Source organism: Kitasatospora sp. NPDC096140 (assembly GCF_040303045.1).
Taxonomy (GTDB): Bacteria; Actinomycetota; Actinomycetes; order Streptomycetales; family Streptomycetaceae; genus Kitasatospora.
Map to the genome: position 1 here is coordinate 289,549 of NZ_JBEOUW010000002.1, position 55,095 is coordinate 344,643.

The window sequence follows — 55,095 nt, forward strand, 5'->3', positions numbered from 1 at the left end:
CCCGAGCGCGGCGAGGTCCTGCCCTGGCTGCTCACCCTGGCCCACCGGCGCGCCGTCGACCGCGTCCGCTCCGTCCGGGCCGCCGCCGCCCGCGACCGCGCCGCCGCCGTGCGCGCCTACACCCCCGACTTCGACGTGGTCGCCGACCACGTCGAGGGCAGCCTGGAGCGCGACCGCGTGCGGCGCGCGCTGGCCGAGCTGAGCGACGTCCAGCGCGAGTGCCTGCTCCTGGTCTACTTCGGCGGCTGCACCCAGGCCCAGGCCGCCGCCCGGATCGGGGTACCGCTCGGCACCGTCAAGACCCGCATCCGCGACGCCCTGCGGCACCTGCGCGGCCACCTCGGCGAAGCCCCCGGGACGCCCGAAGCCCCCGGGGTGCCCGGCGCCCCCGAGGCCCCGTCCCGCCGGTACGCGCGTCCACCCGGCGCCGCGCCGCGCCCCGCCGTAGGCTCACGGCCGTGACCGCCCCCGCCGCCGAGGCCGCCGCCGCACTGACCACCGGGGCCCTCGCCCGCCGCCTCGGCGTCTCGCCCACCACCATCCGTTCCTGGGAGAGCCGTTACGGCATCGGCCCCGCCCGCCGCGCCCCCGGACGCCACCGCCGGTGGGAGCCGCAGGACGTGGCCGTGCTGGAGGAGATGTGCCGCCTCACCGCCCGCGGCACCGCCCCCGCCGAAGCCGCCCGCCTCGCCCTGACCGCCCGCACCGCACCGGCCGCACCGGTCACCCCGGCCGCCCGCACCGCCCCCGCCCGGGCCCGGGCCCTGCCGCCCCGCCCGTCCCCGACCGTGCCCGCCCCCGGCGGCACCACCCTGCCGGTGGGCGCCGTCCGCCCCGAGTGCCGGGGCCTGGCCCGCGCCGCCGTCCGCCTCGACGCCCCCGAGATGGCCCGCATCCTGCGCCGCAGCATCGACGACCTCGGCACGGTCACCGCCTGGACCGAGGTCATGACCCCCGCCCTGCGGGCCGCCGGACGCAAGTGGGCCGTCGAGGGCGAACGCTGCGTCGACGTGGAACACCTGCTGTCCTGGCACGTCTCCGCGGCCCTGCGCCGGGCAGCCGAACGGGAGGACCAGCCGCCGGGCCCGGCCGCACTGCTCGCCGGCATGCCCACCGAACTGCACGCCCTGCCCCTGGAGGCGCTCGCCGCGGGACTGGCCGAACGCGGCCTGCCGTTCCTCATGTTCGGCGCCGCCCTGCCCCCCGAGGCACTCATGGAGGCCGTGCACCGCACCGGCCCGCCCGCCGTCCTGCTCTGGTCCCAGGTCGCCCGCACCGCCGACCGGGCACTGGCCCACCGCGTCGCCCGCACCACCTGGGGCCCCCACGGCGCGCGCACCGGGCCCGTCGTGCTGGCCGCCGGCCCCGGCTGGGCCGGCCCCCGCCGCCCCCCGGGCACCCTGCGGCCCCGGGACCTCGCCGGCGCCCTCGACCAACTGGAACGACTGCTGCGCTGACGACGCGAAACCGTGGGGGGAGGCACAAGAGGAACGAGGAGAGGAGCGGACGGTGGACGAGCCCACCCCGACCGGGCGGCGCTGCCTGGTCACCGGAGCCACCGGCTACATCGGCGGACGCCTGGTGCCCGAACTCCTGGCCGCCGGATACCGGGTGCGCTGCCTGGCCCGCGACCCCGGGCGCCTGCGCGACCAGCCCTGGCGCGCCGAGGTGGAGGCCGCCGCCGGCGACGTCACCCGGCCCGAGACCCTCCCCGGCGCCCTCGACGGCGTCGACGTCGCCTACTACCTGGTCCACTCGCTCGGCACCGGCACCGACTTCGAGGCCACCGACCGGCACGCCGCCCGCGCCTTCGCCCGGGCCGCCGCCGCGGCCGGCGTCACCCGGATCGTCTACCTCAGCGGCCTGCTGCCCGCCGGCGTCCCCGAGGCCGCGCTCTCCCCGCACCTGCGCTCCCGCGCCGAGGTCGGCCGCCTGCTGCGCTCCGCCAGCGTCCCCACCGCCGAACTGCGGGCCGCGGTGATCATCGGCTCCGGCTCCGCCTCCTTCGAGATGCTCCGCTACCTCACCGAGCGCCTGCCCGTCATGGTCACCCCCCGCTGGGTCGACACCCGCATCCAGCCCGTCGCCGTCCGCGACGTGCTGGCCTACCTGGTCGGCGCCGCGGCCCTGCCGCCCGAGGTCGACCGGCCCTTCGACATCGGCGGACCGGACGTGCTGACGTACCGCCTGATGATGCACCGCTACGCCCGGGCGGCCGGCCTGCCCCGACGGGTGATCGTGCCCGTGCCCGTCCTGACCCCGGCGCTGTCCAGCCACTGGGTCGGCCTGGTCACCCCCGTGCCCGGCCCGCTGGCCCGCCCGCTGGTGGAGTCGCTGCGCCACGAGGTGGTCTGCCACGAGCACGACATCGCCCGCTGGATCCCCGACCCGCCCGCCGGCCTCACCGGCTTCGACCGCGCCGTCGACCTCGCCCTGCGCCGCATCCGCGACGCGCAGGTCACCACCCGCTGGTCCTCCGCCTCCCTGCCCGGCGCCCCCAGCGACCCGCTGCCCACCGACCCCGACTGGGCCGGCGGCAGCCTCTACCAGGACCTGCGCGAACGACGCGTGGCCGCCGACCCCGCCGCCGTGTGGCGGGTGGTCGAGGGCATCGGCGGCGACAACGGCTGGTACTCCCTGCCGGCGGCCTGGGCCCTGCGCGGCACCCTCGACCGCCTGGCCGGCGGCGTCGGCCTGCGCCGCGGCCGCCGCGACCGCCACCACCTGCGGGTCGGCGACGCCCTCGACTTCTGGCGGGTGGAGGAGATCGAGCCCGGCCGCCTGCTGCGCCTGCGCGCCGAGATGCGCCTGCCCGGCCTGGCCTGGCTCGAACTGCGGGTCGCCCCCGGCCGGGACGGCGGCGCGCTCTACCGCCAGCGCGCCCTGTTCCACCCGCACGGCCTGGCCGGCCACGCCTACTGGTGGTCGATGGCGCCCTTCCACGGCCTGGTCTTCGGCGCGATGGCCCGCAACATCACCGACCGCGCCCGCCGCCCCGCCTGACCCGGGCCGCCCCGCCCGGACGGGGGAGCCGGGCCGCCCCGCCGCTCACCCGCCGGCGGCGGCCATTCCGGCCGGCACCCCGGCGACCGCCCCGGCGGGCACTCCGGCCGGCACTCCGGCGGGCCGGGGGGAGGCGGCCTGCGGGGCCGGGCCGTCGTCGGGGGAGGCCGGTTCCAGGGCGACGTCGAGCACGTCGACCATCCGGCGCAGCTTCTGCTGGACGCGCACGGCCTCGGGCCCCGGGACGCGGACGACGGCGCGCGCCGAGGCCGGGGCCACCGCGCTGAAGGCGAGGTCCAGGACCCGGTGGTTGTTGAGGGTGGAGGCGAGCCGGGCGAGCGTCCCGGTGGTGGGGCGCAGGGTGACGGTGAGCCGGGTGTGTTCCATGGCGACGGTCCTGTCTGTGGGTGGGACTGGCGGGCCGGAAAAACAGAAAGACCCCTCGCGGAGCGCGAGAGGTCTGCGTGCGGGCGGTGGGCCGGGGAGGGTCACTCCTCCCGGCGCGGTGCCGGCACGCGGCCGCTGGTAATCAGCTGCTGCTGCATGCCCCGCATGCTGGCAGAAAGCCGCCGGGACGGGACGGGGCGTCTCAGACTGCGGGACGCCGACGGGGCGGCCGGCCCGCCCGGCCCGCCCGGTCCGTCAACCGGCTCGTCAACCGGTCCGTCAACCGGCCCGGCCGGTAAATCGGTTGGCCGGGCGCGCCGCCGGCTGCTACCGTCTGCGCAGCCGTGTAGAGAACGCAAGGAGGTGACACCCATGAAGGCTGTATCCGTGTGGGTGCTCCTCCTTTCCGCCACGGCGGGCGATTGACGCAGGTGTCGCCCGGGAGCGCCTCAGACCAGGCACTCCCGAGAGGCAACACCATGAACGCTTCGCATTCCCCCTCTTCCCAGCAGTCCCCGCAGTCCCTGCACGGCTCCCCGGGCACCGACGACCCCGCGGTCGTGGTCACCCGGATCTCGGACACCTCGTGGCAGGCCGTCCAGGACGACCGCGTGGTCGGCTCCGGCGACGCCTCGCGCCGCCCCGACGGACGGCTGTTCGTCAGCGCCGACGCCTGGCACGGCCCGGTCTTCGACCGCCTCGTCGCCGCGATGGCCGCCGACCTGCCGGAACCGCTGCACACCGTCACCGACGAGACCGACCACGACACCACGGCCGCCTGGCAGCGGGCCGGCTTCACGACCGTACGCCGCGAGTGGGGCTACCTCCTGCCCACCGACCCGCAGGCCACCGGCCTCGGCCCGGTACGGCCCCCGGCGGGCGTGACGATCGTGCCCGCCGGCGAGGCCGAGGAGGGCCCGCTGCGCGCCCTGGACCGCGTCATCCACGCGGAGGTCGAGGCCGGCATCGGCTGGCCGGCGATGCCGGCCCAGGTGCTGCCCTGCCCGGCGGGCACCACCGTGCTCGACCCCGCCCGCTACGCGGTGGCCCGCCGGGGCGACCACTACGTCGGGCTGCTGCGGGTGGCCCCGGTGCGCCGCCCGCGGATCGGACTGCTCGCCGTGCGCGCCGACCACCAGCGCCTCGGCATCGCCCGGGCCCTGCTGGCCCACGCACTGGAATCGATGCACCGCGGCGGCACCACCACGGCCTGGGCCGACGTGGCGGAGTCCAACACGGCCGCCACCGCCCTGGTCGAGGGCATCGGCGCCCGCCGCGCGGGTGCCACCCTCGAACTCGTCCGCCACTGACGCCCCACCATCGAACGGAGAGGTGAGAGACATGACCAAGACAACGAACGGCATCGAAGTCGAAGGCACCGTCATCGAGTGCCTGCGCAATGCCAACTTCAAGGTGGAACTCCCCAACGGGCACGTCGTGCTCGCCCACATCAGCGGCAAGGTCCGCAAGAACCACATCAAGATCCTCCCGCACGACCGGGTCCTGGTGGAGCTCAGCCCCTACGACCTCACCCGCGGCCGGATCCGCTACCGCTACCGGTCATAGCCGTCGCACCGGCGCGCGGGGCGGCCCGCGCGCCCTCCCGCGGCCCGCGCGCCCCGGGGTGGTGCAGTCATCCGTCCGTCACCCGTGCGGTGACCGGGCGTCAAGTGACCGATGTGCGTGATCGCCGGCCGGGGCCACAGTGGGTGGTGCCGGCCGCCGGTCCGCGCGGCCGGCCCACGCGAGCTGCACCACGGAGGAACGAGCATGATCGACAGGCGCACCTTCACCAGGGCCGTCGGGCTCGGGGCGGGCGCCGGCGCGCTGTCCCTGGCCGCCCTTCCGGCGTCCGCGGAGGCCGCTCCCGCCGCCCCCACCGGCCCTGCTCCCGCTCCCGTCGCCCCCGCGCCGCAGGCCGGGCCGGCCGGCGCCGCCGGGCGGACCGGCTTCGCCCGGCTGGCGCAGGTCCGCGCCGGAGTGCTGGACATCGGCTACGCCGAGGACGGCCCGGCCGACGGCCCGGCGGTCATCTGCCTGCACGGCTGGCCGTACGACATCCACAGCTACGTCGACGTCGCCCCGCTGCTCGCCGCGCAGGGCTACCGCGTCATCGTCCCCTACCTGCGCGGGCACGGCCCGACGCGCTTCCTGTCCGCCCGTACGCCGCGCAACGCGCAGCAGGCGGCGGTCGCGGCGGACGTCGTCGCCCTGATGGACGCGCTGGGGATCGGACGGGCAGTGCTGGCCGGCTTCGACTGGGGCTCGCGCACCGCCGACATCGTCGCCGCGCTGTGGCCCGAGCGGGTCAGGGCGCTGGTGTCGGTCAGCGGGTACCTCGTCACCGACGTCGAGATGCAGAAGGAGCCGCTGGCGGCCGCCGCCGAGCACACCTGGTGGTACCAGTTCTACTTCGCCACCGAGCGCGGGCGCCTGGCCATGGAGGACCGGGACAAGCGGCGCGCCCTGTGCCGCCTGGTGTGGGAGACCGTCTCCCCGACCTGGGCCTTCGACGACGCCGTCTTCGAGCGCACCGCCGCCGCCTTCGACAACCCCGACTACGCGGCGATCGTCATCCACAACTACCGCTGGCGCCTGGGCCTGGCCGACGGCGAGCGCCGCTACGACCGGCTGGAGCAGCGGCTCGCCGCGCGGCCGCGCATCGCCGTCCCCACCGTCACCCTCGACGCCGGGCGCGACCCCTTCACCGCCCCCGGCGACGGCTCCGGCTACCGGCAGTACTTCACCGGCCCCTACCTCCACCGCACGCTCGCCGACATCGGCCACAACCTGCCCCAGGAGGCGCCCGCCGACTTCGCCCGGGCGGTCCTCGACGCCGACCGGCTCTGACGCGTCCCCCGGCCCTGCCGGAGCACAACGCCGAGCCCGGCTCCCCGGAACGCCCGCGGGGAGCCGGTGGCGGCCATTGCAGACCTGTTGCACGGCGAGCGGCCCGGCTCACAGCCGTGCGGGTGCGAAGCGTGATCGACTCGGCCGATGCGCCAGTCCGAGAAGCCCGCCACCGCACTGACGGCCCGTCGGCCCGCCGCGGCCCTCACCCTCGCCGCGGTCGCCGCCCTGCTCACCGGCTGCGGCTCCCAACCGGCCGGCTCCCACCCGGCCGCAGCCGCGGCGGCCGGAGCCGGCGCACCGACGGTATCCGGCGGCGCCGCGCCGTGCGCAACGCCCCGGCCGAAGCCCGCCGGCGGCACCCCGGCGCCCTCCCGGCCCGCCCGGGACGGGGTGCGGATCACCGCCGTCGGCCCGGCCTGCGCGCAGTACGAGGTGACCAACCCGAACGCCGAACCGTACGACGTCACCGTGGTGTTCAGCCGCTCCCCGGGGGCCGTCGGCGGCGCGCCGGAGAACGTGACCCGGACCGTCACGGCGCTCGCGCCCGGAGCCACCGCCACCGGGCAGCTCGACCTCCCCGGCCCCACCCCGGCCCGGCCCGGCACCACACCGCAGGTGGAGATCGTCAAGGTCCGCAGCGTGCCCAGCGTCGAGGCCCCGCAGCCCGGCGGCCCCTGCCCGCCCTCCGGCCTGCGGCTGTACGCCGACGACGGAGACGCCGCGATGGGCCTGCGCGCGGTCGGCCTGCACCTGCGCAACTGCGGCACCGCCACCGTGAACCTCGACGGCTACCCCGCACTGCAGCTGCTCGACGCCGAACACCGGCCCGTCGACGGGGTGCGGCTGCTCTCCGGCGGCGCCGGGATCGCCACCGGCACCGGCGCCGACACCCCGCCGCAGAAGATCGCGCTGCGCCCCGGCGAAGGCGCCCGCGCCACCCTGGTGTGGCGCAACACCACCGGGGACGGCGCCCCGGTGAACGCCCCCTACGCCCGGGTCCGCGCCACCGCGGACGCGGCCCCGGTGATGGTCACCCCGGAACTCGACCTGGGCACCACCGGCCGCCTGGGCATCGGCGCCTGGGCCCGCGAGGACGCCGCAGCGCAGCCCCCCGCCACCAGGCCCCCGGCCGGGGCCGGCTGACCGGCCGCCCCCACCGGGCGCGGGAGGGGCCGCGGGCGGGGGCCGTTTCCGGCCGTTCCCCGGCCCGCCGGGGTGCCCCGTCCGTCCCGGGGGCACCGCCGCGCCCCAGGACTGCGGGGGAGCGGGGGAAAGAGCGCTGCCCCCGGGCGGTGCGGTGGGTTTCCCGCCGTCATATGCGCGCGGGGCGGGCGGATCCCTAGAGTCGCCGCAGCGCCGACGGACACGGTCGGCGGCCCGGCGCGACGGCACGTCACCCCGGCCACTTCGACCCCGAGGGCGGACCCACTGTGAGCACCCGGACCAGGAGCAGGATCGCCGGCTTCCTCGTGACGGCGGCCGCCGCCGCGGCCCTGGGCGTCGCGGCCCCGGCCGCCCAGGCGCAGAGCGCTGCGCCGGCCGCCGTGCTGAGCGTCAACTGCAGCACGGGCACGTTCGGCAGCGACGGCACCCAGCAGTACTTCACCATCTCCTGCTCGGCCACCGGCACCACCAAGTGGTGGGTGAACGTGAGCTGTTCGAACAACACCACGCGGACGGCCGGCCCGTACACGACCTTCCAGAACGTGCGGGTGTACTGCCCGCCGAACACCACCGCCCTGCGGGGCTGGGTCAGTTACGTCTGACCCGGCGCCGCTCCACGGCCGGGGGCCCGGCACGCTCCCCCGTGGCGTGCCGGGCCCCACGGTCCGTCGCGGTCCCGCGCGGGGCGGCCGACGGCGGCACGCCGCCGGTGTCCACCCGTGGAGGATGCCAGGGCGAGGCGCGGCCGCGTTGGCGCTGCGTCGACAGTTCCTTGGCACTGCGTCGACGGCACTGTGTCGACTCGCCGGCCACCCGTCCGCCCGGCCACCCGTCCGCCCGGTGGTTTCCCGGCCCGGTGGCTTCAGCCGCCCGCACGCCCGGACAGCGCGCGGTGGCGGTGCTCGCTGGGGGAGAGCCCGTACGCGGCGCGGAAGGCGCGGCTGAGGTCGGAGGGGCGGGTGATGCCGCAGCGCGCGGCGACGGCGTGCACCGGCAGGGCGCGCAGTGCCGGGTCCGCGAGGTCGCGGTGGGCCTTCTCCAGCCGCCGGCCGCGGATCCACGCGGCGACCGTCTCGCCCTGCGTGTGCTGGCTGAAGACGCGGTGGAGGTAGCTGACGGAGATGTGGTGCGCGGCGGCGATCACGGACGGGGTCAGCCCGGGGTCGTGGAGGTTGCGCCGGATGAAGGCGCGCACGTGCTCGACGATGGCGCGCCGGCGGGCGTCGTCGGGCACCGCCGCCTCGGCGTCCAGCTCCCGCGCCAGCCAGGCGGACACCAGGTCGACCACGACGGTCCCCAGCCGGGGCGCCTCGGCCGGTCCCAGGAGGGTGGCCTGCCGGTCCAGGCCGACGAGGAAGTCGGCGAGCAGGGCCGGGGTGCCCTCGCGCCGGGAGAAGCCGCGCCCCATCAGTTCGCGCGCGCGGTCGGGCGGCACCGGCAGCGCGGAGACGGGGAAGTCGACGCCCAGCGCCTCGACCCGGCGGGGCCCCCGGCCGGCGGTGCGCGCACCCAGGCCCCGGACGTCGTACGGCTGCGAGCTGTCGAGCGCGTACAGCTCGCCGGGGCCGAACACGGCCGTCGGGCCGCGGTCGTCGCGGGCCAGCGACAGGCCGCCGTCGAGCACCAGGGTCAGGTGGTAGACCTCCGGGTCGGACCGCCGCACCCTGGCGGCGGTGCGCCGGAACCGCGCGGGCGGGAACGAGGACCTCAGCAGGGTCACCTGGCCCAGCTCCAGGCGCCGCATCTCCGCCTGGAAGTCGGCGGCGTGCGCACTGGTCATCTCGCTGTCCCGGGTCCGCCCGATCAGCTCCCGCCAGCAGTCGAACCGCTCCTTCGCGGGCACCTCCTCGCCCCGGAACACGCCCGCCGTCCCCGTGCCCGCCGTCCCCGCGCCCACGCTCCCGCTCCCTCCTGCGCGCCCGTCGTCCGGCCCGTCCGCGAGGCCCCCGGCCCGAGGGCACCGGGCCTCGTGGCGGCTGGCCCGAGCGTAAGGGGACGGTGACGGTGCGACGAGTGCGGGGTGGGCGGGGGAGGGCGGCCGGGAGGGGGCAGGCCGCCGGTTTTCCTTTTCCGATCATGAGCTGGTAACTTCTTCCTCGTCAGCAGGACAAGATCGCGAAAGCGGTCGGGATCCTGCCGGGACATGCGTCGGTGGTGCAGCGGTAGCACGCCCGCTTTCAGCGGGAGGGGTTCGTTCGATTCGGGCCCGGCGCTCCGAGGAGCAGGGGCGGAAGTCGTTTTCGACTTCCGCCCCTGCTCGTTGTGCGGGGCCTTCTCACGGCAGCGCGTCGTAGGTGTAGACCGAGGAGATGTCGAGCACGGACCCGGGCGTCGCGGAGGGGCCGAGCGGGGAGACGATCGGGTCGCCGATCCGCTCGCCCCGGTAGGTGGCCGCGGGGAAGGTCATGTCGGGCGCGTAGAGCCAAGCCGTAGCGGTTCATCCAGCCCTCCCAGATCCGGTCGACGTTGCAGTGGTGCAGGAAGAACACCGGGTCGTTGGGCGAGGTGCCGGGCGCCATGTCGCCGCCGATCCAGACGTGGACCTGGTTGTGCATGTGGACCGGGCGGACGGGATCGCGCGGGATCCAGCCTTCGAGCAGGTTGCGGAAGCCCCGGGAGGAGGAGTCGAAGCCGGGGGTGTCGTAGCGGTCGGTCGGGTGGGCGGCGGGCGCCGCGGGCTGGTAGGCGAGCGTGCTCTTGACCTCGTCGCCGGTCGGCAGGGTGGGCCAGTCGGTGGCGAAGGAGCGGCGCAGGCCGCGCGGCGGGTCGCTCTGGACGGGCATCCCGTCGAGGTCGCTCTCGATGCGGACGGTGAAGGCGGCCGGATCGTCCGGGCGGTGGGCGAACGCGCCGGTGGAGACCGGGTCGCCGTCGCCGCCGAGGTAGGCCGCGGTGAAGACGGTGGCGTCCTTGGGCGAGCCGAGGTCGCCGTCGGCGGACCAGTCCCAGTAGGGGAGGGCGAAGTCGGGCTTGCCCAGGATCTGCTGGATCCTGGTCTCCAGCAGGCCGAGCATCACGCGGTGCCACGGCAGGAAGACCGGTCCGCGGTGGGCGGCGTTGCGCTTGCGGGGGCTGCCGCCCGGCGGGACGGGGGTCATCATCGTCCAGCAGTGCCAGATCACGAACTGGTCGTAGGTGAACACCGGTGCGGAGGGCCCGGGGACGCCGAGCCGGTCGGTGGTGAAGGCCGTCCGCTCCTGCTTGAGCGCGAGGACGCCCGCGAGGTAGTCGTCGCGCGCGGTCGCGTCGGCGAGGATGTTCTTCCGGACGACGGGCATCTCAGCGGCCCTCCCGGAAGCGGCCCGGGAAGTGGCGGATCAGCGCCTTCACGGTGTCCACCGCGGAGTAGAACTGGTAGGCGGGCAGGCCGTGGCAGGACAGCACGCCGTCGTCGTCCACGTCGAGCCCGGCGGGCAGCGGGTGGTCGTCCACGGTGATGTCGTAGGTGGTGACGATCCTGATCCGGTGGCCCTCGTACTCCGCGGTGCGGACGGACGAGGAACGGCCGGGGTGGTGGTCGGTGCCCATGTGGCCGGGGGAGGGGGCGATGCCCGCGAGGTAGGTGCCGAAGGTGTGCGGGTCGGCTGCGGCGGCCAGGTCGGCCGGGGTGAGGCTCGGGTCCATGTCTGCGTCCCGGGGTCGCGGCGGCGGCGCGCCGCCGGACTGCGGGCGCCGTCCGTCTCCCACCTTCCCGCCGCGGCCGGGCCCGTGCAGCTCGGCGGGCCGGCGGGCACGCAGCGCGACGGGGCGGCCGGTCAGGAGCGCCGGGGTGTACGGACGGTGACCCCGCCCCGGCCCGGCCGGCGGGGCTCGGCTGCCCTGCCCGGACGGCGGGGCCCGGACGGCGGGTCAGCCGGGTGCGGGTGGGCCGGTGCGGGGCGGCCGGGTGCGGACCGGCCGGGCGCGGGTCAGTTCGCGCGGGTGGCGGCGGCCAGGCGGGCGGCGGCCTCGGCGAGTTCGGCGGGCTCGGCCGCGGCGGCGAAGCCGAGGCGCAGGTGGGCCGCGGGCGGCTCGGCCGGGAAGTGCGGCCGGCCGGGGTTGACGGACACCCCGTGGGCCGGGGCCGCGCTCGTGACGTCCGCCTCCGAGAGGTGGGCGGGCAGCCGCAGCCACAGGTGCAGGCCGCCCTCCGGGACCCGGTGGAGCGTCCAGTCGGGCAGCTCGCGGGCCAGCGCGTCGGCCAGCACGGCGCAGCGCTGCTGCAGCGCGCCCGACAGGGTGCGCAGGTGGCGCTCCCACGCGGGGGTGCTGAGCAGCTCGACGGCCGCCTCCTGCAGCGGGCGGGCGATGAAGAAGTCGTCGACGCGCCGCATCCCGAGCAGCCGCCGCATGACCGGGCCCCGGGCGATGACGGCGCCGATCCGCAGGCTGGGCGAGGCGGGCTTGGTCAGCGAGCCGAGGTGGACGACGGTGCCGTCGCCGTCGTCGGCGACCAGCGGGCGCGGCACGGGCCGGCCGTGGCCGAGCAGCCGGGCGAAGTCGTCCTCGACCAGGAAGGCCCCGGCGGCGCGCGCCACGTCCACGACCTGCCGGCGCCGCTCGGGGGCGAGGACGGTGCCGGTGGGGTTGTGGAAGGTGGGCTGGCAGTAGAGCAGGCGGGCGCCGGTCATCGCGAAGGCGTCGGCGAGCAGGTCCGGGCGCAGCCCCCGGTCGTCCATCGGCACGGGCACCGGGCGCAGCCCCGCGGAGCGGGCCGCGGCCAGCGCGCCGGGGTAGGTCGGCGACTCGACCAGCACCGGGTCGCCCGGTGCGGCGACGGCGCGGAACAGCATGGACAGCGCCCCCTGCCCGCCGCCGGTGACCAGGACGTCCTCGGGGCCGACGTCGCCGCCCACCTGCCGGGCGAAGAGCGTGCGCAGCGTCGACAGGCCCGCCGCCGGGGCGCGGTGCCAGGCGTCCGGTCGGCGGGCCGCCCGGGCCAGGGCGCCGCCGAGCAGCCGGGTGGGCTGCAGGCTCTCGTGCAGGTACCCGCCGGACAGCGCGACGGTGCCGGGCGGCAGGCGCTCCGGCTGCTCGTCGGGCGCGGCCGGCGGGACGTGACGGCCCGCCAGGGCCACCTCCTGCCAGGAGGTGTCCGGCTCGCCGCCGGCCGGGCGGGGCCGGCGCGCGGCGACGTAGGTGCCGCTGCCGGGGCGGGTGACCACCGCGCCCTCGGCGGCCAGCAGGGCGATGGCGCGGGAGACCGTGACCGGGCCGACGCCGTGACGGGCGATCAGGTCCCGGCTGCTGGGCAGGCGGTCGCCGGGGGACAGGCGGGCGACCTCGCCCCGGAGGATCGCCACCAGCGTCTCGATACTGCTACCGTCAGACATGAAGGATGACAATAGCGCTTTCATCGGAAGTCCGGAACCGCTCCCCGGTCGTGCAGAGCCGCTCCCCGGCCGTGCGGAGCCGCTCCCCGGCCGCGCGGAACCCCTCCTCGACATCGCCGCCCTGCGGGCCGACACCCCCGGCTGCGAGACCGTGATCCACTTCAACAACGCCGGCTGCGGACTGACGGCCCGCCCGGTCCTGCAGGCGATGCTCGACCACCTGCACCTGGAAGCCGCCGTCGGCGGCTACGAGGCCGCCGCCGCCCGCGCCGCCGAGACCGCCGACTTCCACGCCTCGCTCGCCGAACTCCTGAACACCCGCCCCGCCAACATCGCCTTCGCCGCCAGCGCGACCCACGCCTACAGCAAGGCCCTGTCCTCGATCGACTTCCGCCCCGGCGACACCGTCCTCACCACCCGCAACGACTTCGTCTCCAACCAGATCGCCTTCCTCTCCCTGCGCAAGCGCCACGGCGTGAAGATCGTGCACGCCCCCGACCACGCCGACGGCAGCGGCGTCGACGTCGACGCCATGGCCGCGCTCATGCGCACCCACCGACCCCGCCTGGTCGCCGCCACCCACGTGCCCACCAACTCCGGACTCGTCCAGCCGGTCGCCGAGATCGGCCGCCACTGCCGCGAACTCGACCTCCTCTACCTCGTCGACGCCTGCCAGTCCGTCGGCCAACTCCCCGTCGACGTCCAGGAGATCGGCTGCGACCTGCTCACCGCCACCTGCCGCAAGTTCCTGCGCGGCCCGCGCGGCTCCGGCTTCCTCTACGTCTCCGACCGCGTCCTCACGGCCGGCCACGAACCGCTCCACATCGACATGCACGGCGCCCGCTGGGTCGCCCCCGGCCACTACCGGCCGGTCGACACCGCCGCCCGCTTCGAGGAGTGGGAGTTCCCGTACGCCACCGTGCTCGGCTGCGCCGCCGCCGTCCGCTACGCCCTGCGGGTCGGGCCGCAGGCCGTCGCCCGGCGCACCCCCGCCCTGGCCGCGCGGCTGCGCGGGCACCTGGCCGCCCTGCCCGGCGTACGGACCCTCGACCGGGGGCCCGCCCCGGCCGCGCTGGTCACCTTCGCCGTCGAGGGCCGGCAGGCCGATCCGTTCAAGGCCGCCCTGGACGCCCGCGGCATCAACTCCGCCCTCAGCTACCGGGAGTTCGCCCAGTACGACTTCGCCGACAAGGAGGTGGAGTGGTGCCTGCGGCTGTCGCCGCACTACTACAACACCGAGGACGAGGTCGACGCGGTGGCCGCGGCCGTCGCCGAACTCGTCGGGAGCACCCGGTGACCGAGACCTCCGCCGCCGCGGCGGACGCGGGGCCGTACGACGGCGAGGCCGCCGGCTCCGTCCGGGTGGCCGACTCCGTCGCGGAAAAGCTTGCCCTGCCCGGACTGTGGCACAACGCCGACTTCCTGCGGTTCTGGCTGGGCGAGACCGTCTCCCTGCTCGGCACCCAGGTCACCAACCTCGCACTCCCGCTGACCGCCATCGGCGCCTTCGGCGCGAGCGACGAACAGGTCGGCCTGCTGCGCTTCCTGCAGCTCGTCCCCTACCTCGGGCTCGCCCTGCTGATCGGCGTCTGGACCGACCGGGCCCGGCGCCGGCCGGTCATGCTCGGCGCCAACCTGGTGCGGCTGCTCCTGCTCACCCTCGTCCCGCTGCTCTACTGGTGGCACGCGCTCACCCTGCCCGTGCTGATGGCGATCGCCTGCGCGGTCGGCACCGCCTCGGTGGTGTTCGACGTCAGCTGGATGTCGTACGTGCCGGTGCTGGTCAGGAGCCCCGAGCACTACGTCGAGGCGGGCGCGAAGATGAGCGCCGCCTCCTCGGCCGCCGACGTGGCCGGGCCCGGGCTGGCCGGTGTCCTGGTGTCGGCCCTCGGCGCCCCGGTGGCCCTGGTCGTCGACGCCTGCTCGTACGCGGTGTCCGTCCTGTCCCTGCTGCTGATCCGCACCCCCGAGCCGCGCCCCGCACCGGCCGCCCGACGGCACCTGTGGCGCGAACTGCGCGAGGGCCTCGACTGGGTCCTGCGGGACCGGGTGCTGCGGGCGTTGGCCCTGGTCGGCTTCTGCTGCAACTTCTCGATGGTCACGGTGTGGACGATGTTCCTGCTCTACGGCACCCACGACCTGCACCTCGGCTCGACCGCCCTCGGCACCGTCCTCGCGACGGCCTCCGTCGGCGGACTGATCGGCGCCCTGGTCTCCCGGCGGGTCATCGCGCGCTTCCCGCTCGGCCGGGTCTACCTGACCGCCCAGACCGCGCTGCTGCTCGGCCCGGGCCTGATCCCCGCCGCCGCCGGGCCCCGGCCGGTGATGCTCGCGATGTTCGTGCTGTCCTTCTTCACCACCTACCTGGGCCTCGGCGTGGCCGGGGTCGTCATCGTCAGCCTCCGCCAGGCCGTCACCCCGCAGTCGATGATGGGCCGGATGACCGCGGCCTTCCGCACCCTGCTGTACGGCGGCGGCGCCCTCGGCGGGCTGTCGGCCGGCCTGCTCACCGGCCGGCTCGGCGCCCGGGGCGCCCTGACGGTGGCCGCGGTCGGCTCCGCGGCCGTCGTCGTCGCCCTGGTGCTCTCGCCGGTCAGCCGGCTGCGAACCCTGCCGGCGGCGGCGCGCAGGCCGACGGGCACCTGAGCGCCGCGCCCGGAACACCCGGGGCCGGCCGGTCGCGCACCGGCCCGGCCCCGGCGGCTCCCGGACCGTCAGGCCGGCCAGTCCAGGCAGTACTCGTGCATCTGCCCGCCGAGGTGGTTGCGGGCGTGGGCGTGCATCCGGCGCAGGTACACCGGATCGGCGGCGAGCGCGGAGTAGCCCCGGCCGCGGCGCACCGGCAGGCCGGCGGTGTCGGCGAGGTACACGTCCAGGCCCGGGTACATCAGCTCGATGCAGGGCAGGTCGTCGACGTCCAGCGCGAACACCGGGTACTCGCCGTGCTCGTCGGCCGCCCCGGTGGCCAGCACCCGGCGCGAGTCCGAGCCGCCGGGCAGCAGGAAGCACTCGTCGAAGCGCTCCGACAGCGCCCCGAACGGCAGGCCCCAGCCCTCGCCGAACTCCGCGGCCGCGATCTCGCCGAGCGGACGCGGCGTGAACACCAGGCCGTCCCCGCTGCGCTCGCCGTTCCCGCTGCCCCCGCCGTCCTCGGCGAACCAGCCGAAGCGCCGCAGCAGCCCGGAGTCGAACGCCAGCCACCGCCGCAGGCTCGGCGGCAGCGGCCGCCCGCTCGGGAACACCGCCCCCGCCAGCACCCCGGGCGGCACCGGCCGCGGCTGCCCGTCCACCCACGGGCCGGCGAAGCGGTCGTGATCGAGAACGGGGCGCTGCGGATCGGCCAGGACGGCGGCGATGGCACGCTCGGTCAGGGCGACGCCGTGCTCGGCGGCGGAGGTCATCACGGTCTCCGGGGAGTGCGGTGAGTGCTGCGGCGGGCGGGGACGAGGACAACGTACGCGCCGCCTCCGACAGCCGGCGGGCCCTGCCGCGACCCCGCCCGGGGCCCTCAGCCGGCCGGCAGGGCGCAGACGAAGTCCTCCTCGACCGCCCGCAGGTGGGCCGGCAGCTCCGGGGCGACCCTCTCGTCGACTCCATCCGGGCCCGCCCCGCCCGGACGGGCCCTCGGGCGGGTGGCCCCGTCAGGCGGGCGGGGCGCCGAGGGCGAGGGTGAAGCTGAAGCGGTCGCCGCGGTAGAGGGCGCGCACCTGCTCCAGCGGGCGGCCGGCGGCGTCGAGGCTGCGACGGTGGAGCAGGAGCATCGGCAGCGCGGGCGGGGTGCCGACGAGCAGTGCCTCGCGCGGGGTGGCGAGGACGGTCTCGATGCGCTCGTCCGCGGCGCCGAGGTGGACGCCGTGGTCGCGCAGGTAGCCGTAGAAGGAGCCCTCGGGGTCGAAGTCCCGGTCCAGGTCCGGGACCCGGGCGACGGGCACGTACGTGGACTCCAGCCCGACACGCTCCTCGTCGGCGCGCAGCACGCGCTCCAGGTGCCACAGCGGCTCGCCCTCGGCGACGTCCAGGCGTTCGGCCAGCGCCGGGTCGGCGGGCAGGCGGTCCAGGGCGACGAGGGTGCGGCCGGGGCGCAGACCCTGGCGGGTGACGCCCTCGGTGTAGCTGGTGAGGGCCAGCGGCTGCTCGATCTTCGGCCCGGCGACGACCGTGCCGCGGCCCTGGCGGCGCAGCCGGCCCTCCAGCAGCAGCTCGCGCAGGGCCTGACGGACCGTGGCGCGGGCGACGCCGTGACGCTGCGCCAGATCGGCCTCGGTGGGCAGCCGGCCACCCGGGCCCAGGTCGGCGATGAGCTCTTCGAGCCGGGCCTTGACCAGGTAGTACTTGGGCACCCGGCCGTGCTCGGGCACGCCGGCGCGGGCGGGTTCGGCACCGGCCCGGGGGGTGGGGTGGTTCACCGCGCAAGCCTACCGAGCGGCCCGTGGACCGGCCGCGCCCGGGCGAAAGGTCACGGAACAATAACCGGTCTGGACTGAATTTCGGCGGTTGTTCATACAACCGTGGATTCGGAGAGGGCCCCGCCTCGCCCGGCCGCCCCATCCTCGGTGCCGGTGCAACTGCACCGACCCGCCGCCCAGTTGGGAGCCCCCGTTGCGCACCTCCCGCTCCACCCGCACCGCTGCCGCCATCGCGACCGTCGCCGCCACCGTCGCCGCGCTGATCCCGCTGTCCGCCGCCGCCTCGGCCGCCACCACCACCTCCGCTGCCGCGGACGGCTCGTACCAGGGCCTGCCGAACGGCACCAAGCAGGCCAAGACCCTGGTCATCGGCATCGACGGCACCCGCTACGACAAGCTGCTCACCGCCGACGCGCCCAACCTCAAGGCCCTGATGGCCGCCGGCACGACCGCCACCAGCAACCTCTACGCCAACCCGCTGGCGCCCACCCTGTCCGGCCCCGGCTGGTCGACCATCGCCACCGGCGCCTGGCCCGACAAGCACCAGGTCAAGGACAACACCTTCACCGGCGCCCGCTTCGACCTCTACCCCGACTTCGCCACCCGCCTGGAGAACGCCGACCCCGCCGCCTCCACCCTGGTCATCGGCTCCTGGAACCCCATCACCGCCAACGTCTTCAACGGCCGCGCCGACCTGCGCATCCCGGAGAGCGAGAACGACCCCAAGACCGCCTCCGACGCCGCCGACTACCTCGCCCACGGCAACCCGGACACCACCTTCCTGCACTTCGACGAGGTCGACGAGGCCGGCCACGCCCACGGCGGCGCCAGCGCCGACTACCTGGCCGCCATCCACTCCGTCGACGCCCTCGTCGGCCAGGTCGTCCAGGCCGTCAAGTCCCGCCCCACGTACGGCGACGAGGACTGGCTGATCCTCGTCACCACCGACCACGGCCACACCGACGCCGGCGGCCACGGCGGCAACAGCGCCAACGAGCGCCAGACCTTCCTGATCGCCGACGGCACCGGCTACACCCCCGGATCGCGCCGCTACGACGTCAAGCCGGTCGACATCGCCCCCACCGTCCTCAAGCACGAGGGCGCCGCCATCGACCCCGCCTGGCAGCTCGACGGCAAGCCCATCGACGAGATCACCCCCGACGCCTTCGACGCGCTGCGCCCCAGCCTGCAGACCCGCGTCGACGAGAGCGGCATCCCGGCCACCGTGAAGGGCTGGACCCACACCCCGCCGGCCGGCTGGAGCATCGACAACTCCCGGATGCCCAGCGGCGGCGTCACCGAGTGGCGCGGCTGGGCCTTCGCCACCGACGAGTTCTGGACCGCCACCCAGCTCGGCCAGTCCCGCGAGACCAACGTGCGCGCCCGCAACGTCTTCGCCGTCGCCGACTCCGACGAGTGGGACGACAAGGCGCACGGCGCCGGCCAGTTCGACTCCACCCTGGTCAGCCCCGCCTACCCGGTGGCCGGCCCCGGCCGCGGCACGCTCTCCTTCGCGACGGACTACAAGGTCGACGGCCCGCAGACCGGCGACGTGTACGTGGTCTTCGACAACGGCGCCCCGCAGCTGGTGAAGTCCTACCGCAGCGACCTCAACACCGTCGAGCACCTGCCCGTCACCGTCCCGGCCGGCGCCACCACCGCCCGCTTCCAGTTCCGCTACACCGGCACCAACAGCGCCTTCTGGACCGTCGACCAGGTCACCTTCACCACCTCCTGACCCGGTACGGCCCACGGGCGGGGCGCGCCGGACCCGGCGCCCCGCCCTGCGGGTCGCGCCCCGTCCGCCCCGGAGGTTCAGTGGAAGGACGTCGGTCCGGAGAACGTGCCGGGGCACAGGGGGTGGGCGGACCCCGCGGTGCAGACGACGTGGGTGGGATAACCGCTGGGCACCCAGTCCGGCTCCGGGACCTGATGGCCGGGGACCTGCGGGCCCGGGGACGTCAGCGGCGCCGGAGCGTCCGCCTCACCGTGCACGCCCCGGAGACCGGCGACGGCGCAGAGCACCCCGACGGCGACGACCACCAGGGCGCCGACGGCCCCCGCGACCAGGGGAGCGGTGACCCCGGACGGGTGCCGGTCGGTGGTCACCACGCGCTGCGGCCGCTCGGGCAGGTACCGCACCGGCACCCGGTCGCCCACCACGCGCAGGGCGCCGGGGCGGTCCCGGAACCGGACGTCCCGGCCGTCCGCGGTGCGGAACCCCATGATCACGTGCCGTTCGGTGGACGTGTGCCGCTCGGAGCCCGTTCCCCACGTCTCCGTCGTCAGAAAGGTCTCCAGGCACCGGGCCTGGGCCGTCAGCCCCTGCGCCAGGATCCGCGCCCGCAGTCTGACCCGGAGCACCACCGCGGCCAGGGCCGCCACTCCCGCGGCCGACCCGACGACACCGAGCACCGACCAGACGACGCCGCCGTCCGACATGTCCACCCCCCGTGGAAACCGTTTGCCGTGGCTACGAACCACCGCCTGGGAGACGGTGATCGGCTCCCCGCGGTTCCGCCGGCGGAGCGGGCGCGGATGCGGGCGCGGATGCCGCCCGCCCGTCAGCCCGTCCCGTCAGCCCTCGGGCAGGTGGTCGGCGACGAGGACGGCGAAGTCGTCGGGGGTGACGATGCGGATGCCGAGCTCCTCGGCCTTGGCCCGCTTGGAGCCGGCCTTCTCGCCCGCGACCAGCAGGGTGGTGCGCTTGGAGACCGACGAGGACGCCTTGCCCCCGGCGCGCTCGATCAGCTCGTTCATCTCGTTGCGGGACAGCGCGGCGAGCACGCCGGTCATGCTGCCGGTGACGACGACGGCCTCGCCCGCGAGCGGCCCGGCCTGCGCCGCGCCCTCCTCAGCCGCGCCCTCCTCAGCCGCGCCCTCCTCAGCCGCGCGCTCCTCCGCCGGGCCCCCGCCGGCCGGGCCCGGCACGGCCGGAGCCTGCGGCGCGCTGACGGCGGTGCCCACGCCCCGGGCCGCGAGGCGGTCCAGCAGCGGTGCGAGCTCGGCGAGTTCGGCGACGACGACCCGGGCCTTCTCCGGGCCGATGCCGTCCACCAGCGCCAGCGTCTCGGCGTCGGCGGCGCGGATCGCGGCCATCGAACCGAAGTGGGCGGCGATCCGGCGGGACATGGTGCGCCCGGTGCCGCGCACGCCGAGCGCGCAGAACACCCGGTTGAGCGGCTGCGTGCGGGCGGTCTCGATCGCGGCGAGCAGGTTGTCGGTGCTGGTGTCGCCCATCCGCTCCAGGCCGAGCAGCTGCTCGCGGGTGAGCGAGAACAGGTCGGCGACGTCGGCGACCAGGCCGGACTCGACGAGCTGGACGGCGCGGGTGCCGCCCAGGCCCTCGATGTCGAGCTGGTCGCGGCCGGCCGCGTAGATCACCGAGGCGACGGCTTGGCAGTTGCGCCCCCGGGCGCAGCGCCAGCGCTGCTCGCCGGTGTCGATGGCGTCCCCGCAGCGCGGGCAGGCCTCGGGGAAGACGATCGGCCGCTCCTCGCCGGTGCGCTCCTCGACCAGCGGCGCCTCGACGCGCGGGATGACGTCGCCGGCGCGGTAGACGAACACCCGGTCGCCGAGCATCAGCCCGCGGCGGGTGATGTCGGCCGGGTTGTGGAGGGTGGCGTAGGTGACGGTCACGCCGTCGATGACGACCGGCTCCAGGACGGCGCGCGGGGCGATGATGCCGGTGCGCCCGACGTTCCACTCGACGTCGAGCAGACGGGTGACCTTGTGCTCGGCGGCGAGCTTGCGGGCCACGGCCCAGCGCGGCGCGCGGGAGCCGGACCCCGCCTCCTGCCGGTCCGCCGCGGCGTCGGCCTTGACCACGACGCCGTCGATGCCGAACGGCAGCTCGGCGCGGAGCGCGGCGATCTCGTCGATCCGCTGCCGGGCCTCCTCCAGCGTCGCGCAGCGCGCCGGGCGGGCGGCGGTGGTGGCGGCGGTGTTGGCCCCGAGGGCGGCCAGGCGCTCCAGCAGGGCGCTGTGGGTGAGGCCCTCGTCGAGGCCGACCGCGCCGTAACCGAAGAAGGTCAGCTCGATGCGGTACGGGCGGTCCTTGGCGCGCAGGGTGCCGGCCGCGCCGTTGCGCGGGTTGGCGAACGGGACGGCGCCGTGCGCGGTGCGCACCTCGTTGGCGTGCTCGAACTGCTCGCGGGTGAGCAGGACCTCCCCGCGCAGCTCGACGTCGACCGGCTCGGCGAGTGCGGCGGGCAGGCCCAGCACGGCGTCGGCGGCGTGACTGATGTCCTCGCCCGCGAGGCCGTCGCCGCGGGTGATCAGCCGCTCCAGGCGCCCGGCGCGGTAACGGGCGGCCACCGCCAGCCCGTCCAGCTTGGGCTCCACGCACCACGCGGCCACCGGACGGCCCAGGCGGCGCTCCAGCCCGGCCGCCCAGTCCGCCAGCTCCTCCGCCGAGAAGACGTTGTCCAGCGACAGCATCGGCACGCTGTGCGGCACGTCGCCCCCGACCGCGCCGCCGGCGACCTTCCCGGTGGGGGAGTCCGGCAGCACCTCGCCCGGGTGCGCCTCCTCGTAGGCCGCGACGGCGCGCAGCAGGGCGTCGTACTCGTCGTCGCCGAGCGGCGTGGCGCCGTCGGTGTAGTAGGCGGCGGCCGCCCGGACGGCGGTGGCAACGGCGTCGGCGTAGTCGCCGGGGGTGAGCAGAGCGGCGTCGTTCATGGACGGCATCATCGCCGCCGGCACTGACAACCGACGCTGGAACAGGTGTCCGACCGGCCCTGCGCGCCACCGGCTCCCGCCCGGAGGGCCCGGCGGGGCGGCCGGTCCTCCGGGCGGGGTCGGATCAGGGGAGGTAGCGCTCCAGGGCGGCGGCGCCCTTGCGCTCGATCTCCTGCCGCGCCCATTCGAGCCGGCTGGGCGTGACGTCGCGGCCCGACGCCATCACGAGGTCCTCGGGGTCGAAGGGACGCTCCCCTCCGCTGTAGAGCTGCCGCTGCATCCCGGACGCCGACTCCGGCACGCCCTCGTTCATCGGTTCGCGCATGTCCATCACCTCATCGCTGGTGCCCGTACGCACGGTCCTTCGATGGTCGTTCCCGCGGCCGGACCGTGGCGGGTGGAGTACGACCAAGTTACTCCGTCCGGGTGAAACCGCCCCCCGGGCGGACCGAGAACCGGGGAGCCGGCTCGCCCGCGCACCGGGGATCCGGGCCGTCAGCGGGGCGCTCAGAGCGGCTTGTGCGCGACGGCGGCGAACATCGTCACCGACAGGTGGAAGGCGCCCTGCCCGGCGGCCTCCTCCAGACCGGCCAGGAGCCGGTCGCGCTGCGCCCCGGTGATCAGGCCCCGCCCGGCGGCCGCGTCGGCGAGCCCGAGGACGATCGGCCGGCTGACGGTGCGGGGGTCGTGCAGCAGGACGTCGGCGCCGAGCGCGTCGACGGTCAGGCCCGCCGCGGCCAGCCAGCCCGTCAGGCGGCGCCCGGCGTCCGGGGTGGCGGCGGTGGCCAGGGCGACGGCGGCCAGCGCGGGGCGGACCTCCGGGTCGGCCGGGTGCAGGACGAAGGTGGACCAGTCGGTGTCGAGCAGGGCCACCCGGCCGCCCGGGCGCAGCACCCGGGCGATCTCCGCGACGGCCCGCGCCGGGTCGTCCAGGTGCTGCAGGACGCGCTCGCACCGGACCGCGTCCACCCCGGCGTCGGGCAGCGGCAGCGCGAGCGCGTCGCCGTCCAGGAACCGGGCCGCACTGCCCGCCCCGGCGGCGCGCCGCTCGGCGACGGCACGCAGGCCGGGGTGGGGTTCGAGTCCGGTCGCTGCGCCGTCCGGGGCGACCGCCGCCGCGAGCACCACGGTCTCCGAGCCGGTGCCGCAGCCGACGTCCAGCGCCCGCTCGCCGGGGCGCGCGGCCAGCTGCGCGTGCGCCCACTCGCGCAGCCGCCGCACCCCGGCCGAGGCGGCCAGGACGTCCAGCACGGCGACCAGGCGGTCGGTGAGCGCGGGATCGGCGTTGGCCGCGCGGAAGGCCGAGGTGGGGCCCGGGTCGCTCATGGCGCTCACTATAGGCAGTTGCTCGGACACTCTCCGTGTCGAGCCGCCCCGGGCGCTGTTCGTGGTCGTGCGTCCGGCCGTGCTCGTGCCGGGCGGCGCGGGGTTCAGCGCAGGCCGGGCAGGGCGCGGAGCTCGGCGACGCGCAGGAGCCGGGCGAGGAGGAGGAACAGCAGGGCCATGGTGAGGGCGCCCGCCGCCGTCGGCAGGAGCGCGGCAAGCAGCGCGGACGCCGGGGCGTCGGGGACGCCGCGGGCGACGAGCCAGCCGGCCGTCCCGGCGAGCGCCGCGGCCGCGGTCAGCTTGCCGTAGGTGCGGCAGATCCGCCGCCCGTCCAGCAGCCCGCCGGTGCGCCGGCGCAGCCGCAGCGCGGTCAGCAGCAGCCCGACGCCGTAGGACAGCGCGTACGCGGCCGCCATGCCGGTGACCGCCCAGCGGGGCGGGAGCAGCAGGTGGCAGGCGGCGGCGAGGGCGACGTTCGTGCCGGCGATCCACAGGGCCAGGACGAAGGGCGTGCGGGTGTCGTCGAAGGCGTAGAAGCCGCGCAGCAGGAGGTACTGGGCGGAGAAGGGGATCAGCCCGAGTCCGAAGGCCTGGAGCATGTGGCCCAGCGGCAGGACGGCCGCGGCGTCGGTGCTGCCGTGGGCGAACAGCAGCCGGGCGATCCCGGGGCCGAGGGCGACGAACGCGAACGCGGCCGGGACGATGACGACGCCGCTGGTGCGCAGCGCGCGGGACAGGTCGGCCCGCAGGTCGCCGACGCGGTCGTCGAGGACGGCCCGGCTCATCCGCGGCAGGAGCGCGGTGACCAGGGTGACCGTCACGACGGCCTGCGGCATCGACCAGATCTGCTGGGCGTAGCTGTAGGCGGTGTAGCCGACGCCGCCGTGCGGCAGCGCGGCGTCGGCCGCGGAGGCGAAGCGGGTCACGAGCGTGCCGGCCGCCAGGTTGGTGAGGACGAACAGCAGGGTCCAGCGGGCCGCGCCGACGCTCCGGCGCAGGCCGGTGCCGCGCCAGTCGAAGCGCGGGCGCAGCCGGAACCCGGCGGCGTGGGCGTACGGGACCAGGGACAGCGCCTGCAGCACCAGGGCCAGGGTGGTGCCGGCGCCCAGCAGGGTGACCTGCTCGGGGGTGACGGCGTCGACCCGGTCGGGGGCGTTCAGCAGGCCGAGGTAGAGGCCGAACAGCGCGATGAGGACGACGTTGTTCAGGACCGGGGTCCACATCATCGCCCCGAACCGGTTCCGGGCGTTGAGGACCTGGCCGAAGATGCCGAAGAGGCCGTAGAAGAAGATCTGCGGGAGCAGGTAGCGGGCGAAGACGACGGTCAGCTCGAACGCGGCGTGCGTGCCGGGGGTGTCGTCCTGGTAGAGGCGGATGACGTCCGGGGCGGCCCACACCGCCAGGGCCGTCCCGGCGGCCAGGAGGCACAGCACGAGGGTGACCAGGCGCTGCTCGAACGCGGCGCCGCCGTCGGGGTGTGCGCTGCGCGCGCGCACCAGCTGCGGCACCAGGACGGAGTTGAGCGCGCCGCCGATCAGCAGGAAGTAGAGGCTGGTGGGGACGGTGTTGGCCTGGTTGTAGGTGGTGGCCAGCAGCCCGGTGCCCAGCGCGGCGCCCTGCAGCACCTGCCGGATCAGCCCGGTGAGCCGCGAGAGCACCGTCCCCGCCGCCATCAGCACGGACGGGCGGATGCGCGGGCCCGTACCGGCCCTGTTCGTACCGGCCCTGTTCGTACCGGGGGCTGCCGGGTCGGCTCCGTCGGCGTCGGCCCTGCGTGCGCCGGGCACGTCCGCACCGGCCCCGCCCGTACCGGCCCCGCGCCTGCGGGCCGCGTGGCGGCCCCGTTTCCGTGTCGTCCCCTCGATCATGATCCACAATCTACGTTCCCCGGGCCGCAGTTGAGGCCCGATCAGCCGCTTCCGCATCCGGCGGGCGGGGGCTGGCGGGCTGGCGGGCGGGCCGGCGCGGACCGGTGGGCGCTCAGACCGGGGCGAAGGTGCGGCGCAGGTGGGCCACCAGGCGGGCCGGGTCGGCGGCGGGCAGGCGGGCGGCGAGGTAGCCGTCGGGGCGGACGAGCAGGGCCTCGCCGTCGCCGGGCCGGTAGGCGGCGTGGAAGGCGGCGCCGGTGTCGCGGACGACGGGCAGGCGCAGGCCGTCGGCCACCGCCGGGGAGGCGGGGGATCCCTGGGCGAGGACGGCGTACACGTCGAGCAGGCCGTGGGCGGCGGCGTGGGCGGCGGCCGCGCAGGCGTGCAGGGTCTGCGCGTCGGTGGTGGGGCCCGCGGCGAGCAGCAGGGTGTGGCGGGTGCCGCGCAGCAGTTCGTGCAGGCGCTGCGGGTAGGCGGTCAGGGGGCGGGTGAGGCCGGCGCAGTCGGGGGCGCGGTCGCCGGGGGCGGGGCGGGTGCCCGGGGCGGGCTCGGTCAGCGGGCCGTCGCGGTAGCCGACCAGGAGCTGGGCCTCGCGCAGGACCGGGGCGGCGGGGTCCTCGGGGTCGCTGTCGAAGCCCGCGCGGGCGTGGCGCACCGTGCGGGAGACGACCTCCTCGCCGACGGGGTGGCGCTCGGCCTGGTAGCTGTCGAGGAGGGTGTCGGTGGCGGCGCCGCGGACGGTCAGGGCGAGCTTCCAGGCGAGGTTCCAGGCGTCCTGGATGCCGGTGTTCATGCCCTGGGCGCCGGTGGGCGGGTGGATGTGGGCGGCGTCGCCGGCCAGCAGCAGGCGCCCGGCGCGGTAGCGGTCGGCGAGGCGGTGGCTGATCCGGAACACCGAGGACCAGCGCAGCGCGGAGGCGGTGGCGGGCCGCGGGGAGAGGCGGTCCAGGACCTGCTGGATGTGCCGCAGTTCGGGGGCGCGGCCGCCCTCCAGCCCGTGCGCGACCCCGGCGGCGGGGGCGGTGGCGAGCTCGGGCGGGACGTTCATGGACACCCGGTAGCGGCCGCGCCCGGGCAGCGGGACGCACACCAGCGCGTCGGTGCCGCCGTCGGCGGTTCGGCGGGTCGAGCGCACGACGTAGCCGGGCGGCAGGTCCCAGTCGAGCTCGACGTCGCCGAGCATGTACTGCTCGGGGAAGGCGTCGCCGCCGAAGCCGATCCCGGCGGCGTGGCGCACCGTGCTGTGGGCGCCGTCGCAGCCCACGACCCAGCGGGCGGTCAGCTCGCGCGGCCCCGCGGGCGTGGCCAGGGTGACGCGCACGACCTCGTCGTCCTGCTCCAGGCCGAGCACCTCGGTGCCCCGCTCGACGGTGCCGCCGCACCCGGCCAGGTGCTCGGCGAGCAGCCGCTCGGTGGTGTCCTGGGGCAGCGCGGCGAAGCGGTACGGCACCTCGGCGGGCAGGTCGAGGTCGAGGCGCGGGCCGGGTTCGCCGTCGACGAAGGCGAGCTGGCCCAGCAGCGGCACCGCCTCGTCCAGGACCCGGCCCACCAGCCCCATCGCGTCCCAGAGCTCCAGGGTGCGGGGCTGGATCCCCACCGCCTTGGCGTAGGGCTGCGGGGCGTCCAGCCGGTCGACGACCCGGCAGCGCACGCCGCGCCGGCACAGCTCGGCGGCCGCGGTCAGGCCGACCGGGCCGGCGCCCACGACCAGTACGTCGGTGTCGTCCATGCCCGCTCCTCGGCTGCCCGGCACCGGCGGTGCCGCCCGTACTCCCAGGCTGCCCTCCGCCCCGGCGTCCCGCCCGACGGAGGCGGTGGGACGTCCCGGCGGCCGCGGCGTACGGGTTCGGGGCCCGGGGCCGGCGTGCGGGCCGGGGCCCGGGGCCGGCGGGAAGGTCTCCCGTACAGGTACTGCTGGTTTGCGAACGGTTGACGCCGGGCACGTCCGCTCCACAGATCCGCAGCCTCTACAACACCTACCGTTCGCCCAACGTTCTTGTACGGTCCCTACATTCGGGCCACTGCCGGTGATCGGCCGTCGGCGGTGCGTGCCCGCCCGGCCCCGTCCGGCGCGCGTCCGCACCTGAGGAAAGGCCGCCCGATGGCCCCCCGCCTGTCCGTCGTCGTCCCGATCTACAACGTCGAGCGTTACCTCGCGGAATGCCTCGACTCGATCGCGGCCCAGACCTTCCAGGACTTCGAATGCGTCCTGGTCGACGACGGCTCCACCGACGGCGGCCCCGCCATCGCCGAGGAGTACGCCGGCCGCGACCCGCGCTTCCGCCTGGTCCGCCAGGAGAACCAGGGCCTCGGCGCCGCCCGCAACACCGGCTGGCGCCACCTGACCCCCGGCACCGAGTACCTGGCCTTCGTCGACAGCGACGACACCCTGCCGCCGCACGCCTACCAGCTGATGATCAGCACGCTGGACGAGACCGGATCCGACTTCGTCACCGGCAACGCGCTGCGCCTGCGAACCAGCGGCCTCACCCCCTCGCACGGCCACCGCCGCGCCTTCCGCGAGACCCGGCTGCGCACCCACGTCAGCGAGGTGCCCGCCCTGGTCACCGACCGCACCGCCTGGAACAAGGTCTACCGGCGCTCCTTCTTCGACGCCGCGGGCATCCTCTACCCCGAGGGCATCCTGTACGAGGACGCCCCGGTCAGCGTGCCCCACCACTTCCTCGCCGAGCGGGTCGACGTGCTCGCCGAGCCGATCTACCACTGGCGGGTGCGCGAGGACGGCGACCTGTCCATCACCCAGAAGAAGACCGACCCGCGCGGCGTGGTCGACCGGGTCCGCTCGATGGAACTGGTCCGGGAATGGCTGCTCGCCCGCCCCGAGCCGGAGTTCGCCGAGCACCTGCGCGCCTACGACCACAACTGCCTGGTCGAGGAGATCCCGATGTTCTTCTGGTCCGTCCCGGACGGCGACCGCGCCTACCGGGAGGCCTACCAGCAGCACGTCAGCCGACTGCTGCGGGCCATCGGCCCCGAGCGGCTGGCCGCCCTGGGCAGCCGGCTGCGGCTCAAGTACCGCCTGACGCTGGCCGACCGGATGCACCGCTTCGTCGCCGTCCAGCGCCTGCACCGCCTCGCCCGCCGCACCCGCCAGGTCGCCACCCGGAGCTGACACCGGGCCGCCACCCGGGGCCGGCGCCCGGGGCCGCCACCCGGGGCCGGCGCCCGGGGCCAGGGCCGGGCCGCCACCCGGGGCCGGCGCCGGGGCCCTCGGGCCGGAACGGCCACCGCCCGTCCTGCTCCTGCTCCTGCCTTTTGCTCCTGCTCGGGGTGCGGCCCCGGCTTCGGCCCGGTGCCGAGCGTGCGCAGGGTGCGCAGGAACAGGTCCGCCTCGGCCGGTGCGAGCAGCGCGAGGAAGCGGCCCTCGGCCGCCACGCGCACGCGCTCGGCCCGCGCCGGCAGCTCCCGCCCCTGCGGGGTGAGCCGGACGACGTTCCGGCGGCGGTCCTCGGGGCCGCGGGCCCCAGCCGAACCACCCGCCCAGCCGGTCGCCTTCGGCATCAAGACCACCCCCGTGCGCGCCCCCTACGCCGACGTCCTCCGCGTCCGGCAGGAAGCCGACGACCTCCCCGACCTCGCCGACGCCTGGTCATGGGACCACCTCATGCCCATCGCCGACCCCGAGGACGACGTCCCGGAAGTCCGGACCCTCCTCAGCGCCCTCGCCGCCTCCACCCGCCGGCTGCGCCCCGGCCTCCTGGTCACCAGCAACCGGTTCCGCCACCCCGCCCGAGCTCGTCCCGCCGGGACCAGGCGGCGGCACCCCACCAGCCGCCCGGAGCCGGCGGCACCGCCGGGCCGAACCCCGCCGCCGCCGAATACGCCGGACACGGCCTGAGCCTCGTCCCGCCCCCGCGAGGGCACCGACCACCTCGCCGAGACCCTCACCGTGCTGCGCGGCCTGTGGACCCAGGACGTCTTCGACTTCGACGGGCGCCACAACTCCCTCCACGGGAACCGCCACCACCCCGAACCCGTCCAGCCGCCGGGCCCGCCGATCCTCATCGGCGGCCGGGGAACATGCCTGCTGCGCCTGGTGTCCGCCTGTTCGGCGACCAGGCGGCCACCAGGACCGTCCCCGGCCCGCCCCACGACACCGTCGACCACGTCCGCGAACGCAGCCGCGTCCTCGACGCCCACTGCGCGCGATCGGCCGCGACCCGCGCACGATCACCCGCTCCGTCCACTACGTCGTCTCCTGCGACGACCCGGCCCGGGACCGGGCCGTCCTCGCCGAACCGATCGACGCGGGCTTCACCCCCCTCGTCCTCAGCCTGCGCAGCTCCTGCCCGCCGGGCGTGGCGCGGTGGCTGGTCGACGAGATCGTCGGCCCGCTGCGCCACGGCTGACCCGGGGGAGCCCCGGCCGCCGTCCGGTCGTGTGGCGCGCGGTGAGGCGGTGCCCGGTCAGGCGGTGCCCGGTCGTGCGGTGCGCGGCCCGGCGGCGTCGAGCGCGGCGAGCAGCCGGGCGCGTACGGCGGCGGCGGCCTCGCGGGTGACCGGGTCCTCGCTCTCCAGCTGCGGGGCGATCAGCTCCACGGCCGCGGCCAGGAGCGGGAGGGGCACCTCGGCGGTGCGCAGGTGGAGGAGCTGCGACGCCGCGCGCTCGCCGGGCGTGGGCGGGGTGGGGGCGCCGGGGATGAGGGCGGTGATGCCCCGGGGGAGCTGGCTGTCGGTCACCCGTCCATTCTCCCGCCTGCGCACCCGTGGAGATCACCGGGCGCAGCCGTGCGGCGGGGTAAAGGACGTGCCGCCGGGCGGCCGGGGGCGGGAGGATGACCGCCATGAGTGCGATCATCAGCTTGGATCTGGCCGGCTTCGTCCCACGCGAGGACGGGAACGGCACCGGGGGCGGAGACCGGGTGTGGGACGACCCACAGGGGATGGTCCTGTCCGTCCACGACTTCGCGCTCGTGCCGGACCTGGTGGCCCCGCTCGACGCGGGCGAGCGGCTGCTGCGCGAACTGGCCCGCCACACCGCGCGGAGCGGGGCCGCGCTGATCGAGGCGCAGGTGCGCGACCTGGGCGGGGTGCCGGGCCTGTGGCAGCTCGTCAAGGTGCCCAGGGCGACCGGCCGCGGGCAGGTCTTCATCGGGGCGTGGACGGTACCGCGCGACCGGTGCAGCGTGGTGCTGAAGGTGCAGGCCGCCGAAGGCCCGGTCAGCGGCATGCGCGAGGCGGTGGTCGCCGACCGGGTCGGCTTCGACGCCTACGTCCGCCCCCACCCCTACGACCCCGACCTGCGCGGCCCGCTGCCGTACCACGCGGCCGACCTCCCGGAGTGGGACGCCCACTTCCCCACCCACCCGCTGACCCTGGTCCGGCAGACGCTGGCCCGGGTCGGCGCGAGCGCGGTGCTCGACGACCGCTTCCGGGCCCTGCCCCCGTTCCCCGGCCCCGCACCCGACGGCCCCGCATCCGACGGCGGCGCGTCCGGCGACGGCGCCGGCGACGTCCCGGCCGCCCCCGCCCCTGCCCCGGCGGAGGCGCCGCGCCGCCGGTGGTGGCGAGGACGCTGACGGGGCCGCCCGGCCCGCGCACGGGAAGTCGAACCGGCCGACTTCCCGTGCAGCGACACCGCTCCGCGCCGCCGACTCCCAGGATCGGTGCACCACGGGGTGCCCTGCCGATCGGCAGGGCACAACACCCGCGGAGAGCAGGACTTTTATGCCGATCGGCACATGTGCGCGAGGGGGCGCGGCGGCCACGCTTGGGGACATCGAGACGGCGGCCGCCCGGGCCGTCGGAGGGAGGGAAACCCACCGTGTTCCGCATTCGTACCCGCATCCGCATCCGCAGCCGCGCCAGTGCCCGCGCCCGTGTCAGTGCCCGTGCCGCCCGGGGCGTCGCCGCGGCCGGGCTGGCGCTCGTGGCGCTGACGGGCGTCGCCCCGGCCTCCGCCACCGGCGCCGCGTCCGCCACCGCTCCGTCCGCCGAGCAGGACGGCCGGGCCGCGCGCCCGGCGAGCGTCAGCGGTACGGCCCGGATCTCGTACGCCCTCTCCCCGGACGACGAGATCCGGTTCACCGTCGACGCCTTGGCGGCCCCGTACACCCACCGCTTCCCGGGCACCGGTGCGGCCGAAGGCCTGCCCACCGACGCCCGGGGCACCGTCCGCTACTCCCACCGCAAGGCCGACACCGGGAAGGTCTACAGCGCCGAGGCCCAGGTGGACTGCCTGAGCACCGGCGGCCCGGTCGCCACGCTGACCGCCGTCGTCACCAGGTCGGACGTCGGCAACACCGGCGAGCGAATAGGCCTGAGCATCTACCAGGGCAGCGGCCACGGTGACGCCCGCCTCGGGTTCTCCTGGGGCGTGGCCAACATGGACGTGGGTGCGGACGGCAAGCCCTACCAGCCGGTGGTCGGCACCTGCATGGCCCCGGCTCCGTTCGCCCCGGTCCTGCGTGGCGGCTTCACCGTCCACCACACCGAACTGGAGGCCCCGGGGACGGCCGGCCGCTGACCGGGCCCGCGCGGCGGCGATCCCGCCCCACTTCCGGCCTCGGTCCCGCCTCACTTCCCGACCACGAGGCGGCCGATCGTGCGGCCGAGGAGGCGGGGCGCCAGGCGCCGGGCCGTCCACATTGCCCGGGTGCCGCGCCCGGGGAAGGCCCACAGGTGTCCGCGGGCCAGGGCGCGGTCCATCGAGTCCAGGACCAGCTCCGGGTCCAGCCCCCGGACGTTGCCCACCAGTTCGGGGGAGTCGGCGCGCATCCGGTCCAGCATCGGGGTCTCCACCGCGGGCGGGCAGACGCACACCACCCGGATCCCGTCCCTGCGGTGCTCGGCCGCGACGGTCTCGGCGAGGAAGTGGACCGCGGCCTTCGCCGCGCCGTACGCCCCGCCCATCGGCACCGGCACCCAGCCGGCGATGGAGCCGAACAGGACCACCTGTCCGCCGCCCCGCGCGGCCATGGCCGGCACCACCGCCCGGACCACGTGGAGCGTGCCGCCGTACACGACGTCCATCACGCGCAGGGTGTCCGCCGGGTCCTGGTCCAGCAGCCGCCCCATGGCGGCGACGCCCGCGCAGTGCACCAGTCGGCGGGGCGGGCCCAGCGCGCGGACGATGTCGCCGAGCACGGCGGCGACGGCCGACCGGTCGGCGACGTCGCAGACGAACGGGCGCACCCCGGCGGCCTCCGCGGTCAGGGCGTCGAGGCCGGCCGCGTCCACGTCCACCGCGGCCACCGCCCACCCCGCGCGGGCCAGCCGCAGCGCCGCGGCCCGTCCGATCCCGCCGGCGGCACCGGTGACCAGGGCCACCGCACCCGGTGAAGACGACATCCGCACGCTCCTCGGACTGCTCGACTGCTCGACGGCTCGACTGCCCGCGCACCAGGGCCCGTCCCCGGTGCGTCCCGGCATCGGAGGTCATGCCTTCCCACCCCGCCCGGATCCCACCCGCCGGGGGCCCGCCCTGTCCGTACGGAGCCACGCCCGTACGGTGCGCGACCGCCGCCGCCGTCAGGTGCGGCCCGGGCGCGGGCGGGGCCGCCGTGCGACGGTGAATACAGGACCGCGGCTCCCGGGCACGCGTGGCGCACCGCGTGACGGGTCCCGGCAGGCCACGGGTCGGCGCGGCCGCCGGAGGATGCACCATGCACGCGAGGGACAGGACACCGGGAGAGCCGGAGGGCGAGCACAGGGGTGAGGACGGCGACGCCCGCCCCGACACCCACGGGGAGGTACGCGGGGAGGAGCCCCAGCCCCCGGCGCCGGGGTCACCGCTGCCGGGGTCACCGCCGCCAGGAGCACCGGCGCCGGGGTCACCGCCCCCGTCGGGCCCGCCCCCGTCGGACCCGTCGCAGGGGGTGCCCGAGCGGATGACCGCCCGGCAGGCCCGTCAGGCCCGGCGGGCGGCCGAGTGGGGCAAGGCGAAGTACCTCGGCTCCTGGGCCGAGAACCTGTGGGGGCGGCTGGACGCGGTGGACTTCCTCAGCCAGGCCATGGTGCTGGCCGCCACGCTGCTGCTGTGCGCCGTCCCGTTCATGCTGGTGGTGTCAGCCCTGGCCGGGCGGTCGGCGGTGGCCGGGCTGACGTCGCGGCTGGGCCTGAGCCCGGAGGCCTCCGCCGACGTCGGCCACCTGTTCGCCTCCTCCTCGACCACGTCCTCGGCGGTCACCGGCCTGTCGTGGGTCTTCTTCATCGGGGGCGGCCTCGCCGCCGCCGTCTCGATCCAGCAGCTGTACCAGCGGGTCTTCCAGCTGCCCAAGCACGCCTGGGACAGGCTGCGCGCGCTGGTCTGGCTGGCCGTGGTGGTGGGCTGGCTCGCTCTGGCCGCCCTGGTGGGCCACACGTTCCACGCGAGTCAGCCGGTGCTGTGGTGGATCATCAGCGTCGCCGTCTGCGTCCTCTTCTGGTGGTTCACGATGTGGTTCCTGCTGGGCGGGCGTGTCGCCTGGCGCCGGCTGCTGCCGTGCGCGGTCGCCACCGGCGGGTTCTGGATCGGCATGCTGCTCGTCTTCCACTTCACCTTCTCGGGCATGGTCATCGGCAACGAGCAGGAGTACGGGCCGATCGGGGTGGTGTTCACCCTGATGTCGTTCTTCATCGCGATCGGCGTGGTGATCATCCTGGGCGCGTCCACGGGCATGATGTGGCACGACCGGGGCATGTCCTTCCGGGCGGCGGTCCGCCGAACACGCCGGACGCCGTAGCCCCCGCCCGGCTCCACCCCCCCCGCCCGGGCCTGCCCCCGGTCCCCGCCGCCCCCGCCCCCCCCGCTGACCTCGCCGCCCGCTACCCCGCCCCCCGCTACCCGGCCCGGCCGCCGCCCGCCCCGGCGGTGACCAGGCCGGACTCGTAGGCCGCGATGACCGCCTGGGCGCGGTCCCGGACGTCGAGCTTGCCAAAGATGCTGGTGATGTAGTTCTTCACCGTCGACAGGCTGATGTCCAGGGCCCGGGAGATCTCGGCGTTGTCGAGGCCGGTGGCCATCAGGCGCCACACCTCGACCTCCCGGGGCGTGAGCCCGCCGGTGTCGGCGACGGGCGGCGGGGCGCCGAGGGGGGCCCGGACGTAGGTGGAGATCAGCCGGGTGAGCAGGCGCGGGGCGACCACCGCCTCACCGGTGTGCACGGTGCGGATCGCCGCGCCCAGCTCCTCCGGCGAGACGTCCTTGGGCAGGAACCCGTGGGCGCCGGCGCGCAGCGCCGCCACCACGTACTCGTCCATGTCGAAGGTGCTGAGGGCGAGGACCCGGCAGGAGGGCAGGGCGCGGGCCAGCTCGCGGGTCGCGTCGACCCCGTCCAGGACGGGCATCCGGATGTCCATCACCACGACGTCGGGGCGCAGCAGGCGGGCGGCGGCGACGGCCTGCTCCCCGTTCTTGGCCTCGCCCACCACCTCGAAGGACGGGTCGGGGGAGAGGATCAGTGACAGGCCGCGCCGCACCAGCGGCTGGTCGTCCGCGATGAGGACCCTGATGCCCGGTCCCGGTGCCGCCGCGTTCACCGGGCCGCCGCCGTGCCGTGCTGGACGGCCGCGTCGGCCGTCTCCTCCGGGGCCAGCGGCAGCTCGGCCACCACGGCGAAGCCGCCCGCCGGCCGCGGGCCGGCCTCCAGGGTGCCGCCGTGCAGGGCGACGCGCTCGCGCATGCCGATCAGGCCGTACCCGCCCCGGCTCCCGCCCGCCGCCGTGTCCCGGCCGGGCTGCGCGGTGTCTCCGTCGAGGCCGCCGCCCCTCCCGCCGCCCCTCCCGCCGTCGTCGCGCACCTCGACGGTGACCCGGTCCGCGCCGTACGTCAGGAGCACGCTCGCGCGGGCGGGCCCCGCGTACTTGCGGGCGTTGGTGAGGCCCTCCTGGACGATCCGGAACACCGTCAGGCCGACGGTCGGCGGCAGTGGGCGCCGGGGCCCGTGGACGTCGAGGTCGGTCGGCAGCCCGGCGAGGCGGGACTCGGCGACCAGCCGGTCCAGGTCCTCCGCCCCGGGCTGGGGCGAGGGCAGGCCGGCGTCCGGCTCGTCGCCGGCCCGCAGCACGTCCAGGAGCTGGCGCATCTCGCGCAGGGCCAGCCGCCCCGAGGACTCCAGGGTGACCAGGGCCTCCCGGACCACCTCCGGGTTGGCGAGGTTGGCCCGGGCGCCGCCGGCCATCAGCTGCATGGTGGTGATGTGGTGCGCCACGATGTCGTGCAACTCCCGTGCGATGCGGCGGCGTTCGTCGGCCACCGCACGGTCGGCCAGCAGCCCGCGGTTGGCCTCCACCTCCCGCTGCCAGCGCGCGATCGCGACGCCGGCGCCGGCTGCCAGCAGGGCGGCGGCCGGCGCGCTGACGGCGGCCTGCCAGGTCGGCATGCGCAGGTTGCTCTGGCCCAGCACCGTCAGCACCGACGCCACCGCCACGGCCACCGCCGTCCGGGCGACGGGGACGGCGGTGGCCACCGTGTACAGGGCGACCGCCAGGACGGCGCCGAAGTGGGGGCTCGGCGGTGGTGCGGACAGGTCGGCCGCGGTCCCCAGCACCAGGACGCCGGCCAGCGCCGCGACCGGACGCCTGCGCCGGGCGAGCAGTGGCAGGGCCGCCAGGGCGACCAGGAGGAAGCCCGGCAGGCTCGCCCCCCGGTCGACGCTCTCCCCGTTGAACACCAGGTAGCCGAGCAGGTCGATCGTGCAGGCGACGGCCGCCACCAGCGCGTCGGTGTTGCTCCACGGAGCGCCGTCGGCGTCCGACGAGGGGTCCGCCGCCGCGCCGGGCCCCCGGCCGGGGTCCACCCCGTGCCCCGCGTCCGCCACGAGGCGCTGACGCCCGCCCATGTCCGTTCCCCTCTGTGTCGTTCCCGTGCCGTACCCGCGCCGCCACCGCCGGCGACCGACCGTCCGCCGACCCGACCGACCGCCCGCCATCGGACGCTCGCCATCGGACGACCGCCCCGGGCGCCCGCCCCGGGCGCCCGCCCCGGGCGCCCGCCATCGGACGACCGTCCCGGACCGGCACTGATCAGCTGCGATGACGCCATTCTGGCATCGGTCCACCCCGCCCCCGCATGGTCCCCACGGCCGATCGCCGGCCCCGGACCAGGACCACGGTCCCGGGTCCGGCCCCGGCCGGGGGCCCGGGGCCCCGGTGCGGATCGTCCCGCGCGAGGACGTCCGGGGCATGCTCCGGGTGATGGTCTGGAACCCGTCCGGGAACCCCCGGAGCCGCCCCGGGAACCCCCCGGGAGCCGAGACCGACCTGCGGACGCTCGCGTCCACCGCCGGAGGATTTTCGTGATCCGCGCACTGACCGGATACGCCACCAGGAACCCGTGGAAGGTGATCACCCTCTGGGTGCTGCTGGGGATTTCCCTGACCCTGCTGAGCCCGATGCTGCTCTCCCGCGTCACCCAGTCCCAGACCGGGGACTTCCTGCCCCGGAGCTACGACTCGGCCGCCGCACTGCGGATCGCCGAGGAGAACTTCGGGGCGAGGCCCGACGCCACCACGGTCACGGTGCTGGTGGCCAGGACGGACGGCAAGCCCCTCGCCGCCGCCGACCAGCAGCGGATCGAGGCCGAGGCGGCGAAGCTCGCCCAGCGCCGGGTCGTCATGCCCCGGAAGAAGGACGATCCGGCCTTCCTCGTCCCCGACCGCTCGCAGACCCCCCGGATCGCCCCCGCGATGGTGGCCCCCGACCGCGGCTTCGAACTCCTCGCCGTCGAACTGACCGGGAACGCCTCCGACGAGGGCGTCCAGGGCGTCTACCGGACCTTCCGGGACGCCGCCCGGGCGCAGTTCGCCGACGCCGGGATGCGTACCGGGTTCACCGGGGGACTGGCCGACTCCGTCGACACCGCCGACGCCAACCGCACCGCCGCGACGGTCGGCGGCGCACTCGTCACCGGGCTGATCGTCCTGCTCAACGTGCTGGTGTTCCGCAGCGTCCTCGCGGCCCTGCTGCCGCTGCTCGCGGTCGCCTTCATCGGCGGCGTGGCCCAGGGTGCCGTGGCCGGCGCCGCGATGCTGACCGGCCTCAAGCTCGACGCCGGCACCCCCGGACTGGTCGCCGTGGTGCTGCTCGGCATCGGCGTCGACTACCTGCTGTTCCTGCTCTTCCGCTTCCGCGAGCAGCTGCGCGCCCGGCCCGAGCAGCCCGCCCGCGAGGCGGCCGCCCAGGTCTGCGCCCGGGTGGGCACCGCGATCACCTCGGCCGCGCTGACCATCGTCGCCGCCTTCGCCACCCTCGGCGTGGCGAGCTTCGGCCAGTTCCGCTCGCTCGGCCCGGCCATCGCCGTCGCCGTCCTGGTCATGCTGCTGGGCAGCCTCACCCTGATGCCCGCCCTGCTCGCCGCCTGCGGCCGCGGGATGTTCTGGCCCTCCCGCAGCCTGCGCCGACAGCCGCGCGAGGGCTTCGCCGCCCGCTTCGGCGCGGTGGTGGCCCGACGCCCGCTGCCGCTGCTGCTCGCCGCCGTCGCCCTGCTCGGCGCCCTGACCGCCGGCACGGCCGGGATCCGGATGGACTACGGCGTGGGCGGCGCCGGGGAGAAGACCCCGGCCGCCGTCACCGCCGCCGAGATCTCCCGCACCCTGCCGGCCGGCGTCTCCGACCCGACGAGCGTCTACGTCCTCGCCACCGACGGCACCGCCCTCACCCCCGGACGGCTCGACGACCTCGCCGGGGCGGTGGCCCGGGTCGACGGCGTCGGCACGGTGGGCGCCACCGTTCTCAACGCGGACCACCGCGCCGCCCGGATCGACCTCTACCTGAAGGCCGATCCGCAGAGCCAGCGCGCCCGCGACCTGGCCTCCGGCCCGGTGCGCGCCGCCGTCGCCGCCCACACGCCCGCCGGGACCACCGCCCACGTCGGCGGCACGGCCGCGATCTACGCCGACGTCGCCACCGCCGTCGACCACGACCTGGCGGTCGTCTTCCCGGTCGCGGCCGCCCTGATCGCGCTGATCCTGCTGTTGCTCCTGCGCAGCCTGCTCGCCCCGCTGGTCCTGATGCTCTCCGTCGGCCTCGGCTTCGCCGCCACCCTCGGCGCCGCCACCCTGCTGTTCCAGCACGGACTGGGCGAACCGGGTGTCAGTTTCACCCTCCCGCTGGTGCTGTTCCTGTTCGTCGTGGCCCTGGGCACCGACTACAACATCCTCATCACCGACCGGATCCGCGAGGAGATGCGCCACCCCGGCTCCGCCCGCGCGGCCGTGGCCCGCGCCGTGCGGCACACCGCTCCCGCCGTCGCCACCGCCGGCCTGGTCCTGGCCGGCTCCTTCGCCACCCTGGCCACCACCCCGGGCAGCGAACAGGTGGCCTTCGCGATGACGCTCGGCATCCTGCTCTCCGCCGTCGTCCTGTCCCTGGTCCTGGTGCCCGCCGTCGCCGCCCTGTTCGGCCGCGCCCTGTGGTGGCCCGTGCGCACCGCCCGCCACGAGCGCACGGCCGCCGGGGCCCCGGAGCCGGCCCGGATCCCGGTGCCCTGACAGCGGGTGCCCCCGAACCGGCGGGGGCACGGCACCGACGAGGGGGCGGGCCCTGCCCGCCCCCTCGCCCGCCGTCCTCGCCACCCTCAATCCGGACGGCGGCCCGCAGACCTCGGTGGTCTGGATCGGCCGCGACGGGGACGACCTGCTCGTCTCCACCGCCGCCGGGCGCCGCAAGGAACGCAACCTGCGCCGCGACCCCCGGGCCAGCCTCACCGTCTACGACCCCGCCGACCCGCTGCGCTACGTCGAGATACGCGGCCTGGCCACCGTCACCGAGGACACCGGCCGCGCCGTCGCCGTCGCCCTCGCCGAACAGTACGAGGGTCCCGGTGCCGGCCGGGAGTACCTCGACCTCCCGGCGGAGGTCCTGCGCGTCGTCGTCCGCATCACCCCCACCAAGGTGCTCGGCACCGCGACCGCCTGACCGGCCGCCACCGCCTGACCGCCACCTCGTGACTGCCGTCGCCGCGGTCAGGCGACGAGGTCGGTGCGGGCCGCGCGGTAGCGGCCGGGGGTGGTGCCGAACTGGCGGACGAAGGCGTGCGAGAGCGCGTAGGGGCTGGCGTAGCCGACCTTGCGGGCGACGGCTTCCAGCGGGTCGGCGGTGTTGCGCAGCAGGCCCGCGGCGCGGGTCATCCGCCACCAGGTGAGGTAGGCCATCGGGGGGCGGCCGGTGAGGGTGGTGAAGCGGCGGGTGAGGGTGGCGCGCGAGACGCCGGCGTGGGTGGCCAGGGTCTCGGTCGTCCAGGGGTGGGCCGGGTCCTCGTGGACGGCGGCGAGCGCGGTCGCCACCACGGGGTCGGTCAGTGCGGCGCCCCAGCCGTCGGCGCCGCGCCGGGTGGTCCAGGCCCGCACCAAGTAGACCAGCAGCAGGTCGATCAGGCCCGGTACGGCGAGTTCGCCGCCGGGTCGGGCGGCGGTCAGTTCGCTGCTCAACAGGTCGACGGCGGCGCGTAGTTCGGGGTGCTCGCCGGTGCGGGTGGGCAGGTGGACGACTTCGGGCAGCTCGCGCATCAGCGGGTGCCCGAGCCCGTGGTCGAGGCGGTACTTGCCGCACAGCAGGTCGGCCGCACCGGGAGCACCCGCACCGGGCGCACCGGCACCGGGCGCACCGGCACCGGTCGCTCCTGCACCGGACGCGTCCGCACCGGCGGCGTCCGGGCCGCTGCCGGGGCGCCGTCGGGGGCCGATCAGGGAGTCCAGCTCCGGCAGGCGCGCCGCCCGGGCGGCGGTCAACTCCCCGTCGGACAGGGCGTGTCCGCTGCCGTGCGGCAGCAGCACCGCGTCGCCGGGGCCCAGCCGCAGCGGCTCGCCGCCGTCGGCCAGCAGCCAGCAGCTGCCGGACAGCACCACGTGGAAGCCCGCGCCCGCGTAGGAGGGGATGCGCGCGCCCCAACGCCCCGCCACGCGCAGCCGGTTGGAGGCGGGCCGGCCCGCCCGTACGGCGGCGATCGCGTCGCTGACCACGTCCATCCGGCCATCGTAACCGCCCCGAACGCCTCCGCCGGGACGCCGGTGATGAGCCGTTCGCGTATCGGAGCGAGCCACTGGCGCATTGAGCGGCTCACCCGGCCTCCCTAGGCTCGTCACCGAAGGTCGGACGCCGAAGACCGAGACCGAGACCGAGACCGAGACCGAAGGCCGAACACCGGACCGACGGACGACAGATGGAGGGGGCGAGCCGTGGAGCGGATCGTACTGGGGGACGTGGAGATCATCCGGGTGCTGGAGTTCCAGGGGCCGTTCGCGCCGGCCGCGGAGATCGTGCCCGAGCTCGGCGAACCGGCCTGGAGCGCCGACGCCGCCGCCCTGGCGCCCGAGCACTACGACCCGGCCTCCGGCGCCTACATCGGCGCGCTGCAGACCTGGGTGGTGCGCAGCGGCGGCCGGACGGTCCTGGTGGACACGGGGGTGGGCAACGGGCGCGAGCGGCCGGCGACGCCGCTGTTCCACCGGCTCGAAGGGCGCTTCCCGGAGCTTCTGGCCGCCGCGGGGGTGCGGCCGGAGGACGTGGACGCGGTGGTGAACACCCACCTGCACGCGGACCACGTGGGGTGGAACACGGTGGAGCGGGACGGGGCGTGGGTCCCGACGTTCCCGAACGCCGTGTACTACCTGCCGGCGGCGGACCGGGCGTTCTTCGACCCGGCCGCCGGGAACGGCCCCTGCGGCGGTGACGCCGCGGGGGCCGAGGACACCGCGGAGGCGGTGCGGTGGGCGGAGTGGCACCAGGTGTTCGAGGACAGCGTGGCCCCGGTGCTGGCGGCCGGGCAGGCGCAGGAGTGGTCGGGTTCGCTGCGCATCGACCCGGCGCTGGTGCTGGAGGAGGCGCCGGGGCACACGCCGGGTTCGTCCGTGCTGCGGGTGCAGTCCGGTGGTGAACGGGCGGTGTTCGTGGGGGACGTGATGCACTCGCCGGTGCAGCTGGCGCACCCCAGCTGCAGCAGCTGCTTCTGCCTGGACCCGGTGCAGGCGGCGGCCAGCCGGCTGCGGGTGCTGGAACGGGCGGCGGCGGAGAAGGAGTTGGTGATTCCGGCGCACTTCGCGGGGGCGGGGGCGGCGCGGGTCGGCCGCGCGGGGGCGGGGTTCTCGGCCGACTGGGCGCGCTGACACCCGGGCCCGGTGCCCGCCGTGCCCGCCGGGCACCGGGCCCGAGGGCCCGGGGGGTGCCCGGCGGTGCCCCGGCGTCGGGACCCGTCGGGCACCGCCGGTCCTCCGCGCGCTCGGAAGCGTGCTCGTGTTTTGCTCGGTCGCGCAATTTCTTGCTCGGCCGAGCAAACTGCTCTACAGTCTTGCTCGGGCAAGCAAGAACCAGCTTGCACGAGCAAGGAGGTGCGGGGATGGGGCGGACGTTCACCGAGTCGGGGCGTCGGGCACAGATCGTGCAGGCCGCGATCGAGGTGGTCGCCGAACAGGGCTACGCGAAGGCGTCGTTCAGCCGGATCGCGAAGCAGGCCGGGCTGAGCAGCACCGGGATGATCTCGTACCACTTCGCGGGCAAGGACGACCTGATGCACGAGGTCGTCGCCGAAGTGACCAGGGTGACCGGCGCGTTCATGGCGCCCAGGGTCGGCGCCGCCGAGGGTGCGCGCGCCCGGCTGCGGGCGTTCGTCGAGGCCAACGTCGAGCTGCTCGCGGTCTGGCCCCGGCACCTCAAGGCGCTGATCGAGGTGCTGCCCAACCTCGGCGGGGACGATCCGGCCACGGTGGGCTACAACGCCTCCCTGCAGCTGCTGATGGACGGCCAGGAGCAGGCCGTCCGCCAAGCCCAGGAGGCGGGCGAGTTCCGGGAGTTCGACCCCCGGCTGATGCTCGTCGCGCTGCGCGGGGCGGTCGATGCCGTGGTGATGCGCTGGGTGGGCGATCCCGCCTTCGACGTCACCGCGGCCGGCCGCGAGCTGGCGGACATCTTCGACCGGGCCACCCGGGCCGAACCGTAAGCGGGACGCCGGGGCCGACGGGCCGGCGGGGCGCACAGGACAGGGGAGAGGCAGTCATGGGAGGGGCGAGTGTGATGGGGGAGACCGTGAGCAAGCCGGCCGGACAGGGGACCGATCCGCAGGGCACCACGCCCGGGTCCGCACCGAACGGGTCCGCACCGAACGGATCCGGGCAGGGCGGGCCCGCACCGGACAAGGACCACAAGGCCCGGGCCGCCAAGCGGCTGCTGGCCCGGTCGCTGGTCCTCGAACTGGCGCTGCCCCTCGGCGGGTTCTACCTGCTGCACGGCCTGGGGCTCAGCCAGTGGGCCGCGCTCCTGATCAGCGGCCTGCTGCTGGTGCCGTGGCTGGTGCTCGGCATGGTGCGCAGCCGCCGCATCGAGGCGATGCCGGCCTTCACCCTGCTGATGATCGCGCTCGGCGCGCTGATGGCGACGGTCAGCGGCAGCCCCCGGGTGCTGCTGGTGCGCGACAGCTGGGTGTTCGGCGTGCTCGGGCTCTGGGTGCTGGGCACCCTGGCGACACGGCGTCCGTTCATGCTGACCGCGGCCCGGTCGATCGTCGCCGCCAAGCTCGGCGAGGCGGGCGCCGAGGAGTGGGTGGGGCGCTGGGACCACGACGCCGTCTTCCGCCGCCACCTGCGCACGCTCACCGCCGTCTGGGGCCTCGGCTTCGCCGCGGACGCCGGGATCCGGGTGACGCTGGCCTGCACCCTGCCGGTGGACGTGGTGCCCCTGGTGAACTCGCTGCAGTGGCTGGTGGTGCTGGGCGGGCTGTTCGGCTTCCACTTCTGGTACGTCAACCGCCACGGCCTTAAGGTCTGACGGCAGACCACCCCCTCGGACAGCACCCCCGGAGCACCCGGAGCAACCCCCGGGAACACCCCGGAGCACCTCGGAAGACCCCGGGAACACCCCGGACACGCGCCGGCGGCGCGCGGTACCCGTCCCATCGGGCACCGCGCGCCGCCTTCGCCGGTCCGGGCGCAAGCGGCGACGCCGTTCACGTCGTCCGCGCCCCGGGCCCGCCCGCCGCCCGCCCGGACCCGGTCCGGGCAGGCGGCGGCCGGGCTTCGTCAGTCGTTGCTCCACGTGGCGCCCGAGCCCGCGAACGAGCCCGAGACGCCGTTGTCGTCGGCCATGATCCAGAAGCCTGCGTGGGAGATCCCGTCGGGGGAGACGGCGGATTCGACAGCGGCCACGCCGGCGCCGTTCTGGTTCGCCATGAACCCGCCCTTGCCGAAGTCCGCGCTCAGGCCCTCGGTGGCCGAGGCCAGACCGGCGCAGCCGATGACGAGCGGGGCGGTCAGAGCGCCGACGGCCAGAACACGCTTGAAAGCACGCATGGGAATCTCCTCCACGGAGTTCAGGATTGAAAGGGACGGCGCCGATCGGCCCGTCACGACTTCAGACAGCCATGCGCCGCGACCCCCCGCAAGCGCTGCCGCCGCCCGAGCGGACCTCACAGCTCGTCAGAAACACCGCGCCGACCTGCGGAAATACGGATCCGACGGGCACCTTCCGGGGATCAGTCGGGCGGAGCAGGCGCATGGGCCCTTCCACGTACCCGGACAGGAGACGGGAATCCGCCCCCGGTGCCGGCGCCCCGGACACCACCCCTGATCTGCCCGGATACCCCGGCGGCCACCCCCGCCCCGCCCCCTGCCCGCCACTGCCACCCCCGCCGCTGCCACCCCCGCCACCCCGTCACCGCGACCGCCCTCACCCCCGCCACCGCCCACCCGGGCCCCGGGTCAGGGGCCCCTCAGGGACAAGATCGGGGACGGCCCGGAGGCGCGGCCCCCGCCCCCGGCCCTAGCGTCGGCGCGGCGGGCGGCCGAGGCGCCGCCCCACCCGATGCCCCAGGGAGAAGGCGAGCACGTGTTCCGGAACAAGGCTCTACCGGCAGGGACTTCGCACCAGGCCGACGCCGGTGCGACGACACCGGGCGGCATCGTCCGCCTGACCGGCGTGCACAAGACCTACGGCCGCGGCGACAACCGGGTACGCGCGCTCGACGGGGTGGACGCCGCCTTCGCGGCCGGCACCTTCACCGCCGTCATGGGCCCCTCGGGCTCCGGCAAGTCGACGCTGCTGCAGTGCGCGGCCGGCCTCGACCGGGTCGACGCGGGCCGGGTCCTGCTCGACGGCGCACCGCTGCACGAACTCTCCGAACGCGCCCTGACCGTGCTGCGCCGCGCGCACATGGGCTTCGTCTTCCAGTCCTTCAACCTGGTCCCGGCGCTGACCGCCCGACAGAACGTCGAGCTGCCGCTGCGCCTGGCCGGGCGCCCGCTCGACCCGGCCGCCATCGACCTGGCGCTGGCCCGGGTCGGCCTCGCCGAGCGCGGCGGCCACCGGCCCGCCGAGCTCTCGGGCGGCCAGCAGCAGAGGGTCGCCGTCGCCCGCGCCCTGGTGACCGGGCCCAAGGTCGTCTTCGCGGACGAGCCCACCGGCGCGCTGGACTCGCGCACCGCCCGGGAGGTCCTGGCGCTGCTGCGCGACGTCGTCGAACAGCAGGGCCAGACGGTGATCATGGTCACCCACGACCCGTCGGCCGCCTCGTACGCGCAACGGGTCCTCTTCCTCGCCGACGGCGCGGTGACCGGCGAACTGATCGGGCCCACGGCCGAGACGGTGGCCCTGCGGATGGCCGCACTGGAGCCCGGCGACAGCGGGACGCACCCGTGCTGAGGATCGCCGCCGCCACCCTGCGCCGACGCCTGACCGGCTTCCTGGGCGCCTTCGTCGCCCTCGCCCTCGGCACGACGATGGTCGGCATGATGACGCTGACCCTGGCCGCCACCTTCGGCACACCGCACCCGGGACCGCAGCGCTTCCCGCACGCGCCGGCCGTGGTCGCACCCCAGGGCTTCGAGGGGAACCCGATGAAGGCCCCCGCGGTCCTGCCACCCGAGGTCGTGGCCCAGGTGACCGCGGCCGGCAACGCCACCGCCGACCGCAGCTTCCCGGTCCGCCTCACCCCCGACGCAAGCCCCGACCCCACCCCCGACCGCGGCGCCGGCCCCGCCGCCCCCGCGACGACCACCGGCCACCCCTGGTCCTCCGCCGCCTTCGCCGGCTACCACCTGACGGCCGGACACCCGCCCCAGGCCCCGGACGAGATCGCCGTCGGCGGCGGCGACCCCTCCCTGATCGGACACCGGGCCCAAGCCGCCACCCCCGACGGCACCACCCGCTACCGCGTCGTCGCCGTCACCGACGCACGCTGGTTCGAGAACGCGGTCTTCTTCAGCGACACCGAGGCCCGACGCCTGTCACCCGGCGTCAACGCCCTGGTCACCGACGCCGACCCCGCCCGACTGACCACCCTCCTGCACGGCCGCGCCGTCCTCCTCGACGGTGACGGCCGCACCCGCCTCGACCCCGACCCCACCGGCGGCGCCCAGGCACTGGCCGACGCCCAGGCGATGGCCGGCAGCACGACCGGACTCGCCGTCTGCGTCTCGGTGTTCGTCGTCATCGCCACCTTCGCCTTCGCCACCGAACAGCGCCGCCGCGAACTGGCACTGCTGCGCCTGGTGGGCGCCGCCCCCCGCCAGGTGCGGCGCATGGTGCTCGGCGAAGCACTCCTGATCGGCCTGGCCGCCGCCACCGCCGGCTGCGCCCTGGCCCCGCTGTGCACCGTGCCGCTGCGCTCCTGGATGCTCGGCCACCACGTGGCCCCGTCCTGGTTCACCGTCCCGCTCAACCCGCTGCCGCTGCTGGTCTCCTTCGTCGTCGGGGTGGCCGCGGCGCTGGCCGGCTCGGCGGCCACCCTGGTGCGGGTCTCGCTGATCCGCCCGATCGAGGTCCTGCGCGAGGACGCGGTGGAGCGCCGCACGATGACGCCCGTGCGCCGCCTGCTGGGGGCCGCCCTGCTGGTCGGCGCGGTCGCCACCGGGGCCGTCATCGCCGCCACGCAGCCCTACCTGGCGGCCAGCGCCCGCAAGTACCAGGCCGTGCCGGTGCTGTACGTCGGCGCGGTGGCCCTGCTGGCCCCGGTCCTGCTGCGGCCGGTCACCGCCCTGCTGACCGGCCCGCTGCGCCGCTCGGTCAAGGCCGGCCCGATGCTGGTGCGGGCGAACGTGCTGACCTCCCGGCGGCGTACGGCCGCCACGGTGGCGCCGGTCGTGGTGGCCGTCGGCCTGGTGGCCACGCTGCTGACGACGCAGGGCTCCGGGGACGCCGCGGCGCTCGCCCGTCAGCGCCAGGAGGTCCACGCGGCGGGCGTGGTGGTGCCCGCGGGCCCGGGGATCGACGCCCGGACGCTGGAGGGGCTGGCGGCCGTGTCCGGGGTCCGGGTCACCCCGGTCACCGCGATGAACGTCCGGATCGGCACCGCCGGGGGCGAGCAGATCGACTCGCTGAGCACGGTCGCGGTGCCGGCGTCCGCGCTGGGCACCACCGTCACCCCGCCGGTGCGCTCCGGCTCGCTCGCCGCGCCGCCCGGGGACTTCCTGGTCGTCGACGAGCACGCGGCCGAGTCCGACGGCCTGGCGGTCGGGGACCGGGTGGTCGCGCTGCTGCCGACCGGCGCGCGGGTGCCGGTGGTCGTCGCGGCGGTCGTCGCCCGCGGCCTGCGCGGCGACGACGCCTACCTGTCCTCGGCGCTGACCGGCGCGGTGCCGCCGAGCCGGGTCTACCTGGACTCCGCGGCGGGCCCGGACCGGCCGCTGGACGAGCGGCAGACCGCCGAGGTGAACCGGGTGCTGGCCGGCTCCGGCGCGCACCTGGTGCCCTACGGCGCCTACCTGGAGGCCCAGCGCGCGCACGCCGCCGAGCAGGCGGACAACGCCGCGGTGGTCATCCTGGGGACGGCGCTGGCCTACGCGCTGATCGCGGTCGCGAACACGCTGGTCATGGCGGTGGCCGGGCGGCGGCGGGAGTTCGCCCTGCTCGGGCTGGCCGGCGCGGTGCGCGGACAGGTCGTCAAGGTGGCCGCGGCCGAGTCGGCCGTCGCGGTGGTCGTCGGCACCGTCCTGGCCGCCGTGGCGACCGTCCTGGCCGCGGTGACCCAGCACGCCTCGCTGGCCCGGCTGGTGGACGGCGCGGCGACGGTCGTCCCGTGGGAGCGGATCGCGGGGGCCGTCGCCCTGTGCGCCCTCGTCGCGGTGGGCACCGCGGTGGTGGCGACCGTGCGGGCGACCCGGCGGCGGCCGGTCGAGGCCGTGGGCGCCCGTGAGTAGGACCCGGCCGCGACCGCCCGCCCGGAGCCGGCGGCTACTGCTCGATGCGCACCTTGTCGGCCTGCATCCCCTTCTGGCCCTGCACGGCCTCGAAGCTGACCTTCTGTCCTTCCACCAGGGACTTGAAGCCGCTTCCCTCGACCGCACGGAAGTGAACGAACAGGTCGGGCCCGGACTCAGGGGTGATGAACCCGTACCCCTTCTCGTCGTTGAACCACTTGACCGTGCCGTTCTGACGCTCCGCCATGTCTTCCCCTAGCCGATGTGAACCATTGCCGACCACGATCCTTTCACGTTCCGTGAGGGAACGGGTGCCAAACGTCACGCGCGTCCGGTGCCGATCACCCGCCGGCGGGGCGCGGCCCGCGCCCCGCCGCTGCGGCCGGTCAGCCGCCGCCCATGCCGCCCTGCGCGGCGATCATGGTCAGGTTCAGTCCGGCCACCGCCCGGGCCAGGCCCGGGGCCGGATCGGCGAGCCGGTCGGTGAGCGCGGCGATCCGGTCGGCGTGGGCGTGGCGGTCGTGCCGGGAGAGCACCAGCCGCAGGTGTCCGTGGGCGGCCAGCGCGGCGAGGGCGGCGTCGGTGAACGGCACCCGGGCGATGGGGGCGTCGCCGCGGACCAGGGCGGCCACCCGCGCCTGGAGGTCCAGGGCCTCGCGCGGGTCCTCCATCGTCACCGGCCGGTGCGGCACGACCGGGCCGTAGGGGTCGCGGTCGGCGACGGTCACCGCGCCGAGCACCGCGAGCCGCTCCTCGACGGCCTCCAGGGTGTCCTCGCGTCCGCGCCGGATCCACGACTTCCAGCTGCGCGGCCGCTCGGCCAGCTCGGCGAGCAGCGCGTCCAGGACGGGGTCCCCGGTGGCGGCGGAGGAGAGGATCCGCACCCGGCCCGCCGCGTCCTCGGCGGCGGCGCCGCGGTGGGCGAGCTCGGCCAGGGCGGCGGCGCGCACCAGGAAGCCGGCGCGGGCGCGGTCCTGCAGGGACTGGGCCCGGGTGTCGAAGGCCAGCAGGTAGGCGTCCAGATGCAGTCCTCGGCTCATGGCACCGACGATACGGCGCGCCCCGCCGCCGGGGCCCGTCCGCCGGCCGGGGCAGGGCCTGCGGCCCCGGGCCTGCCCTCGCGGCCCTGTCCCGGCGGTGGCCGCCCCCGGTAGGAAGGCAGCGTTGGCTTCGCGTAGGGACGGAGACGCCCATGCACGCACACCGCAGGCCGGAGCGGACATCCTCGGCGGGACCGCGACGCGCCGCCGGGCCGGAGGCCGGCGCGGCCGGGCGGGTGCCCGCGCGTCCGCCGTCCGCCGCCGTGCTGCACGGCCTGCAGCGCAGCGTCGGCAACGCGGCGGTGGCCAGGATGCTGGCCGGCGACGGACTCCCGGCGGCCGCCGTGCAGCGCTCCGCGGTGCACGAGGTGCTGCGCGGGGCGGGGCGCCCGCTGGACGAGCGGACGCGGGCCGACATGGAGGGCCGGCTGGGCGCGGACTTCTCCGACGTCCGGGTGCACACCGGCCCCGCCGCGAAGGCGTCCGCCGCCGGGATCGGGGCCCGCGCCTACACCTCGGGCAACCACGTGGTGATCGGCGAGGGCGGCGCGGACCGCCGTACGCTCGCCCACGAGCTGACCCATGTGATCCAGCAGCGCTCGGGGCCGGTGGCCGGCACCGACGACGGATCCGGCCTGAGGATCAGCGATCCCGCCGACCGTTTCGAACGCGAGGCCGAGGCCAACGCGGTCCGGGCCCTGGCCGCGCCGGCGGGGCGGGCGGCGGGGGAGGAGCGGGAGGCGTCCGGGCACGGCGGCGTGCGGGCCGGGGCGCTCCAGCGGGCCGCCGTCGAGGTCGCCGGCGAGGACCGGCGGACGCAGGTGGAGCAGGCCGTGCAGGAAGCGCAGGCCGTCATCGAGGAAGCGATCAGCCTGCTCTACGAGCTGCGGGAGCTGGACGACCCGCTCGGCGCGCGGGTCTTCGTGCGGTACTTCGGGGAGCACGACGACGTGGGTGTTCTCGACCGCATCGAGCGCGTGTACGAAGGCGCCTCCGACATCCTCGACACGATCGTGATCGACGACCACCAGCCGAACATGATGGTCGGCAACGAGGAGGGCGTGCACGCCTACACCGTCCAGGGCGGCCCGATCAGTGTGGCCGGCAGGTTCTGGTCCGGCAGCCAGCGCCAGCGGGCGCTGACCCTGGTGCACGAGGCGACGCACGCCGTCCACGACACCCACGACGACAGCGGCTTCGGCCGCGCGGCCGCCGAGGCCTTCGCCCGGAGCTCACCGGACGAGGCCGTCGACTGCGCCTACAACTACGAGTACTTCGCCGACGACGCGGGCACGGCCTCGCTGGGCCCGGGCAGCGACTCCGAGAGCGCGTCGGACAGCGACTCCGACAGCGACTCCGACTGATCCCCCCCGGCCGCCTCCTGCCCGGCCGCCCACCCCCGGCCGCAGCCTGCCCGGCCGTCCACCACCGTCAGGTCTCCGGCGTCAGGTCTCCAGGATCAGCCGCAGCAGGTCGCGCAGGGCCTCGCGCTGCGGTGCCGCGAGCCGGGCCAGCGGGTCGCCGGCGAAGGGCATCCGGGCGCGCAGGTCGGCGGCGACGGCGCGCCCGGCCGCGGTGGCGGTGACGCGCTTGACCCGGCGGTCGGTCTCGTCGGGGCCGCGTTCGACCAGGCCGCGCGATTCGAGCCGGTCGATGATCACGGTCACGTTGGACGGCTCGGCGTGCAGGCGCTCGGCGATGCGGCGGGTGGGGAGCGGGGTCTCGGCGGCGAGCAGGGCCTTGGCCTGCAGCGGGGTCAGGTCGTGGACCGCGGCGGCGGCCTCGGACTCCTGGGCGTAGCGGCGGTTGACGGCCGCGAAGAGGCCGACGACCTCCCTGGCGAGCTCATCCGATGGATCGGGCATGGGGTCCAGCGTAGCCAGGTGCTTGACAGGGTGGAATATCGGCCCACATAGTTATGGTTCATATTGGTTATGAACCATAAGCATGCGTTCCCGAACCCCCGGAGGTTCCCCCGATGAGCACCAAGACCGTCCTGATCACCGGCACGTCCTCCGGCATCGGCCTGGCCACCGCCGTCGCCGCCGCCCGCGCCGGCTGGCACGTGATCGCCACGATGCGCGACACCACCAAGGCCGACGCACTGCTGGCAGCCGCGAAGGACGCCGGCACCACCGTCGAGGTCCGGGCGTTGGACGTGACCGACCCCGCCTCCGTCCAGGCCTGCCTGGCCGGCCTGGAACGGCTGGACGCGCTGGTCAACAACGCCGGCGCCGGCCACGTCGGCACCCTGGAGCAGGAGAGCGTCGAGGACGTGCGCGCCGTCATGGAGGTCAACTTCTTCGGCGTCCTGCACGTCACCAAGGCCGCCCTGCCGCTGCTACGCGCGAGCGGGGGCCGCGTGCTCACCGTGACCAGCGTCGGCGGCGTGATCGGCCAGCCCTTCAACGAGGCCTACTGCGCGGCGAAGTTCGCGGTCGAGGGCTTCATGGAGTCCCTGGCCCCGGTCGCGGCCACCGCCGGGGTGTCCGTCAGCGTGGTCGAGCCGGGCGCGGTGGCCAGCGAGTTCGTCGCCAACGTGGGCCTCGCGGACGACGCCCTCGACCAGGCCGGACCGTACGCCCCGGCCCTCGCCGCCTACCTGGAGCGCACCCGCGGCGCCTTCGCCGCCGCCCAGACCTCGCAGGACGTGGCGGCGAGGATCGTGGACCAGCTCGCGGCCGAGCGCCCCGCCTTCCGGCTGCTCACCTCCGACGCCGCGAGCGCCTTCGTCGCCGCCAAGCTCAAGGACCTCGACGGTTCGGCCGTCCAGGCCCTGACCGCCGCCTGGGTCGCCGGGTGACCCGTCCCCGGGCACGCGGCTGAGCGCCGCGGACCGCCGCCGCGGACCGCAGCCCCGGCCCCGCACATGACGCAGCCCCGTACCGCGCCGGTACGGGGCTGCACGCGCGGGCGGCGTGTCACAGCAGGGTGAGGACGTCCTGGTGGGCCCCGTCGAGGACGAGGCCGTTGTCCAGCCGCACCCGGACCGTCACCCGCTTGCCCCGCTCCCGGTGGGCGGCCCACTGCGGCTCCAGCGCGGCGAGCTGCGCCTCCAGCCGTTCACGGCTCGCCGTCGGCATGGTGTGCCCGTAGTCCTCGAACAGCGCCTTGAGCCGCCGGTACTCGCGGACCTCGTCGCTCTCGGGCAGTTCCCCGTCCACCCGTTCGACGGTGCCCTCGGCCCCGGCCCCCACCGAGAGGAACCCGACGGCGACGCCGGACGCCGCGGTGACCGCCTCACCGATCCCCACGTCCTCGGCCAGCCTGACGCGCCGGCCCTCCTCCAGGGTCATCCGTCCTCCGCCTCCTCGTCGAACCACCGCACCCACCGGTGCCCGGCCTGCGGTCATTATCCGCGCCCCCCTACCCCCGCTCCCGCCCCGCCCCACCCCACCCGCCGCCCCGGGCACGCCCGCCCCCTCGTCCCCCTGCCTCCCTCGTCCCCTCGCCCCCTCGTCCGTCCCCCGGTTCCCCGTCCATCCCCATCCCCATCCCCCTCCCCCTCCCCATCCCCCCTCCCCATCCCCCTCCCCGTCACCGGGTGTGGTGCGCGTCTCGGATCGCGGTCGCGGCGGTGACCGGGCGTGGCGGAGGAGGGCCGGTGGGTGGCGGTGCGGGGGCCGCGGGTGGTGAGGGTGCTCACACGGGTACGGCATGAACGACGGCGGGTAGTGCTGTCCGTTTCGCACCGTTCCGCCCCCTTCCATGCGGGCCGGTGAGAGGTGTTCGCGCAGGTCGGGGCGGGCCGGCGGGTGCGAGGCGGACGCTCTTCCCGGGTCGTTCCGAGGCCCCCTCGCTACGACGGCGGGTCGTAGCGAGGGGGTCTTGGAACGGGCTGCCGAGGTCTGGCACCTTGGCATTCGTCGTCAGCCACACCGGCTCCTGTCCCGCCGGTTGCGGCTAAGCGCCGTGTCACACCCCGTGACCGTTTCGGCCCCTGTCCGGCCGCGGTCGAGACGGGGTGCGACACCGGCCCAACCCGATTGAGGTCCTGCTCTACATGCCCGCTTTCAAGCTCCGTATGCGTACCTCTGCCGCCGTTCTCGTCGGCGCCGCCGGTCTGACCGCCCTGGGCGCCGGTGTCCTGCCCGCCACCGCGAACGCCGCCACCGCCTCCCCGCAGGCGATCGCCGCCCAGATCGTCCCGGCGAACCAGCTGGCCTCGTTCAGCCAGATCATCTCCCACGAGTCGGGCTGGAACGTGACGGCGACGAACCCGAGCTCGGGCTCCTACGGCCTGGGCCAGGCGCTGCCGGCCTCCAAGATGGCCTCGGCCGGTGCGGACTGGAAGACCAACCCCAAGACCCAGATCAAGTGGGCCTACGACTACATGAACTCCCGCTACGGCAGCCCGAACGCCGCCTGGGCCTTCTGGCAGACCCACCACTGGTACTAAGCCGACACCGTCGCATCTTCCTCCCCCACCCCGGGGGCGGACAGGTGTCACCGGGGTGACCCGTGAGGGCCCGGCTCCGCGCAACCGCGCGGAGCCGGGCCCTCACGCCGTTCCCGGCCCGGCCACCGCCTGACAGCCCGCCAGCCCGCCAGCCCGCCAGACCGACAGGCCGCGCCGGACACCCTGCGCAACCGCCCCCAGCGCCCGGGCCGAATCCCTCCGCCGATCCCCTCTGTTGAATCTTCTGCAATTGCCACTCAATAGGGCAGTCGCTAGCGTTGTTTCTATACGAAGTCTCTTCTTGACGGAGAGTGAGGGAATCCCCGCGCGAAGCCGGGCATTCCCCGCGATCCCACACGCACAATCGGAGGACTTCCGATGAAGATTCCTCGCCCCTGGCGCTCCCTCGCGGTGCCAGCGGCCGCCGCCGTGGCCCTGGTGGGCCTCCAGACCACGGGCGCGACCGTCGCACAGAGCGTCACACCTGCAGCCGTACCGAGCGTGGTCTCCCAGACTCCCGAGGAAGCCTGCGCCGTGGCCAACGCCGGCAGCTGGACGGTCATCGTGAACTGCTTCCACGGGCAGGTGGCTGTCGCCCGCGCGTGGCTCGCCCAGATCTGCACCCAGCTCCCCGCCACCGTCCCCCGCGTCGCGGACCTCTGCCGGATCCAGATCACCGGCACCCGGATCCACACCGAAGGCCCCCTGGTGTTCCTCACCGTCGAGTTCCGCGACCTGCCCGACCAGGCCAGGGGATTCTCGTTCGTCGGAATCAAGGGCTCCCACTGGGCCTACGAGAAGCACTCGTTCGACAGCCCGTCCTACGGCCGCGTGCACCTGACCAACACCGGCGGGTCGATCGACTACCCGTTCAACCAGAGCTGCGGCACGGCCCATCCGTCCGAATCCGACGTGCGGTTCTGGATCAACGACTTCCAGGGCATCAACCAGGCGACCACCAGCGCCCACCTGAAGTGCTGACCCACCACCCGGCCCCGCCCAACGCAGACGAGGCCCGGCACCCGTACGGGCACCGGACCTCGTCCGACCAATGGAGCGCCAGGCCCGGATCGCACGGACTCTCCCTACTGAAAGTAGGACGTGCTCTGGTAGCACCGCTGACGCCTGACGAGAGATCATCTCCCTCGCAACAAGCAGAACACTAGCAGCTCACCCCCCACCCCCCGACACCCCCCGTCGCCCCGGCCAACCGCCGGCAGAACGCCGCGGACCCACCCGCCGTTCGTCGTCCAACCGTCCATACGGCCGTGGGCTGCTTCCTCGCGGGCAATGAGCAGCTCCGGATGCACGCGCTCGTCAGCGCGACTGCCTGCCACCCCGCTTCGACCCCGTCCATGCTCGCCGGATTCGTCGTCATCGAGCCATCACCCACGCCACGCGTTCGGCGTCACGAGGTACGAGCCGCGTCTGCGCGTCGCCGAGGCCGTGCACACCGCATGGCAGCAGCGGGCCCGGCGCCAGGCCCGGCCGGCCGACTGCCCAGGGCCGCGGTCCCCTCCATCACCGCCCCACGGCACGAGGGTTGTGGGCCGCCGGCTCCGATGCTCGGCGCGCCGTCTTCGCGTAGGACCTGCTGGCGGGCGCGCCCACGGACCGGTTTCATGACGAGAAACCGGTCGCCGCTCTCTTCGAGCCCCACGTCGAGGAGGTCGACTACACCGGGGTGGCTCAGGGTGGCGATGGCGCGGGCCTCGCGGAAGAACTGCGCGGTGCTGCGGTCGTCGTGGTCGGATTCCAGAAGTCTGACCACGGCCTCGCGGTCAAGCACACCGTCGTAGGCGGCCCCAGATGTTGCCCATGCCGCCCGAGCCCAGCCGTCTCCGCAGCTCGTACCGGCCCGCAAGAATCCGCGCCACCGCGGCCCCCCAACGTCGTGACGCCAGGCCCGGCCCAACACCGTACTGCGTGAGAAGACGGCCAAAGAGAATTGACTGAACGTCACATCTGTCAGTGTCGACAGCGCCCCCAGGGGCCAGAGCCGCACCGCGTCCTGACCCCCCTGAACCGGCAGCCCCGCGGCCCGCGGCCCGCGGCCGCCCAGTCGTTGGTGTGCCACATCGCGGCAGTCGACGCGGTCCGCTTCGCAGACCCGAGTCGAGCGCGATCGACCCTGCCCAGACGGTTGGCCGGGGCTCGGATATCTCGGGGTATGTTCAGGATCAACTACCACGCGGGAAACAGGAATGCATTAGCGCGGCTACGCCTACGCCCGTTGCCTGGGCCGCCCACCACGGCCACCTCGCCATCCCCGCCACCGAGAAGCCGGACGGCTACGCGGTCGGCGCGTGGATGCGCCGCCAGCGCAAGGCCGAGGCTGGAATCGACGCGCGACGTATTGAGACTCCGTCACCCGCGCCACGGTGCCGCGAGTGCGGCACCGCGCTGCGCGTCTCGGGACCGGGTCGCCGCCCGGTTTACTGCGGCTGGGCCTGTTCCTCGAAGGCGTACCGGCGCCGACGGGCCGAGCACCAGCAGGACGCCCTAGCTGTACTGACCACGGAGGTTGGTGACACGGTTCACGGAGTGGTGATCTTGAAATGAGTGAGGGCCTTCTGGCCAGGTGTGGATTGCGACAT

At 75.8% G+C, this 55,095-nt stretch carries 51 protein-coding genes, 1 tRNA gene and 2 pseudogenes (1 of these 54 only partly in view); 30 read left to right on the forward strand and 24 right to left on the reverse strand.

Going from position 1 to position 55,095, the window contains the following annotated elements; genetic code table 11:
* From sigK to ABT048_RS03080, 3 genes and pseudogenes are all read left to right on the forward strand, one after another.
* Nucleotides 1-345: pseudogene (gene sigK / locus ABT048_RS03070) on the forward strand (ECF RNA polymerase sigma factor SigK) (its annotated part extends 234 nt beyond the left edge of the window); the annotation flags it as partial.
* 113 nt (nt 346-458) lie between these two features.
* Nucleotides 459-1,457, forward strand: coding sequence for a MerR family transcriptional regulator (locus tag ABT048_RS03075; protein WP_350519553.1), 999 nt, complete (start codon nt 459-461; stop codon nt 1,455-1,457).
* A gap of 52 nt (nt 1,458-1,509) precedes the next feature.
* Nucleotides 1,510-3,003, forward strand: coding sequence for an SDR family oxidoreductase (locus ABT048_RS03080; RefSeq protein WP_350519554.1), 1,494 nt, complete (start codon nt 1,510-1,512; stop codon nt 3,001-3,003).
* 45 nt (nt 3,004-3,048) lie between these two features.
* Here the strand turns inward: ABT048_RS03080 and ABT048_RS03085 are convergent, their stop codons facing one another.
* A complete protein-coding gene (locus tag ABT048_RS03085; protein WP_350519555.1) occupies nt 3,049-3,390 on the reverse strand; it encodes a hypothetical protein in 342 nt (113 codons plus the stop codon).
* A 479-nt stretch (nt 3,391-3,869) separates the two neighbouring features.
* Here ABT048_RS03085 and ABT048_RS03090 point away from each other — a divergent pair, with 479 nt between their 5' ends.
* The 5 genes from ABT048_RS03090 to ABT048_RS03110 all read left to right on the forward strand — a co-directional run bounded on the left by ABT048_RS03090 (nt 3,870) and on the right by ABT048_RS03110 (nt 8,009).
* Complete coding sequence (locus ABT048_RS03090; RefSeq protein ID WP_350519556.1) at nt 3,870-4,700, forward strand: GNAT family N-acetyltransferase; 831 nt, start codon at nt 3,870-3,872, stop codon at nt 4,698-4,700.
* Nucleotides 4,701-4,731: 31 nt separating this feature from the next.
* Entirely contained in the window at nt 4,732-4,956 is a 225-nt protein-coding gene (infA, locus tag ABT048_RS03095) for a translation initiation factor IF-1 (protein ID WP_350519557.1), read from the forward strand.
* 204 nt (nt 4,957-5,160) lie between these two features.
* Complete coding sequence (locus ABT048_RS03100; RefSeq protein ID WP_350519558.1) at nt 5,161-6,240, forward strand: alpha/beta fold hydrolase; 1,080 nt, start codon at nt 5,161-5,163, stop codon at nt 6,238-6,240.
* Between the two features lie 147 nt (nt 6,241-6,387).
* On the forward strand, nt 6,388-7,386 hold the full coding sequence (locus ABT048_RS03105; RefSeq protein WP_350519559.1) for a DUF4232 domain-containing protein: 999 nt from the start codon (nt 6,388-6,390) through the stop codon (nt 7,384-7,386).
* Nucleotides 7,387-7,673: 287 nt separating this feature from the next.
* Nucleotides 7,674-8,009: a hypothetical protein gene (locus tag ABT048_RS03110; protein WP_350519560.1), complete on the forward strand. Its 336-nt coding sequence runs from the start codon at nt 7,674-7,676 to the stop codon at nt 8,007-8,009.
* A 260-nt stretch (nt 8,010-8,269) separates the two neighbouring features.
* Here the strand turns inward: ABT048_RS03110 and ABT048_RS03115 are convergent, their stop codons facing one another.
* Nucleotides 8,270-9,268, reverse strand: coding sequence for an AraC family transcriptional regulator (locus ABT048_RS03115; protein WP_402803961.1), 999 nt, complete (start codon nt 9,266-9,268; stop codon nt 8,270-8,272).
* 284 nt (nt 9,269-9,552) lie between these two features.
* On the opposite strand from ABT048_RS03115, the gene ABT048_RS03120 reads away from it, so the two are divergent.
* Nucleotides 9,553-9,621, forward strand: a tRNA-Glu gene (locus tag ABT048_RS03120).
* A 61-nt stretch (nt 9,622-9,682) separates the two neighbouring features.
* Here ABT048_RS03120 and ABT048_RS03125 read toward each other — a convergent pair.
* The 4 genes and pseudogenes from ABT048_RS03125 to ABT048_RS03140 form a co-directional block, all read right to left on the reverse strand.
* Nucleotides 9,683-9,814: a hypothetical protein gene (locus ABT048_RS03125; RefSeq protein WP_350519562.1), complete on the reverse strand. Its 132-nt coding sequence runs from the start codon at nt 9,812-9,814 to the stop codon at nt 9,683-9,685.
* 88 nt (nt 9,815-9,902) lie between these two features.
* Nucleotides 9,903-10,685 (reverse strand): annotated as a pseudogene (locus ABT048_RS03130) (tyrosinase family protein); the annotation flags it as partial.
* Nucleotide 10,686: 1 nt separating this feature from the next.
* Entirely contained in the window at nt 10,687-11,031 is a 345-nt protein-coding gene (locus tag ABT048_RS03135) for a hypothetical protein (protein WP_350519563.1), read from the reverse strand.
* Nucleotides 11,032-11,315: 284 nt separating this feature from the next.
* Nucleotides 11,316-12,719, reverse strand: a complete 1,404-nt coding sequence (locus ABT048_RS03140; RefSeq protein ID WP_350519564.1) for an aminotransferase-like domain-containing protein — start codon at nt 12,717-12,719, stop codon at nt 11,316-11,318.
* Here ABT048_RS03140 and ABT048_RS03145 point away from each other — a divergent pair.
* Nucleotides 12,718-14,016, forward strand: a complete 1,299-nt coding sequence (locus ABT048_RS03145) for an aminotransferase class V-fold PLP-dependent enzyme (protein ID WP_350519565.1) — start codon at nt 12,718-12,720, stop codon at nt 14,014-14,016. The two genes, ABT048_RS03140 and ABT048_RS03145, sit on opposite strands and share 2 nt — an antisense overlap.
* Nucleotides 14,013-15,365, forward strand: a complete 1,353-nt coding sequence (locus ABT048_RS03150) for an MFS transporter (protein WP_350519566.1) — start codon at nt 14,013-14,015, stop codon at nt 15,363-15,365. Before ABT048_RS03145 ends, ABT048_RS03150 begins: the two co-directional genes overlap by 4 nt.
* A gap of 68 nt (nt 15,366-15,433) precedes the next feature.
* Here ABT048_RS03150 and ABT048_RS03155 read toward each other — a convergent pair whose 3' ends face one another.
* Complete coding sequence (locus ABT048_RS03155) at nt 15,434-16,120, reverse strand: hypothetical protein (protein ID WP_350519567.1); 687 nt, start codon at nt 16,118-16,120, stop codon at nt 15,434-15,436.
* 240 nt (nt 16,121-16,360) lie between these two features.
* Nucleotides 16,361-17,125, reverse strand: a complete 765-nt coding sequence (locus ABT048_RS03160; protein WP_350519568.1) for a GntR family transcriptional regulator — start codon at nt 17,123-17,125, stop codon at nt 16,361-16,363.
* Between the two features lie 193 nt (nt 17,126-17,318).
* Between ABT048_RS03160 and ABT048_RS03165 the strand changes: the two genes are divergently transcribed.
* Complete coding sequence (locus ABT048_RS03165) at nt 17,319-18,863, forward strand: alkaline phosphatase family protein (RefSeq protein WP_350519569.1); 1,545 nt, start codon at nt 17,319-17,321, stop codon at nt 18,861-18,863.
* A gap of 77 nt (nt 18,864-18,940) precedes the next feature.
* Here ABT048_RS03165 and ABT048_RS03170 read toward each other — a convergent pair whose 3' ends face one another.
* The 6 genes from ABT048_RS03170 to ABT048_RS03195 form a co-directional block, all read right to left on the reverse strand.
* Nucleotides 18,941-19,573 carry a DUF3592 domain-containing protein gene (locus ABT048_RS03170; RefSeq protein WP_502893962.1) on the reverse strand — a complete coding sequence of 211 codons (633 nt, stop codon included), beginning with the start codon at nt 19,571-19,573 and terminating at the stop codon, nt 18,941-18,943.
* Nucleotides 19,574-19,702: 129 nt separating this feature from the next.
* Complete coding sequence (gene ligA, locus ABT048_RS03175) at nt 19,703-21,814, reverse strand: NAD-dependent DNA ligase LigA (protein WP_350519608.1); 2,112 nt, start codon at nt 21,812-21,814, stop codon at nt 19,703-19,705.
* A 115-nt stretch (nt 21,815-21,929) separates the two neighbouring features.
* Entirely contained in the window at nt 21,930-22,130 is a 201-nt protein-coding gene (locus ABT048_RS03180; RefSeq protein WP_396552166.1) for a hypothetical protein, read from the reverse strand.
* 182 nt (nt 22,131-22,312) lie between these two features.
* Nucleotides 22,313-23,131 (reverse strand): methyltransferase domain-containing protein, encoded by an 819-nt coding sequence (locus ABT048_RS03185; RefSeq protein ID WP_350519570.1) that lies wholly within the window; start codon nt 23,129-23,131, stop codon nt 22,313-22,315.
* A 104-nt stretch (nt 23,132-23,235) separates the two neighbouring features.
* Entirely contained in the window at nt 23,236-24,804 is a 1,569-nt protein-coding gene (gene murJ, locus ABT048_RS03190; protein WP_350519610.1) for a murein biosynthesis integral membrane protein MurJ, read from the reverse strand.
* A gap of 307 nt (nt 24,805-25,111) precedes the next feature.
* On the reverse strand, nt 25,112-26,728 hold the full coding sequence (locus ABT048_RS03195; protein WP_350519571.1) for an FAD-dependent monooxygenase: 1,617 nt from the start codon (nt 26,726-26,728) through the stop codon (nt 25,112-25,114).
* A gap of 372 nt (nt 26,729-27,100) precedes the next feature.
* Here ABT048_RS03195 and ABT048_RS03200 point away from each other — a divergent pair, with 372 nt between their 5' ends.
* From ABT048_RS03200 to ABT048_RS03210, 3 genes are all read left to right on the forward strand, one after another.
* Nucleotides 27,101-28,132 (forward strand): glycosyltransferase family 2 protein, encoded by a 1,032-nt coding sequence (locus ABT048_RS03200; RefSeq protein WP_350519572.1) that lies wholly within the window; start codon nt 27,101-27,103, stop codon nt 28,130-28,132.
* Between the two features lie 402 nt (nt 28,133-28,534).
* Nucleotides 28,535-28,858, forward strand: a complete 324-nt coding sequence (locus tag ABT048_RS03205; RefSeq protein WP_350519573.1) for a hypothetical protein — start codon at nt 28,535-28,537, stop codon at nt 28,856-28,858.
* A 51-nt stretch (nt 28,859-28,909) separates the two neighbouring features.
* Nucleotides 28,910-29,518 (forward strand): hypothetical protein, encoded by a 609-nt coding sequence (locus ABT048_RS03210; RefSeq protein WP_350519574.1) that lies wholly within the window; start codon nt 28,910-28,912, stop codon nt 29,516-29,518.
* Here ABT048_RS03210 and ABT048_RS03215 read toward each other — a convergent pair.
* The gene (locus ABT048_RS03215; RefSeq protein ID WP_350519575.1) at nt 29,427-29,699 is read right to left on the reverse strand and encodes a hypothetical protein; all 273 of its coding nucleotides are present in this window, start codon (nt 29,697-29,699) and stop codon (nt 29,427-29,429) included. The two genes, ABT048_RS03210 and ABT048_RS03215, sit on opposite strands and share 92 nt — an antisense overlap.
* Nucleotides 29,700-29,803: 104 nt before the next feature.
* Here ABT048_RS03215 and ABT048_RS03220 point away from each other — a divergent pair, with 104 nt between their 5' ends.
* Both ABT048_RS03220 and ABT048_RS03225 read left to right on the forward strand, forming a co-directional pair.
* Complete coding sequence (locus tag ABT048_RS03220) at nt 29,804-30,538, forward strand: hypothetical protein (protein WP_350519576.1); 735 nt, start codon at nt 29,804-29,806, stop codon at nt 30,536-30,538.
* 245 nt (nt 30,539-30,783) lie between these two features.
* A complete protein-coding gene (locus ABT048_RS03225) occupies nt 30,784-31,485 on the forward strand; it encodes a hypothetical protein (protein ID WP_350519577.1) in 702 nt (233 codons plus the stop codon).
* Nucleotides 31,486-31,535: 50 nt separating this feature from the next.
* Here the strand turns inward: ABT048_RS03225 and ABT048_RS03230 are convergent, their stop codons facing one another.
* Nucleotides 31,536-32,309: an SDR family NAD(P)-dependent oxidoreductase gene (locus tag ABT048_RS03230; RefSeq protein ID WP_350519578.1), complete on the reverse strand. Its 774-nt coding sequence runs from the start codon at nt 32,307-32,309 to the stop codon at nt 31,536-31,538.
* A gap of 539 nt (nt 32,310-32,848) precedes the next feature.
* Here ABT048_RS03230 and ABT048_RS03235 point away from each other — a divergent pair.
* The gene (locus ABT048_RS03235; RefSeq protein ID WP_350519579.1) at nt 32,849-33,682 is read left to right on the forward strand and encodes a YhjD/YihY/BrkB family envelope integrity protein; all 834 of its coding nucleotides are present in this window, start codon (nt 32,849-32,851) and stop codon (nt 33,680-33,682) included.
* Between the two features lie 97 nt (nt 33,683-33,779).
* On the opposite strand, the gene ABT048_RS03240 is transcribed toward ABT048_RS03235, so the two are convergent.
* Nucleotides 33,780-34,478, reverse strand: coding sequence for a response regulator (locus ABT048_RS03240; protein ID WP_350519580.1), 699 nt, complete (start codon nt 34,476-34,478; stop codon nt 33,780-33,782).
* Complete coding sequence (locus ABT048_RS03245) at nt 34,475-35,779, reverse strand: sensor histidine kinase (RefSeq protein WP_350519581.1); 1,305 nt, start codon at nt 35,777-35,779, stop codon at nt 34,475-34,477. The genes ABT048_RS03240 and ABT048_RS03245 overlap by 4 nt, the downstream gene beginning before the upstream one ends.
* A 456-nt stretch (nt 35,780-36,235) precedes the next feature.
* Between ABT048_RS03245 and ABT048_RS03250 the strand changes: the two genes are divergently transcribed.
* Together ABT048_RS03250 and ABT048_RS03255 are read left to right on the forward strand one after the other, a co-directional pair.
* Complete coding sequence (locus ABT048_RS03250; protein ID WP_350519582.1) at nt 36,236-38,428, forward strand: MMPL family transporter; 2,193 nt, start codon at nt 36,236-36,238, stop codon at nt 38,426-38,428.
* A 52-nt stretch (nt 38,429-38,480) separates the two neighbouring features.
* The gene (locus ABT048_RS03255) at nt 38,481-38,855 is read left to right on the forward strand and encodes a PPOX class F420-dependent oxidoreductase (protein WP_350519611.1); all 375 of its coding nucleotides are present in this window, start codon (nt 38,481-38,483) and stop codon (nt 38,853-38,855) included.
* A gap of 47 nt (nt 38,856-38,902) precedes the next feature.
* Here ABT048_RS03255 and ABT048_RS03260 read toward each other — a convergent pair whose 3' ends face one another.
* A complete protein-coding gene (locus ABT048_RS03260; RefSeq protein ID WP_350519583.1) occupies nt 38,903-39,904 on the reverse strand; it encodes an AraC family transcriptional regulator in 1,002 nt (333 codons plus the stop codon).
* Nucleotides 39,905-40,114: 210 nt separating this feature from the next.
* On the opposite strand from ABT048_RS03260, the gene ABT048_RS03265 reads away from it, so the two are divergent.
* The 3 genes from ABT048_RS03265 (at nt 40,115) to ABT048_RS03275 (ending at nt 42,695) form a co-directional block, all read left to right on the forward strand.
* Nucleotides 40,115-41,041, forward strand: a complete 927-nt coding sequence (locus ABT048_RS03265; RefSeq protein ID WP_350519584.1) for an MBL fold metallo-hydrolase — start codon at nt 40,115-40,117, stop codon at nt 41,039-41,041.
* 230 nt (nt 41,042-41,271) lie between these two features.
* Nucleotides 41,272-41,871, forward strand: coding sequence for a TetR/AcrR family transcriptional regulator (locus tag ABT048_RS03270; RefSeq protein ID WP_350519585.1), 600 nt, complete (start codon nt 41,272-41,274; stop codon nt 41,869-41,871).
* Nucleotides 41,872-41,945: 74 nt separating this feature from the next.
* A complete protein-coding gene (locus tag ABT048_RS03275; RefSeq protein ID WP_350519586.1) occupies nt 41,946-42,695 on the forward strand; it encodes a VC0807 family protein in 750 nt (249 codons plus the stop codon).
* Between the two features lie 251 nt (nt 42,696-42,946).
* Here ABT048_RS03275 and ABT048_RS03280 read toward each other — a convergent pair whose 3' ends face one another.
* Complete coding sequence (locus ABT048_RS03280) at nt 42,947-43,216, reverse strand: hypothetical protein (RefSeq protein WP_350519587.1); 270 nt, start codon at nt 43,214-43,216, stop codon at nt 42,947-42,949.
* 535 nt (nt 43,217-43,751) lie between these two features.
* Here ABT048_RS03280 and ABT048_RS03285 point away from each other — a divergent pair.
* On the forward strand, nt 43,752-44,564 hold the full coding sequence (locus ABT048_RS03285) for an ABC transporter ATP-binding protein (protein WP_502893963.1): 813 nt from the start codon (nt 43,752-43,754) through the stop codon (nt 44,562-44,564).
* Nucleotides 44,558-47,059: an FtsX-like permease family protein gene (locus ABT048_RS03290; protein ID WP_350519588.1), complete on the forward strand. Its 2,502-nt coding sequence runs from the start codon at nt 44,558-44,560 to the stop codon at nt 47,057-47,059. The genes ABT048_RS03285 and ABT048_RS03290 overlap by 7 nt, the downstream gene beginning before the upstream one ends.
* Before the next feature lie 34 nt (nt 47,060-47,093).
* Here ABT048_RS03290 and ABT048_RS03295 read toward each other — a convergent pair whose 3' ends face one another.
* Nucleotides 47,094-47,306 (reverse strand): cold-shock protein, encoded by a 213-nt coding sequence (locus ABT048_RS03295; RefSeq protein WP_350519589.1) that lies wholly within the window; start codon nt 47,304-47,306, stop codon nt 47,094-47,096.
* Between the two features lie 139 nt (nt 47,307-47,445).
* Complete coding sequence (locus ABT048_RS03300) at nt 47,446-48,099, reverse strand: GOLPH3/VPS74 family protein (protein ID WP_350519590.1); 654 nt, start codon at nt 48,097-48,099, stop codon at nt 47,446-47,448.
* Nucleotides 48,100-48,251: 152 nt separating this feature from the next.
* Here ABT048_RS03300 and ABT048_RS03305 point away from each other — a divergent pair, with 152 nt between their 5' ends.
* On the forward strand, nt 48,252-49,463 hold the full coding sequence (locus tag ABT048_RS03305; RefSeq protein WP_470329870.1) for an eCIS core domain-containing M35 family metalloendopeptidase: 1,212 nt from the start codon (nt 48,252-48,254) through the stop codon (nt 49,461-49,463).
* An 81-nt stretch (nt 49,464-49,544) separates the two neighbouring features.
* Here ABT048_RS03305 and ABT048_RS03310 read toward each other — a convergent pair whose 3' ends face one another.
* On the reverse strand, nt 49,545-49,964 hold the full coding sequence (locus tag ABT048_RS03310; protein WP_350519591.1) for a MarR family winged helix-turn-helix transcriptional regulator: 420 nt from the start codon (nt 49,962-49,964) through the stop codon (nt 49,545-49,547).
* 113 nt (nt 49,965-50,077) lie between these two features.
* Between ABT048_RS03310 and ABT048_RS03315 the strand changes: the two genes are divergently transcribed.
* Nucleotides 50,078-50,902: an SDR family oxidoreductase gene (locus tag ABT048_RS03315; protein WP_350519592.1), complete on the forward strand. Its 825-nt coding sequence runs from the start codon at nt 50,078-50,080 to the stop codon at nt 50,900-50,902.
* A 118-nt stretch (nt 50,903-51,020) separates the two neighbouring features.
* Here the strand turns inward: ABT048_RS03315 and ABT048_RS03320 are convergent, their stop codons facing one another.
* Nucleotides 51,021-51,395 (reverse strand): hypothetical protein, encoded by a 375-nt coding sequence (locus ABT048_RS03320; RefSeq protein WP_350519593.1) that lies wholly within the window; start codon nt 51,393-51,395, stop codon nt 51,021-51,023.
* 728 nt (nt 51,396-52,123) lie between these two features.
* On the opposite strand from ABT048_RS03320, the gene ABT048_RS03325 reads away from it, so the two are divergent.
* The 3 genes from ABT048_RS03325 to ABT048_RS03335 all read left to right on the forward strand — a co-directional run bounded on the left by ABT048_RS03325 (nt 52,124) and on the right by ABT048_RS03335 (nt 55,060).
* The gene (locus ABT048_RS03325) at nt 52,124-52,498 is read left to right on the forward strand and encodes an aggregation-promoting factor C-terminal-like domain-containing protein (RefSeq protein WP_350519594.1); all 375 of its coding nucleotides are present in this window, start codon (nt 52,124-52,126) and stop codon (nt 52,496-52,498) included.
* A gap of 378 nt (nt 52,499-52,876) precedes the next feature.
* Nucleotides 52,877-53,479, forward strand: coding sequence for a hypothetical protein (locus ABT048_RS03330; protein ID WP_350519595.1), 603 nt, complete (start codon nt 52,877-52,879; stop codon nt 53,477-53,479).
* Between the two features lie 1,089 nt (nt 53,480-54,568).
* Nucleotides 54,569-55,060, forward strand: a complete 492-nt coding sequence (locus ABT048_RS03335; protein ID WP_350519596.1) for a helicase associated domain-containing protein — start codon at nt 54,569-54,571, stop codon at nt 55,058-55,060.
* Nucleotides 55,061-55,095: the final 35 nt, after the last annotated feature.

Excerpts from the sequence above, each read along its gene's own strand:
- ABT048_RS03085 (WP_350519555.1), bottom strand. The coding sequence starts at position 3,390 with ATGGAACACACCCGGCTCACCGTCACCCTGCGCCCCACCACCGGGACG.
- ABT048_RS03090 (WP_350519556.1), top strand. The coding sequence starts at position 3,870 with ATGAACGCTTCGCATTCCCCCTCTTCCCAGCAGTCCCCGCAGTCCCTG.
- infA (WP_350519557.1), top strand. The coding sequence starts at position 4,732 with ATGACCAAGACAACGAACGGCATCGAAGTCGAAGGCACCGTCATCGAG.
- ABT048_RS03100 (WP_350519558.1), top strand. The coding sequence starts at position 5,161 with ATGATCGACAGGCGCACCTTCACCAGGGCCGTCGGGCTCGGGGCGGGC.
- ABT048_RS03105 (WP_350519559.1), top strand. The coding sequence starts at position 6,388 with ATGCGCCAGTCCGAGAAGCCCGCCACCGCACTGACGGCCCGTCGGCCC.
- ABT048_RS03125 (WP_350519562.1), bottom strand. The coding sequence starts at position 9,814 with ATGACCTTCCCCGCGGCCACCTACCGGGGCGAGCGGATCGGCGACCCG.
- ABT048_RS03135 (WP_350519563.1), bottom strand. The coding sequence starts at position 11,031 with ATGGACCCGAGCCTCACCCCGGCCGACCTGGCCGCCGCAGCCGACCCG.
- ABT048_RS03145 (WP_350519565.1), top strand. The coding sequence starts at position 12,718 with ATGAAGGATGACAATAGCGCTTTCATCGGAAGTCCGGAACCGCTCCCC.
- ABT048_RS03140 (WP_350519564.1), bottom strand. The coding sequence starts at position 12,719 with ATGTCTGACGGTAGCAGTATCGAGACGCTGGTGGCGATCCTCCGGGGC.
- ABT048_RS03155 (WP_350519567.1), bottom strand. The coding sequence starts at position 16,120 with ATGACCTCCGCCGCCGAGCACGGCGTCGCCCTGACCGAGCGTGCCATC.
- ligA (WP_350519608.1), bottom strand. The coding sequence starts at position 21,814 with ATGCCGTCCATGAACGACGCCGCTCTGCTCACCCCCGGCGACTACGCC.
- ABT048_RS03180 (WP_396552166.1), bottom strand. The coding sequence starts at position 22,130 with ATGCGCGAACCGATGAACGAGGGCGTGCCGGAGTCGGCGTCCGGGATG.
- ABT048_RS03185 (WP_350519570.1), bottom strand. The coding sequence starts at position 23,131 with ATGAGCGACCCGGGCCCCACCTCGGCCTTCCGCGCGGCCAACGCCGAT.
- murJ (WP_350519610.1), bottom strand. The coding sequence starts at position 24,804 with ATGGCGGCGGGGACGGTGCTCTCGCGGCTCACCGGGCTGATCCGGCAG.
- ABT048_RS03195 (WP_350519571.1), bottom strand. The coding sequence starts at position 26,728 with ATGGACGACACCGACGTACTGGTCGTGGGCGCCGGCCCGGTCGGCCTG.
- ABT048_RS03200 (WP_350519572.1), top strand. The coding sequence starts at position 27,101 with ATGGCCCCCCGCCTGTCCGTCGTCGTCCCGATCTACAACGTCGAGCGT.
- ABT048_RS03220 (WP_350519576.1), top strand. The coding sequence starts at position 29,804 with ATGAGTGCGATCATCAGCTTGGATCTGGCCGGCTTCGTCCCACGCGAG.
- ABT048_RS03230 (WP_350519578.1), bottom strand. The coding sequence starts at position 32,309 with ATGTCGTCTTCACCGGGTGCGGTGGCCCTGGTCACCGGTGCCGCCGGC.
- ABT048_RS03235 (WP_350519579.1), top strand. The coding sequence starts at position 32,849 with ATGACCGCCCGGCAGGCCCGTCAGGCCCGGCGGGCGGCCGAGTGGGGC.
- ABT048_RS03245 (WP_350519581.1), bottom strand. The coding sequence starts at position 35,779 with ATGGGCGGGCGTCAGCGCCTCGTGGCGGACGCGGGGCACGGGGTGGAC.
- ABT048_RS03260 (WP_350519583.1), bottom strand. The coding sequence starts at position 39,904 with ATGGACGTGGTCAGCGACGCGATCGCCGCCGTACGGGCGGGCCGGCCC.
- ABT048_RS03270 (WP_350519585.1), top strand. The coding sequence starts at position 41,272 with ATGGGGCGGACGTTCACCGAGTCGGGGCGTCGGGCACAGATCGTGCAG.
- ABT048_RS03275 (WP_350519586.1), top strand. The coding sequence starts at position 41,946 with ATGGGGGAGACCGTGAGCAAGCCGGCCGGACAGGGGACCGATCCGCAG.
- ABT048_RS03280 (WP_350519587.1), bottom strand. The coding sequence starts at position 43,216 with ATGCGTGCTTTCAAGCGTGTTCTGGCCGTCGGCGCTCTGACCGCCCCG.
- ABT048_RS03295 (WP_350519589.1), bottom strand. The coding sequence starts at position 47,306 with ATGGCGGAGCGTCAGAACGGCACGGTCAAGTGGTTCAACGACGAGAAG.
- ABT048_RS03300 (WP_350519590.1), bottom strand. The coding sequence starts at position 48,099 with ATGAGCCGAGGACTGCATCTGGACGCCTACCTGCTGGCCTTCGACACC.
- ABT048_RS03305 (WP_470329870.1), top strand. The coding sequence starts at position 48,252 with ATGCACGCACACCGCAGGCCGGAGCGGACATCCTCGGCGGGACCGCGA.
- ABT048_RS03310 (WP_350519591.1), bottom strand. The coding sequence starts at position 49,964 with ATGCCCGATCCATCGGATGAGCTCGCCAGGGAGGTCGTCGGCCTCTTC.
- ABT048_RS03315 (WP_350519592.1), top strand. The coding sequence starts at position 50,078 with ATGAGCACCAAGACCGTCCTGATCACCGGCACGTCCTCCGGCATCGGC.
- ABT048_RS03320 (WP_350519593.1), bottom strand. The coding sequence starts at position 51,395 with ATGACCCTGGAGGAGGGCCGGCGCGTCAGGCTGGCCGAGGACGTGGGG.
- ABT048_RS03325 (WP_350519594.1), top strand. The coding sequence starts at position 52,124 with ATGCGTACCTCTGCCGCCGTTCTCGTCGGCGCCGCCGGTCTGACCGCC.
- ABT048_RS03330 (WP_350519595.1), top strand. The coding sequence starts at position 52,877 with ATGAAGATTCCTCGCCCCTGGCGCTCCCTCGCGGTGCCAGCGGCCGCC.